Here is a 56,734-nt window from a genome sequence, read left to right as displayed (position 1 = left end):
GGCGCCGCCACCACGAACCCGGCGGCGGCCCAGCGGCGGGCCATCTCGGCGTGCAGTTCCGGAAGGCTGACCAGGCCGTGGCTGAACAGCACCAGCGGGAAACGGCCGGCGGCGACCGGCGCGTCGGAGCGGGGCAGCGCGTCGACCGCGCCGCCGGTCGCCGGATACCAGATGGTGGTCGGCAGGGGGCGGCTCGTGCCCCGGGCCAGCGCGATGCTGCGGACGCCGACCGGGAACTGACGCTCCGGTGCCCGGCCCGCCGGGTCGGCCGGCGCGGTCACCGGCGCGCCCACCGGTACGGTCGCGGCCACCGCGCCGCCGCAGCCGGCCAGCAGGACCGCCAGCATGGCGGCAACCAGCACCGACGGAATCAGTTTCACGTTCACCATCATCACGGTAGGTGTTACCCGGACCGCGGGGACCGCCTTTCCGGTCGCTACGGCGAGGCCGAAAGGAGGATTACGCCCCGTTTCATCCGGCGAGCCGGCTCCAGCACCACTTAAGCAGTTCGACCGTGTCGCCGGCGCGTTCCGATCCCTGCGCCGCGCCGGCATTGTCCAGGGTCACCGCCAACGCCCCGACCGCCAGCACCACCACGAGGGCGCCCAGCGCCCACCGGAGCATCTCCGGGCGGCGCCAGGACCGTCGACGCGACAGGGACCGGACCGGCAGCGGAAAGATCGTCATGCCCTCACGGTAGGCGCGGGTGAGGACCCCGATCGATCCCGCAAGCACCCCGACCGGCGGTGGGAAATCCCGACCGTACGGGTGGGGACAGCCCCACCCCGTCCCGTTTCGCTATGGTCGTCGCATGTCCGACACCCATGCCGACCCGAGCGGCAACACCGAGGCATTCCGCGCGTTCGCCACGGAGCCCGAGGCGGCTGCCCCGCAGCCCTCCCGGCTTCCCCTGATCATCGGGATCGCGGCCGTCGTCGTGGTCGTCGCCCTGCTGGCCTGGCTCGTCCTCTGAGCGGTAAGGAAGGGTCCCCTCTTATCGCTTCTTGTGTAGGAAGGGCCCCTTCCTAACGCCCGTGACGCCGAACGGTCTCCACAGGCTGACGGGTCGTCGAAAGGGGTTCTTCCTAACTCCCGTGGCCGCTGAGCACCGCCGCGGTCTCCCGGGCGATCTCCCGTTCCTCGTCGGTCGCGACCACGCAGACCGCCACCTCGGCGCCCGGCGGAGAGATGAGCCGGTCCCCGGAACCGGCGTTCCGGTCCGGGTCCACGGTGATGCCCAGCCGGTCCAACCCGGCCAGGGCCTCGGCCCGGACCTCGGCCGCGTGCTCGCCCACCCCCGCCGTGAAGGTGACCGCGTCGAGCCGGCCCAGCAGCGCGTAGTACGCGCCCACGTACTCACGGATCCGCCGGCAGTACATGTCGAACGCGAGGACCGCGTCGGTGTCCCCGGCGGACCGCCGGCGCAGCACCTCGCGCATGTCGTTGGCGCCGCACAGCCCGAGTAGACCGCTTCGGTGGTTAAGCAGGTCGTCGATCTCGTCCACCGCCATTCCGGCCTCGCGGCGCAGGTGGAAGACGACAGCGGGGTCGATGTCACCGCTGCGGGTGCCCATCACCAGCCCCTCCAGCGGGGACATTCCCATCGAGGTGGCGACGCTGCGTCCGCCGGCCACCGCGCACGCGCTCGCGCCGTTGCCCAGGTGCAGCGTGATGACGTTCGTCCCGGCGTACGGGCGGTCCAGCAACCGCGCGGTGCGCCGCGACACGTACGAGTGGGACGTGCCGTGGAAGCCGTACCGGCGGATCTGGAACCGGTCGGCGGTCGCCGTGTCGATCGCGTAGCGCGCGGCGGTCTCCGGCAGGGTCCGGTGGAAGGCCGTGTCGAAGACCGCGACCTGCGGTACGTCCGGCAGCAGCCGCCGGGCCACCTCGATGCCGGTCAGGTTCGCCGGATTGTGCAGCGGTGCCAGCGGTACCAGGTCGCGGATGGCCCGTTCCGCCTCGTCATCGAGCAGCGTGGGCTCGGTGAACCGGATGCCACCGTGTACCACGCGATGCCCGACCGCGCCCAGTCCGGTCAGGTCCAGCCGGTCCAGCACCGCGCGCAGGGCGCTCTCATGGTCCGCCGGCCCGTCGCCGGCCTCGCCGATCCGCTCGACCACACCGCCGTCGAGCACGGTGTACCGGTCCAGCTCAGCGTTTCCGTCCGGCCCGGCGTTTCCGTTCAGCTCGGTGTCCCCGCCAGACCCGGCGTCCCGGTCGGGCTCGGCGTTTCCGTCGAAGAGCCGGTACTTGACCGACGACGAGCCGCAGTTGAGCACCAGCAGCCGGCTCACCGGTCCTCCTCCGCGGCGGCCTGGATGGCGGTGATGGCCACCGTGTTGACGATGTCCGGCACGGTCGCGCCCCGGGACAGGTCGTTCACCGGTCGGCGCAGCCCCTGGATCACCGGACCGACGGCCACCGCGCCGGCCGAGCGCTGCACCGCCTTGTAGGTGTTGTTCCCGGTGTTCAGGTCGGGGAACACGAAAACCGTCGCCCGCCCGGCCACCGGACTGTCCGGCAGCTTGGTGGCCGCCACCCTCGGGTCGATGGCCGCGTCGTACTGGATGGGGCCCTCGACCAGCAGATCCGGACGGCGCTCCCGGACCAGCGCCGTCGCCTGGGCGACCTTGTCGACGTCCGCGCCGGAGCCCGAGGTGCCGGTCGAGTACGACAGCATCGCCACCCGGGGCTCGACACCGAACCGGGCCGCCGTCTCCGCCGAGGAGACCGCGATGTCGGCGAGCTGCGTGGCGTCCGGGTCGGGAATGATCGCGCAGTCGCCGTACACCAGCACCCGGTCGGCCAGCAGCATGAAGAAGACGCTGGAGGCCACCGACACTCCCGGCCGGGTCCGGATGACCTCGAACGCCGGCCGGATGGTGGCGGCGGTGCTGCGGGTGGCGCCGGACACCATGCCGTCGGCCCGACCGCACCGGACCATCATGGTGCCGAAGTAGTTCGGATCAGCGACGATGTCCCGGGCGAGGTCCAGGCGTACCCCTCGATGCTGCCGCAGCTCGGCGTAGCCGGCGGCGAACTCCTCGCGCCACTGGCTGGTGGCCGGGTCGACCACGTCGGCACCGGTGAGGTCGACGCCGAGTTCGCGGGCCCGCCGGGCCACCTCGACGGGCTCGCCGAGCAGGGTGAGGTCGACGACGCCCCGACGGAGCAGGATCTCGGTGGCCCGCAGGACGCGCTCGTCGCCGGCCTCCGGCAGCACGATCCGCCGCCGGTCGCCCCGGGCCCGTTCCAGCAGGGCGTTCTCGAACATCAGCGGGGTGACCCGGGTGGACCGGGTCACCTGGAGCCGCCGGGACAGCTCGTCGGTGTCCACGTGATCCTCGAAGGCACCCAGCGCGGCCTCCACCTTGCGCGGGTTGGCGGCGCTGAGCCGGCCCTCGATCCGGCTCGACGCGGCCACCGTGTCGAAGCTGTCGCTGCGCACCGAGAGCACCGCCAGGCCGGTGTTCAGGCCCGCCAGCACCCGCATCACCCGGGCGTCCGGCCGCTCGCCGAGGGTGAGCACGAGACCCGCCAGCGAGACCTGACCGGCCACGTGCGCGGCACCGGCCGCCAACACCAGGTCCGCGCGGTCGCCCGGGGTGATCATCAGGGCGCCGTCGGAGAGGTGGTCGAGCAGCGTCGGTACGTGCGCCGCACCGACCACGAAGTCCAGGACGTCCCGGCTCAGCGCCGCCGCGTCGCCGACCAGCCGGGTGGCGCCCAGCGCCTCGGCCACCTCGGCCACCGTCGGCGCCGAGACGGTCGGCACCTCGGGAACCGCGTACGCCGGCACCGGCAGGCCCGGCAGCGTCATCGGCGCCGCCACCCGGTTGGCCAGCACCGCCAGCACCGTCGCGCCGAGGTCTTCCAGATCGTGGTACGCGCTGCGCGCCGCGCCGCGCACCGCCTCGGTGTCCTGCCCGAGTCCGTCCACCACCGGAACCACCACGCTGCCGAACTCGTTCGCCAGCCGGGCGTTGAAGGCCAGCTCCCGGGGCAGCCCACCGTGCCCCGTCTCCGGGGCGTCGTCGAAGTCGCTGCCGATCACCACGACGGCCGAACACTCCCGCTCCACCGCGCGATAGCGCTCGACGATCCGACTGACCAGTTCCTCCCGTCGGCCGTCGGCGACCAGTTCGGCCGCCTCGGCGTAGGTGCTGCCGGCCAGCGCCTCGACCGGCAGATCGACCCGGTACCGGGCGGCCAGCAACGTCAGGATCTCGTCCCGGCCCGGCGCCGTGACCAGCGGTCGGAACACGCCGATCCGCCCGACCTGACGGGAGAGAAGTTCGGTCAGGCCGAGCGCGATGGTGGACTTGCCGCCGCCGTGTCCCAGACCGGCGACGTAGACACTCCGAGCCACTCCCCGAACCTACAAGATCGCCGCCCGCCCCGCCCGGGTCCTTGGTCCCCAACCAGGCAGCGGCGCGGGGATTCCGCTGGTGGGTGGGATTCCGCTGGTGGGTGGGATTTCCGCCGGCCCCACCCACTCTGGGCGGTCAGGCTTGATCCCGTCGTGGGTGGGGCCGGCGGAAATCCCACTCGGCGTGCGGTGGCGGGTCGGCGGAAGTCCCACTCGGTGTGAGGTGGCGGGTCGGCGGGAAACCCCTCAACCAGAGGCGAGTGGGCAGGCCAAGTCCGGCCACGGTGCGGTCAGGGATCTGGGGAGCCCAGCCGCGGAGGGATCAAGCCTGACCGCCCGGAGCGGCTGGGCTCCCCAGATCCCCTCCTTGATCCCCCCACCGGATCCGCTCGAAGCAGCTAATCCTCGTCCGGGTCGTCGAGCCGGGCCAGCCAGGTCGCGAAGCGCTCGATCGGCGTCTCGAACTCGGGATTGAGGTCGACGAAGTCCCGCAACCGCTCGCCGAGCCAGTCCAGCGTGACGCTCTCCTCGCCGCGCCGCTCGACCAGTTCCTCGATGCCCCGGTCGGTGAAGTACATGGTTCTCCTCGATGTGGTTCGTCGGTCGGGCCGTCGGGCCGTCGGGCCGTCGGGCCGTCGGGTCAACGGCGGAACGGCTCCACCCGGCGTACCGGATGGAGCCGTTCCGACATGCGCCGTTGTCAGGGCCGGGGGAGGGCCGCCTCGATGAGGGCGTTCTGCTCGGCCTCGTGCAGCTTGGTGGAACCCACCGCCGGAGCCGCCGCCGCGGGCCGGGAGATCCGCCGCAGGCGTACGGCCTCCAGGTGCTCCAGCAGGTTGAGCGCGACGAACGACCAGGCGCCCTGGTTGGCCGGCTCCTCCTGGACCCACGCGAAGTCCTCGGCGCCCTGGTACGTGGCGAGCGCGGCGCGGACCTCCTCGACGGGCAGCGGGTAGAGCTGCTCCAACCGGACGATCGCGGTGTCGGTGATCTTCCGCTCGGCGCGGGCCGTCACCAGGTCGTAGTAGACCTTGCCGGAGCAGAGCAGGACCCGCCTGACCTCCTCGGGGCGTACCTCCGTGTCCGGGATGACCGGCCGGAAGGTGCCCGAGGTGAACTCCTCGACGCCCGAGACGCAGAGCTTGTGCCGCAGCAGCGACTTGGGCGTGAAGACCACCAGCGGCTTGCGCTTCGGCGACAGCGCCTGCCGGCGCAGCAGGTGGAAGTGGTTCGCCGGGGTGGTCGGGATGGCGACCCGCATGTTGTCCTCGGCGCACATCTGCAGGAACCGTTCCGGGCGGCCCGAGGTGTGGTCCGGACCCTGGCCCTCGTGTCCGTGCGGCAGCAGCAGCGTCACGGCCGACTGCTGGCCCCACTTGACCTCGCCCGACGAGATGAACTCGTCGACCACCGACTGGGCCCCGTTGGCGAAGTCGCCGAACTGGGCCTCCCAGGCCACCAGCGCCTCGGTGTTCTCGACCGAGTAGCCGTACTCGAAGCCCATGGCCGCGTACTCGGACAGCAGCGAGTCGTGTACGAAGAACCGGCCCCGGGTGTCGTCGGCGAGCGTCGACAGCGGGAAGTACTCGGCGCCGTCACTGGAGTCGACCAGCACCGAGTGACGCTGGACGAACGTGCCGCGCCGGGAGTCCTGGCCGGCCAGCCGGACCGTGATCCCGTCGTGCAGCAGGGCGCCGAACGCGATGATCTCGCCGAACGCCCAGTCGATGTCACCCTCGACGGACATCTTGGCCCGCTTGTCCAGCAGCTGCCGTACCCGCTTGTGCGGGGTGAAGCCCTCGGGCAGTCGGACGTGCGCCTCGCCGACCCGACGGATCACCTCGGCGTCGGTGGCGGTCTGGACCTCGGGTTCCGGCTCGGGCTGCCGGCGCTGCCGGCTCGGCTGGCGGGCCGACGAGGCGGCGTCCCGGGTGGCCTTGAAGACCCGTTCGAGCTGGGACTGGAAGTCCCGCAGCAGCTCCTCGGCGTCCTCCACGGTGATGTCGCCGCGCCCGATCAGCTCCTCGGTGTAGAGCTTGCGGACCGAGCGCTTCGAGTCGATGATCTTGTACATCTCCGGGTTGGTCATCGACGGGTCGTCGCCCTCGTTGTGCCCGCGCCGGCGGTAGCAGACGAGGTCGATGACCACGTCCTTGTTGAACGCCTGCCGGTACTCGAAGGCCAGCCGGGCGACCCGGACCACGGCCTCCGGGTCGTCACCGTTCACGTGGAAGATCGGCGCCTGGATCATGCGCGCCACGTCGGTGCTGTAGAGACTCGACCGGCTGTGCCGGGGCGCGGTGGTGAAACCGACCTGGTTGTTCACCACCACGTGTACGGTGCCGCCGGTGCGGTAGCCGCGCAGCTGGGACAGGTTGAGGGTTTCGGCGACCACGCCCTGACCGGCGAAGGCGGCGTCACCGTGCACCGCCAGCGGCAGCACGGTGTAGCCCTCCAGCTTGAGGTCGATCCGGTCCTGCTTGGCCCGGACGATGCCCTCCAGCACCGGATCCACGGCCTCCAGGTGGGACGGGTTCGCCGTCACCGAGACCTTGATCGAGTGGTCGCCGCCCGGGGTGGTGAACTTGCCGACCTGGCCGAGGTGGTACTTCACGTCGCCCGAACCCTGGGTGGAACGGGGGTCGAGGTGGCCCTCGAACTCCGAGAAGATCTTCTCGTACGGCTTGCCGACGATGTTGGCCAGCACGTTGAGCCGGCCGCGGTGCGCCATCCCGATGACGACCTCGTCCAGTCCGTCCTCGGCCGACGCCTCCAGCACCTCGCCCAGCAGCGGGATCAGCGACTCGCCGCCCTCCAGCGAGAAGCGCTTCTGCCCGACGTACTTGGTCTGCAGGAAGGTCTCGAACGCCTCGGCCGCGTTGAGCCGGTTGAGGACGTGCTTCTGCTCCTCGGGCGTCGGCTTCTGGTGCGGCAGTTCGATCCGTTCCTGGATCCAGCGGCGCTCCTCCGGGTCCTGGATGTGCATGTACTCCACGCCGACCCGGCGGCAGTAGGAGTCCCGCAGCACGCCCAGCACCTCGCGCAGCTTCATCTTCTGCCGGCCGGCGAAGCCGGCGACGGGGAAGCTGCGGTCCAGGTCCCACAGGGTGAGCCCGTGCTCCAGGACGTCCAGGTCCGGGTGCTTCCTGATCTTGAACTCAAGCGGATCGGTGTCCGCCATCAGGTGCCCGCGCACCCGGTACGCATGGATCAGCTCGTGTACCCGGGCGGTCTTGTTGATCTGACCCTCGGAGCTGACGGCGACGTCGCGCATCCAGCGCACCGGCTCGTACGGGATGCGCAGCGAGGTGAAGATCTGGTCGTAGAAGCCGCGCTCGCCGAGCAGCAGCTCGTGCATGACCTTGAGGAACTCGCCGGACTGGGCGCCCTGGATGATCCGGTGGTCGTACGTGCTGGTCAGCGTGATGATCTTGCTGACAGCGTGCTCGGCCAGGGTCTCCTCGGACATGCCCGCGTAGGGCGCCGGGTACTCCATGGCGCCGACGCCGATGATCGTGCCCTGGCCCGTCATCAGCCGCGGCTGGGAGTGCACCGTACCGATCCCGCCGGGGTTGGTCAGCGAGATCGTCGTACCGGCGTAGTCCTCCATGGTCAGCTCGTTGCGCCGGGCCCGGCGGACCACGTCCTCGTACGCCTGCCAGAACTGGCGGAAGTCCATCCGCTCGCAGCCCTTGATCGACGGCACCACGAGGGTGCGCGACCCGTCCGGCTTCACCAGGTCGATCGCGATGCCCAGGTTGACGCGCTCCGGCTGGACCACCGCCGGCTTGCCGCCGACCGTGGTGAACGCGTAGTTCATCTCCGGCCGCTCGGACAGCGCCCGGACCATCGCGTACCCGATCAGGTGGGTGAAGCTGACCTTGCCACCGCGCCCCCGGGCCAGGTGGTTGTTGATCACGATCCGGTTGTCGACGAGCAGCTTCGCCGGGACGGCGCGCACGCTGGTCGCGGTGGGCACGGCGAGCGAGGCGTCCATGTTCTGGACGATCCGGGCGGCCACCCCGCGCAGCGGGACGGTACGTACCTCGGTGTCCGACCCGGTGCCGTCGGTGGCCCTGGGCTCGTTCTTGGCGGCCGGCTCCCGGTTCCCGGCCGCGGTCTTCGCGGCGGCCGGTGCCGGCGGGGTGGTCGGGGCCTTCGGCGCGGTCGCCCGGCCGTCCCCGGCCGCCTTGTCGGCGGCCGGCTGCGGTTTGCCGGCGGGCGGTTGCGGGCTGGCGGCGGGTGGTGACTGCTTGGCGGTCGGGGCGCCCGGCGCGGCCTTGGCGTCGGTGGCGGCCCTGGCGCCCTTGGCGCCGTCCGCCGTCCCGGTGTCGTTGGCGGCGGTCGGTGCGCCGCCCGTGGCGGCCGGTGCCCGGCCCACGGTGGTGCTCGTCCCGGCGGTCTGCGCAGCGGTCGTGGTGGATCCGCCGTCGGGCGCGCCCACCGGACGGTAGTCGGCGAAGAACTCGTGCCAGGCCGAATCGACGCTTGTTGGGTCGGCGAGGTACCGCTGGTACATCTCCTCGACGATCCACTCGTTCGGGCCGAAACCCGCCAGTGGGTTCTCCTGCGAAGTCTGCTGGGTCGACACGGCCAGTAATCGCCTCTTTCGTGGTGTCTCGCGGGTCTGCCGCCCCGTCAGGGCGGACTCCGACGACCCGTTCCAGGCTACGCCGTACGGTAACCGGCAGCATTTCCGCATCGGCCCCGTGTCGGTTTTCACAACCCCTGCGGATTACCACGGCCGGGGGCCGCCGCGAGCACGCGACGGCCCCCAGGTCCCGCGGTTCAGGAGATGTCGCGAGTCCGTACCACAAGCGTTCCGATCAGCCCGGTGACCACGGCGTACGCGATCAGCACGACCGCGCCCACCCACTGCGGCGGGCTGCCGGGCAACTCCGTGCCACTGATCATCAATCCGGAGGCGATCGACGGGATGATCACCTGGAGCTTGCCCACCCACTCCCACTTCTGCTGGAGCAGGCTGAAGATGATCCCGGCGGCGAAGGTGCCGAGCACGTACGCCAGCGCCGCGGTCACGGTGGCCCCGATCTGGCTGCGGATCAGCACCCCCAGACCGACGCCCAGGATGCCCCACAGCACGTACGCCAGCAGGTTGAGCAGGATCGGCCGGGTCGTACCCCAGTCGCCCAGGTGATCGGCCACCCCCTCCGAGTGCAGGAAGACCAGCCCGGCCGGGATGGAGAGCACCGTGGTGAGCAGCCAGATCATCGCGCCGAACAGCGCCGCCGTCACGAGCTTGGCGAGCACCACGGCGCTGCGGTGCGGGGTGGCCAGGAACGTGGTGGTGGCGGTCTGGTGGTGGAACTCGTTGGTCACCACCAGGATCCCGAGCAGCATCACGAACAGCAGGCCGAAGAACTGGCCCGAGGTGTAGAGGTTGGCCGCCTGGTAGAGGCTGTCGGCCTGGGCGCGGATCTGCTCGATCTGGTCCGGCGAGGCGTCCTTGGGGATCTCCGCGGCGGCCTTGAGCACGAAGTGCGCGCTGATGGCGTTGAAAGCGAACGCCAGGATCAGCATGACGAACGCGCCGAGGCCGAACAGCCACCAGGTGTTGGTCGTACGGATCTTGAGTAGCTCGGACCGGACCAGACTCATCGGATCCCCGCCTTTCCGGCCGTCAGCTCCAGGAACACGCCCTCCAGGTCGGGGCGTTCGGTGGTCAGCTCGTGCAGCTCCACCTGGTTGGCCAGGGCCGCCCGGCCGATCGCCGGGGCGTCCAGACCGGCCACCAGCAACAGGCCGTCGGCGCCCTTCTCGACCGTGACGTTCTCGCCGCCGAGCGCGCCGGCCAGGACGTCCGACTGGGGCGTACGGACCCGGACCCGGGTGGTGTGCGCCATCGAGCCGATCACCTCGTCGACCGGGCCCTGCCGGACCAGCTTGCCGGCCGCGATGATCACCACGTCGTCGGCGAGGAGCTGCATCTCGGACAGCAGGTGGCTGGAGACCAGCACCGTACGACCCTCGCCGGCCAGCGACTTGAGGAACCCGCGCATCCACCGGATGCCCTCGGGGTCCAGACCGTTGGCCGGCTCGTCCAGGATCAGCACCCGGGGGTCGCCGAGCATCGCCGCGGCGATACCGAGCCGCTGCTTCATGCCCAGCGAGTAGCCCTTGAACTTGCGCTTCGCGGCGGGCGTCAACCCGACCAGGGCCAGCGCCTCGTCCGCCCGGCTCCGGGGCAGCCCCGCGGCGGCGGCGATCACCCGCAGATGGTTGATGCCGGTCCGGCCCTTGTGCGCGCTGGACGCCTCCAGCACGGCACCGACCTGGCGGAGCGGATCACTGAGGTCGGCGTACCGGTGACCACCGATGGTCGCGGTCCCGGCGGTGGGGTGGACCAGGTTGAGGAGCATCCGGAGGGTGGTCGTCTTACCGGCGCCGTTCGGCCCCAGGAAGCCGGTCACCCGGCCGGGTGCGACGGTGAACGACAGATTGTCGACGGCCCGGACGTTCTTGTAGTGCTTCGTCAGGCCGGAAACGACGATCCTGCCATCTCCGCTCGTGGGGCTTCGCTGCCCGTCGGTCATTTCACTCCTCCCGTGCGGCACGGCCCCGATGGCCGCGCCGTTGCACAGCGTGACTGGTTGACGGGGTCCGGTCAATCAGGATCGGGATGGATCCGCTTCTCCTTCTCAGGTAGGACCGCTCAGACGGCGATCCAGGTGGCCCGCGCGGATCCGAGCGGCTCGCCACCCGGTCCGTACAGGGTGGACCGGACCAGCGCCTTGCGACCGCGTACCTCGACCATGGACCCGGTCACCACGCAGGCCGAACCCGGTGCCGGGACCCGCCGCACCACCGCCGCCATCCGGCCGAGCACGTACGGGCGGCCGGGTGCCAGCACGGCCCACCCGCCGGGACAGTCCAGCGCGGCCCACACCGTCACCGCGGCCGCGCCCACCGGCACCACGAAGGGCGCCGCGGTACGCCCGTCCGGCAGCCGACCCGGGAAGATCCGTAGCCCGTCGGCCCGCTCGGGTCCGCACACGTAGCAGGTGGGAAAGGGATGCTCGACGAAGCCGGGATAGTCGACGGCCACCGCCGCCGCCGTGTCGGGGTCGACGGGTGGCTCAACCTCGTCGGCGAACACCGGCACCCGGCCCAGCTCGGCCACCAGCTCGCCGTCCGGGTCGCGGACCGTGTCGCCGTCGAGTCGCAGCGGCGTCTCCAGCGGCGGTGGCCGGCGCAACGTGACCTCGACGGCTGCGCCGGCGCCGGCCGGGTACGCGGCGGCGAACAGCCCGGCCGCGTACCCGCCGTTAGCGGATCCGGGCGGGCCGTTGTACCGACCTTCGATGATCATCCGCCCAGCCTACGGCCGGTGCCGACGCGCGGCGGGCCCGGTGGGCGTTCCGTTCACCGGATCGACATCCGGCCAACCGGCGGGCGACACGTCGGCGGCAGCGAGCGGCCCTACACAGGACCCATGGCAGTTCTGCTCTCCGCCGACGCACCCGCCGGCACCAGCGGTTACACCCTGCTGATCGCCGACGACGCCACCCAGGTCGCCGCCGCACAGCGGCTGCGGCACCAGGTCTTCGCCGACGAACTGGGCGCCCGGCTCGACACCCACACGGTCGGGCTGGACGTCGATGATCTCGATGCGTACTGCGACCACCTGCTCGTCCGGGACGACCGTACCGGCCGGGTGGTCGGGACGTACCGGATGCTCCCGCCGGACCGGTCGAAGGCCGCCGGCCGGCGGTACGGCGACAGCGAGTTCGACCTGTCCGCCCTCGACCCGCTCCAGGACCAACTGGTGGAGATCGGCCGCTCGTGCGTCGACCCCGAGTACCGGTCCGGCGCGGTGATCAACCTGATGTGGGCCGGCATCGCCCGCTACCTGCACCTTAAGGGTCTGCGCTGGCTCGGCGGCTGCGCCTCGGTGCCGCTGGAGGACGGCGGGGCGACCGCCGCCGGGGTCTGGTCACAGGTCTCGGCCCGGCACCTCGCGCCGCCGCCGATGCGGGTCCGTCCGCACCGGCCCTGGCTGGGTGAACCGGCCGCCGGGCCCGCGCTGGCGGCCCACGCGGCCGGCGGGGCACCCCGGGTGGCCGTACCGCCGCTGCTGCGCGGGTATCTGCGGTTGGGCGCCTGGGTCTGCGGCGAGCCGGCCTACGATCCGGCCTTCGGCTGCGCGGACCTGTACGTCCTGCTGAGCCTGGACCGGATGCACCCGCGCTACCGCCGGCACTTCCTCGGCGAGTCGTGATGACCGTCGCGATGGTGAATCCGCTCTGGCATCCCCGGCCGGAATGCGGACCGGGTTGTCTCGCCGGGAGCGGTGACCAGGTCGGTGTGGCCCGCCGCGCCGGTCGGCTCGCCGGGCTGCTCGTCGTGCTGGCGCTGAGCCCGCTCCTGCTGCCGGTGCTCCCGCTGCTCGGCCCGGCCGGTCGGGCCCGGGTCGGCCGGTACTGGGCGCGATCGATCCTGCGCGCGTTGGGGATCCGGCTGCGGATCGGCGGGGTCGCCCGCCCGCCGGCGCGGCGGGCCCTGGTGGTCGCCAACCACACGTCCTGGTTGGACGTGCTGGCCGTGCTGGCGGTGACGCCCACCCGGATGGTGGCCAAGCGCGAGGTGCGGGCCTGGCCGCTGGTCGGCCCGTTGGCCGCCGCGGCCGGCACGATCTTCATCGACCGGTCCCGGCCGCGGACGCTGCCGGGAACCGTGCGTGAGGTGGCGGCGGCACTGCGGGCCGGCGGGGTGGTCACGGCCTTCCCGGAGGGTACGACGTGGTGCGGCCTGCCCCGGGCCGGCGCGTGTCCGGGCTCCGGTCGGTTCCGGCCGGCGCTGTTCCAGGCCGCGCTCGACGCGCGGGCCACGGTGGTGCCGCTGACCATCGGCTACCGCACCGGTTCGGGGGCGACCGGCACGACCGCTGCCGCGTTCCTCGGCGAGGAGAGCCTGGCCGTGTCGTTGCGCCGGGTGCTCGCCGTACCCGATCTGGTGGTCTCGGTGACCGTGGCGCCGGCGCTGCATCCGGCGGACGCCGACCGCCGCGACCTGGCCCGGATCGCCGAGTTGGCCACCCGGTCCTCCCGGCGGGGTGCGTGGCGCAGTCGCGATGTATCGCGTTATCGTGGGCGCGAACTCGTGAGGGAGAGCGCCCATGCCCCGCTGGACGATCGACGGTCCGCGCCGGCTCACGCTTGACGAGCCGGTCGACCGGCTGGACGTCTCGCTGATCTCCGGCCGGTTGGCGGTGGTGGGCACCGAGGGACCCGGGCGGGTCGAGGTCACCCGGTGCGACCGGACCAGCCTCGCCGTCGAGGTCCGGGACGGTCGCCTCTGCGTCCAGCAGGCCCGACCGCCACACTGGCCGAGCGTGCTGTGGTGGTTGCTCACCGCCGGTTGGCGGTTCCGGGTCCAGGTGTCGGTGGCCGTCCCGCCGGACACCCCGGCCAACCTGCGCCTGGTGGACGGCTCGGCGGTGGTCTCCGGTCTGCGTACGGACACCCGGGTCGAGATCACCACGGGTCAGCTGACCCTGATGGGGCTCACCGGTCGCACCACGGCCCGGCTCGTGTCCGGTCCCGTCGAGGCGTTGGGCGTCGGCGGCGACCTGAGCATGGAGACGGTCTCCGGTGAACTGGTGCTGGCCGCCGGGGCGGCCGAACGGGTGCACGCCACCACCCAGTCCGGCTCGATCACCTGCGACCTGGACAACCCACGACGCGGCGAGGTCCGGCTGGCGACCACGTCCGGCAGCGTGACCGTGCGGGTACGCGAGGACAGTGACCTGGCCGTTCACCTGCACACCACATCGGGCCGGATCACCAGCGCCTTCCCCGAGGTCGTCCCAGGGGACGGGCCCAGCTGGTCCCGGGATGCCCAGGGAGTGCTGGGTGCGGGCACGGGCAAACTCTGGGCCACCTCGGTCTCCGGCAGCGTCGACCTGCTGGCGCGCCCGGTGGACGACGAGGACGGGCCGGTGGACGACGAGGACGGTTCGGCGGACGACGCGAACGGTTCGGTGTACCGGATGGGCGAGCCGGATCCCCCGATCGACCGGGCGGGCGGGGTCGACCGGGCGGACGGGGCGGACGTGTCATGACGCCGGTGTTCGGCCACGGCCGGCTCCGGCTCTATCTGCTCAAGCTCCTGGCCGAGGGACCGAAGCACGGCTACGAGCTGATCCGGTTGCTGGAGGACCGGTTCCTCGGCCTGTACGCGCCGAGCGCCGGGACCATCTATCCCCGGCTGCAACGGATGGAGGCGGAGGGCCTGGTCGGCCACACCGCGGCCGGCGGGCGAAAGACGTACCGGATCACCGAGGACGGCCGGGCGGAGCTGCGTCAGCGGGCCGACGAGGTGGCCGCGTTGGAGTCGGACATCCGGGACTCGGTGGCGGATCTGGCCGGGCTGGCCCGGGACATCCGGTCCGAGGTCAGCGACTCCGTGCGCGACCTCAAACGCGAGCTGCGGTCGGCCGCCCGGGAATCCCGCGCGGGTCATCGGGGGCCGGCCGGTACGGCGTGGCCCCGGTCGGCGCCCAGGCCCGGCCCGGCCGGTGCCCCGCGACCGGCGGATGACCCGGCCGGGTCCGACCCGTCGGGGTCCGGCCCGCTCCGGCCTGGCCCGTCGGGGTACGACCCGCCCCGGCCTGGCCCAGCGGACGGTCCGCCCCGGCAGGGCCCGGGGCGGCATGACCCGGCGGATCCCGCCACCCTGCTCGACCGCAAGCTCGCCGAGTTCGCGGCCGAGGCGATGGCGTTGATCCGCGCGCAACGGCTCACCGATGCCCAGTCGCGGACGGCGATCCGGATCCTGGACGGCGCGCTCGACGGGCTGCGCCGGCTGTTCCGCTGATCCGGCCGCTCGCTGGGTCCGTTGCCCCGTATCGCGCCGGTCGGGCGTTGCCAGTTACGTTGAGTAACGCTGGCCGAGGGAAACGCCGTTCGGGGTCGATGTCTCAGGGCTTACCGGTCCGGGTCGCTGATGTCCGGGACGGGACAGGAGAGGGCGGGGCGGGGGCGGGGGCGGGTTTCGGATCCGGTGGCCGTGAGACGTGGCTTGGCCGAGCGGGAGCCGGGCAGGGTACGGAGGCGTTGGGGTGGATCGTCGCGGTCTCGCCCGGTGACGCGCGTACAGGGTTTTTTCAGGCACCGTCCAGCCGGCCCGCAGGGCGGCGGCGGATGATGGCGCCATGGCCGCACCGCAGACCGAGGCGAGACTGCTCGTCGTCGAGGACGACCCGAACATCCTCGAACTGCTATCCGCCAGCCTGCGCTTCGCGGGCTTCGACGTGGCGACCGCGACCAGCGGCAGCGCCGCGGTCACCGCCGCCCGGGACCGGCGCCCCGATCTGGTGGTCCTGGACGTGATGCTGCCGGACCTGGACGGGTTCGAGGTCATCCGGATCATGCGCGAGGGCGGGACCCGGACCCCGGTGGTCTTCCTGACCGCCCGGGACGCGACCGACGACAAGATCCGTGGGCTGACCCTGGGCGGCGACGACTACGTGACCAAGCCGTTCAGCCTGGAGGAGTTGACCGCTCGGATCCGCGCGGTGTTGCGGCGGACCGCCAGCGGTGAGCCGCCCACCGCCCGGCTGACCTTCGCCGACCTGGAGTTGGACGAGGAGACCCACGAGGTCCACCGGGGCGGCCAACGGGTGCAGCTTTCGCCGACCGAGTTCAAGCTGCTGCGGTACCTCATGCTCAACGCCAACCGGGTGCTGTCCAAGGCGCAGATCCTCGACCACGTCTGGAACTACGACTTCCGGGGCGATGACAACATCGTCGAGTCGTACATCTCCTACCTGCGGCGCAAGGTCGACAACAGCGAGCCACGGTTGATCCACACGCTGCGCGGCGTCGGGTACGTGTTGCGCAAGCCGGCGGCGTGACCGGCTCGTTCGCCCTGAAGGGTCGGATCCGGGGCGTCCCGCTACGGGTCAAACTGGTGGCGGCGGTGCTGGCCCTGGTCACCGCCGCGCTGCTGGTGATCAGCGTGACCACGGCGTACTTCCTGCACAACTACCTCATCGGCCAGATCGACGGGGAGCTGCGGGAGGCCGCCAACTCGATCCGTACCCTCTCCGGCCTGCCGGTGAATTCGACGTACTACCCGCCCACGGACTACGTCGTCGCCGTGCTGGACCCGGGCAGCGGGCAGGTGACGCCGCTCTACGACGCGAAGCGCTACTCGACCGCCGACCTGCCCAACCTGCCCACCTCGGAGCAGGAGTTCGCCAACCGGCTCGACAAGCCCTTCTCGGAGCGTGCGCGCGGTTCCACCCTGCGGTGGCGGATGGTCTACCTGCGTCTGAACAACGGGCAGGTGGCGGTGGTCGGGCAGAACCTCAGCGATGTCGACCTCGCCGTCCGGCAACTGCTCTGGATCGACGTACTGGTCGGGGGCGGGGTGCTGATCCTGCTGGCCTCGGTGGGTGCCGGGATCGTGCGGACCAGCCTGCGTCCGTTGGTCGACATCGAGCGGACCGCCGCGGCCATCGCGGGCGGCGACCTGACCCGGCGGATCCCGGACCCGGAGCACGGGGTGCCGCAGCCGACCTCCGAACTGGGCCGGCTGTCCCGGGCGCTGAACACCATGCTGAGTCAGATCGAGGCCGCGTTCACCGCGCGCGCGGCCTCGGAGACCGCCGCCCGGCACGCCGAGTCGGCGGCCCGGGACGCGGCCGTGGCCGCGCAGGCGTCCGAGGCGCGGGCCCGGCGCTCCGAGGAGCGGATGCGGCAGTTCATCGCGGACGCGTCGCACGAGTTGCGTACGCCGTTGACCTCGATCCGCGGCTTCGCCGAGCTGTACCGGCAGGGTGCGGCCCGGGAGCCGGAGCAGACGGCCGGTCTGCTGCGCCGGATCGAGGACGAGGCGGCCCGGATGGGACTGCTGGTCGAGGACCTGTTGCTGCTGGCCCGGCTGGACCGGGAACGTCCCATCTCGCTGGCGCCGGTCGAACTGCCGGTGCTCGCGGCCGACACCGTGCAGGCGGCCCAGGTCGTCGCCCCGGACCGGCAGATCACCCTGGAGGTCGAACCAGGCTCGGGGGACCTGTTGGTGCTCGGCGACGACGCCCGGCTGCGGCAGGTGCTGACGAACCTGATGACCAACGCGCTGAACCACACGACGCCGGAGGCCAAGATCACCGTACGGTTGCGGGCCGAGACCGGTAACCTCGCCGTGGTCGAGGTGGCCGACACCGGTGCGGGGCTCTCCGCCGAGCAGGCCGAGCGGGTCTTCGAACGCTTCTACCGGGCGGACACCGCCCGGACCCGCCGGCCCGACGGCAACACCGGCACCGGGCTCGGCCTGGCCATCGTGGCCGCTCTGGTGGCCGCCCACCACGGGACCGTCGAGGTGTTGCCGACCCCGGGTGGCGGGGCGACCTTCCGGGTACGACTGCCCCGGCTGCCCGACGATCCGCCCGACGACGACGCTCACAGCTAACCCCCAGTCCGATTACAGTTGCGCCGCAGTCCGAAGGGGCAAAGTGAAGACATGACCGAGCGCGAGAACGAACCGCAGCGGCCGCCGGCCAACGCCGACGCCGAGCCGTCGCACCCAACCGCCGAGCTGCCCCGCGCCGAGCGCGGCGAGTCCAGCTCCGTCCCCCCGTACGGCAGCACCACCGCCGGTCAGCCGGCGACTCCGGTGTCCGGTACCGACCACTCCGGTACCGACCACTTCGGTACTGGCCAGTCCGGTACCGACCACCCCGGTGCCGGCCAGTCCGGTGCCCCCGTGTCCGGTTCCGGCGCCCCTGCCGACCGGCCGGCCGGTTACCCCAGCTACGCCGCTGGTCCCGCTGGCCCCGCTGGTCCCGGTGCCCCCGCCGGCTACGCCGGTGCTGGTGGCCCGGCCGGCTATGCCGGTGCTGGTGGCCCGGCCGGCTATGCCGGTCCCGGTGGCCCCGCTGACCGGTCCACGACGCCCGGCGGCCAGCCGTCCGGCCCCTACCCGGCCGGCCTCGGCGGCCACCAGTACAACCCGTGGCAGGCGCCGGGGCAGCACTCGCAGCACCCGCAGCAGCCCGGCTGGTCCGGCCCCGCCGGCTACCCCGCCCCCGGTGCCGGCGGTACGCCCCCGCCGCAGTACCCCGGATCCGACCTGCCCGCCTGGGCCCACGGTCAGCCGACCGGTGCGCCCGGGTCCCGTCCCCCGAGCCGGGCCGGCCGGTACGTCGCGGTGGCGGCGGTGGCACTGGCCCTGATGGCCGGTTCGGGCATCGCCGGCGGTGTGGTGGCGCTCGCGGTCGACCACGGCGGCCCGACGGTCACCAAGACGTACTCGGCGGCGCCCGTGATCAGCCAGAACGACCTGCCGAAGATCGCCGCCAAGGTGCAGAACAGCGTGGTTTCGATCACCACGCAGAACGGCGAGGGCTCCGGCGTGGTCCTCACCGCCGACGGCTACATCCTGACGAACAACCACGTCGTGGCCAGCGCCACCGGTGACACCGTCAAGGTCATCTTCGCCGACGGCAAGAACGCCACCGCCAAGATCATCGGTACCGATCCCAAGAGCGACCTCGCCGTGATCAAGGCGTCCGGGGTCTCCGGCCTCGCCGCCGCCACCTTCGGAGACAGCGACAGCACGCAGGTCGGCGACACGGTGCTGGCGCTCGGCAGCCCGCTCGGCCTGGAGGGCTCGGTCACCGCCGGCATCATCAGCGCGCGGGACCGGACCATCCGGGCCAGCGACCAGGGCGAGCAGCAGGAGAACCCGTTCCAGCAGCAGCAACAGCAGGGCGGCAGCACGATCTCCGGCCTGCTCCAGACCGACGCGCCGATCAACCCCGGGAACTCCGGTGGCGCCCTGGTCAACACCAGGGGCGAGGTGATCGGCATCAACAGCGCGATCGCCACCTCCGGGCAGGGCAACGGCAACATCGGGCTGGGCTTCGCGATCCCGAGCAACAAGGCCAAGTCGGTGGCCGAGGCGCTGCGCAGCGGTCAGAAGGTCAGCCACCCGTCGCTCGGGGTCAGCGTGGGGGCGGCCGAGAACGGCGGAGCGCTGGTCAGCACGGTCGTACCGGGCAGCCCGGCCGAAAAGGCCGGACTCCGGCAGGGTGACGTGATCACGAAGTTCGGGGACACGGAGATCAAGGACTCCAACGACCTCGTCGCGGCCGTGCAGGCCGGCAAGGTGGGCGATCAGGTCCAGATCGCCTTCAGCCGAAATGGTGCCCAGCAGAATGCAACCGTGACGCTCGCCGAGTCGTCATAACCACGGACCTTCCGGATAGGCGGCGGGTGTCCTGGCCAAGGGGGTTGGTCAGGACACCCGCCGCCGCCGTTCTCCCCGGGTTTCCGGCCTTCATCCGCTGCGGGCGAGGGTGACTCACCCCGCCGGCGCCGACGATGGCGGCAGGAGCAAGGAGCCGGGGAGGAGCGGCGATGACCACGGCGATCATCCGGGACGACGTCGAGATCCAGCGGGCCGTGCTGGCGGAACTGGGCTGGGAGGCCCGGGTGCAACCCAACGAGGTGGGGGTGTCGGTCGCCGGCGGCGTCGTGACGCTCACCGGCTGGGTGGACAGCTACGCGAAGAAGTGGGCCGCCGAGCGCACCGCCCACCGGTTGCGCGGCGTGCGTGCCGTCGCGAACGACATCGAGGTACGCCTGCCCGGCGCCGACGAGCGGCTCGATCCGGACATCGCCACGGCCGCCACCAGGGCACTTGAGTGGGATGCGTTCGTACCGATCGAGAACCTTGACGTCACCGTCTCCAACGGCTGGGTGATGCTGCGCGGCGAGGTGGAGTGGGGTTACCAGAAACGCGCGGCGGAGCGGGCCGTCCGGCGCCTCGCCGGGGTCCGTGGGGTGACCAACCTGGTGGCCGTCCGTCCCAGGTCCCAGCCGGTCCCCGAGCACATCCGGCGGGACATCCGGAACGCGCTGGTGCGCAGCATGGAGACCGACGCCGACGGCATCGTCGTCCGGGTCGAGGACGACACCGTCGTGCTCACCGGCACCGTCCACTCCTGGTTGGAACGGGAGGAGGCGGAGCGGGTGGCGTGGTCGGCACCGGGGGTCGCGGCCGTCGAGGACCACATCACGGTGGCCGCCTGATCCCTCGAGCCGCGCCCCGCGGCCTTCGAGCGGATGCGTCAGCGCCCGGAGCTGCGCTGGGCGGTCAGCGAGGCGATTGGGAGGCTGGTCGTGAGTGAGGTCGGATCTGATCCGGTACGTCCGTCGGACCCGCTGCGGATCGCCATGGTCGTGCCGCCGTGGTACGAGCTGCCCCCGCCCGGTTACGGCGGACTCGAGCAGGTCTGCGCGGCTCTGGTCGACGCGCTGGTGGCCCGTGGGCACGACGTGACCCTGTTCGGCGCGGGTGCCCGGACCGGCACGCGGGCCAGGTTCGTCGCGTCGATGCCGCGCCCCGGGGAGGACCGGATCGGGCAGATCCTGCCCGAGATGGCGCACCTCGCCCGGGTCGACCACCTGCTCGCCGCCGAGCCGTTCGACGTGGTGCACGACCACACGACGGCCGGGCCGATCTTCGCGACCCGCCGGACGGTGCCGACGGTGGCGACCGTACACAATCGACCCACGGGTGAACTGGCCGACGTGCTGGCCGACGTGGACCGCTCGGTCGGTCTGGTGGCGATCTCGCACGCCCAGCGCCAGCTCCGCCCCGGGCTGCCGTGGACGGCCACCGTACACAACGGACTGGTCCGGGACCTGCCGGCGAAGGCGCGGCCCGGCACCGGACCGGTGCTGTGGCTCGGCCGGTACGTCCCGGACAAGGGCCCCGACCTGGCCATTCACGCCTGCCGGGCGGCCGGGTTGTCGCTGGTGCTGGCCGGCAAGTGCAACGAGCCCGTCGAGCAGGAGTACCTGCGGGACGTGATCGAGCCACTCATCGGGCCGGACGTGACCCTGTTGCGCAACGCCGACCGCGCCACCTGCCAGGAGTTGCTGCTCGCCGCCCGTTGTCTGATCATGCCGATCCGCTGGGAGGAACCGTTCGGCATGGTGATGCTGGAGGCCATGGCGACCGGAACCCCGGTGGTCGCGCTCAACCGGGGCGCCGTGCCCGAACTGGTCAACCATGGCGAGACCGGACTGATCTGCGACGACCCCGTGGATCTGGCGCCGGCGTTGCGGGACGTGGCCGCGATCGATCCGGCGGCCTGCGTCGCGCACGTCCGGCGCTGCTTCTCGGCGGAGCGGATGGCCGAGGGGTACGAGCGGGTCTACCGGCACTGGGCCGTCGAGTCGCAGCCGCACCCCACCCGTTCGAAACTCGTACCGGCGCCGCACTGACCGCCCGGCCGCCGAGTCGGGTCCCTCGGCCCACCGGCGGGCGGCGGGGAGCAGCGACGGGACAGCGGCGGCGCCGTGCCAGGATGGGGGCATGATGGCTGGCCCGGTGGCGTTCGTGCTCGGTGGCGGCGGGGTGCTGGGCGCCGTGGAGGTCGGGATGCTGCGCGCGCTGTTCCGCGCCGGCATCCGGCCCGAACTGGTCATCGGCACCTCGATCGGGGCGGTGAACGGCGCCCTGGTCGCCGCCGACCCCACCGAAGCGGTCACCGACCGGCTGGTCCGGCTCTGGTCCTCGCCGGAGGCGAGCGAGGTGTACGGCGACTCGGTGGCCCGCCAGCTGCGCCGGTTCGCCGCCCGTACCCACCTGCACTCGCCGGTGCCACTGCGCCGGCTGTTGGAGAGCGAGCTGGGTGCCGAGCGCACCTTCGCCGACCTGAAGGTCCCGTTCCGGTGCTGTGCCGCGAACATCGAACGGGCCGCCGAGCACTGGTTCGACAGCGGTCCGCTGGTCGACGCGGTGCTCGCCTCCGCGTCCGTGCCGGGGCTGCTGCCACCCATGCAGATCGATGGAAGCCACTACATCGATGGCGGGATCGTGAACTCGATCCCGATCAGCGAGGCGGTGCTGGCCGGGGCGCGGCGGATCTACGTGCTCCAGGTGGGGCGGATCGAGCGACCACTCAGCCCACCGCGCCGGCCGTGGGAGATCGCCCAGGTGGCGTTCGAGATCGCCCGCCGGCACCGGTTCGCCCGGGAGATGGCGGCGCTGCCGCCCGGCGTGGAGGTCCACGTGCTGCCGACCGGTGGGCTCGATCCGCGGGACGACTCGCCGTGGGCGTACCGGGACCTGGCGGCGGTGGGCCGGCGGATCAGCCGGGCCTACACGGCGTCGCGGCACTACCTGGACTCGCTCGGGGACGGGTGATGCCGCTGCCACCCCGCTGGGTGCGCCGCGTCGTGCTGGCCCCCGCGGTGGTCCTGCTCGCGGCGCTGCTCGCCGGGACCCTCCCGGTGTGGCTGCTACTGGCCGCCGCCATCTCACCGCTGGTGCCCGGCCGGTTACGGCCGCTGCGACTGCTGTGGCTGGCCACCGTGTACGTCGTCTGGGACGCCGCGGCGGTCCTGGCCCTGTTCATCCTCTGGCTCGCCTCCGGGTTCGGCCGGCACAAGCGGTCACCGGCCTTCCAACGGGCGCACTACGTACTGGTCGGGCAGTTCCTCACCGCGCTGTTCTGGCAGGCCCGGTGGGCGTTGCGGCTGCGGATCGAGGTGGTGGGCACCGATCCGGATACGGCCCTGCCCGGCCGGCCCGAGATGGTGCTCAGCCGGCACGCCGGGCCCGGTGACTCGTTCATCCTCATCCACGCCCTGGTGAACTGGTTCGCCCGGGAGCCGCGGATCGTGCTGAAGGACACCCTCCAATGGGATCCGGCCGTGGACGTGATGCTCAACCGGCTGCCCAACCGGTTCATCGCCGCACACCCCGGCCCCACCGACCCGCTGGCCGACCAGGTCGGTCACCTCGCCACCGGCCTGGACCACAACGACGCCCTGGTCATCTTCCCGGAGGGCGGCAACTTCACCCCGCGCCGCCGGATCCGGGCCATCGCCCGGTTGCGTACCCGGGGCCTGGAGGCGATGGCCGTACGCGCCGAGGCGATGCGGAACGTCCTCGCACCGCGCCCCGGCGGCGTGCTGGCGGCCCTGGACGCCGCCCCCGACGCCGGGGTCATCTTCGTGGCGCACACCGGGCTGGACCGGTTGATCACCGTCGCGGACGTCTGGCGGGAACTGCCGATGGACAAGGTCATCCTCATGCGGTTCTGGTCGGTGCCACCCGAGGAGATCCCGGCGGAGCGGCAGGAACGCATCGACTGGCTCTTCGAGTGGTGGTCCCGGATCGACGAATGGGTCGAGAACAACCGTCCGGGGGCCGTCGCGGCGTAGGGTGCCGGTCGTGAAGGAATTCAGCATCATCACCACGGTGGTGGACGCCCGCGCGGTGGCCGACCTGCTCGCCGCGGCGGCTGTCACCAGTCGGCTGGCGGCATGCGCCCAGGTCGGGGGCCAGGTGGACAGCACCTACTGGTGGGAGTCCCGGGTGGAGACCAGCCGCGAGTGGGTGGTGCGGTTCAAGACCGCCACGGACCGCGTCGACGCGCTGGTGGAGCACATCCGGGGCGCCCACCCGTACACCGTCCCGGAGATCGAGGTGGTCCTGGTCGGTTCCGGCAACCCCGACTACGCAGCCTGGGTGCACGAGCAGACCCGGCCGCCGGAGATCGGCCTGGGTGATCACGGGTAGGGGTGATCCCGGTAGGGCCTACCCCACCGGGGATGCGGGGGCACACGGGATTACTGACAGCGATCTTCGCCCGAAGACTGGGGGAGACGCCGATCCGTCCGGATGGGCGCCCACCACGGGCTTCGGGGGTAACAGTGACGGCTCAGGCTTTGGCGGCTCCCGCAGGGCGGCGGGGAAGTGACTACTCCGAGTTGTCCAGGCGAATCGACCGGGCCGGGCTGCTGAAGCGGCGTACCGCGCGGTACCTGCTGCCCGTGGTCGGGGCCGGCGGCTCGCTCGTGGCCGGTTGGGCGGTGTTCTTCGCCGTCGGCGACAGTTGGGCCCAACTGCTGGTGGCCGTGCTGCTCGCGGTCGGCACCACCCAGGTCGCCTTCCTGGGACACGACGCCGGCCACCGGCAGATGTTCCGCCGCCGGGGACCGGGCGAACTGGTCGGGCTGCTGGCCGGCAACCTCGCCGTCGGCCTCAGCTACGGCTGGTGGGTGGACAAGCACACCCGGCACCACGCCAACCCGAACCACGAGGACGAGGACCCGGACGTGGGCGCCGGAGCGCTGGTCTGGACCACCGAGCAGGCCGCCGCCACCAGGGGTTTCGGCCGCTGGCTGGCGCGTCGGCAGGCGTACCTGTTCTTTCCGATGCTGACCCTCGAAGGGCTGGCGCTGCACGTGGCGAGCCTGCGCGCGGTCTTCGGGCGCGGACCCGGCGGCGTCGGTCACCGCGTGCCGATGCGACACCGGCGGGCGGAGGCACTGCTCCTGCTGCTGCACCTGGCCGGCTACCTCGGCGCGGTGTTCACCGTGCTGTCCCCGGGGCGGGCGCTGGCCTTCGTGGCGGTCCACCAGGGGCTGTGGGGGTTGTACATGGGCTGCTCCTTCGCCCCGAACCACAAGGGCATGCCGATGCCGACCGCCGACGACCGGCTCGACTTCCTGCGCAAGCAGGTGCTCACCTCGCGCAACGTGCGTGGCGGCCGGTTCGTGGACGTACTGCTCGGCGGGCTGAACTACCAGATCGAACACCACCTGTTCCCGAGCATGCCCCGGGCCAACCTGCGCCGGGCGCAGCCGATCGTCCGGGCCTTCTGCGCCGAGCGGGGCATCCCGTACGAGCAGACCGGGCTGCTGGAGTCGTACCGGCTGGGGCTGCGGCACCTGCACACCGTCGGCGCCCCGCTGCGGCGCCGGGGCGAGTGAGCTGCGGCGCCGGGGCGAGTGACCGGCCGCCGGACGGCGCCGGTGGCGTTCCGCGCCGGCCGCGGCGGCGGCGGTAAGGTCTGCGCATGGCGGAGGAAGTGGCGTGAGGTTCGAGATCAGCAAGGTCCTCGACGCGATCGAGGGCCGGGTCACCACCGATCCCACCCTGGTGCGGGCGGTCGTCGACCTGGCCGAGCTGGTCCGGTTCACCGACCTGGACCGGGGACGCCCGGCGAGCATGCTGCGGCTGGGGATCGTCATCGACGCGCTCGGCCGGCAGTTGCAGGAGGACGGCGCCCAGGTCTACGCGGTGGTCCACCGGGGTCTGCTCTCGGACGCCGACCTGACCTCGAACGAGCGGATGGTGGTCCGGCGCTGGGCCGACGACGGCCTGGTCGAGGTGCTGGCCCACCCGGGAGACCGGCTGCTGGAGGTGGCCGACCTGCTCGGGCTGCCGCTGCTGACCCGTACCCGGTTCGACGGGTTGCGCGGCCGGTTCCCCTGGCTGAGCCAGCCGGGCCGGGTGCTCGCCCCGGTGGTCGGACCCGGCGGTCCCACCCTGGCGGCGCACGTGGGCAACACGGCCGTACCGGTTCCGCCCGTGCCGTCCCCGACCGGTGCCCGGCTGCTCGCCCGGATCTGGCGGTGCACCGAACCCGGCTGCGCGCTGTTCGGCGCCGGTGGCGGTGGCGGTGCCTTCGCGGACCTGGCCCGGGTGAGCCGTACCCCGATCAGCCAGCCGCCGCCCACGCTGCGCGGCAACGTACCGAGCTGTCCCCGGCACGAGCGGCCGTTGACGGACGCCGGTCCTCGACCGCGCTTCGTGATCATGGCGATCCGGATCGGCGGGCTGGTCCGCCGCCGCTTCGTGGTGTCCGACCGGCCGGTCCCGGTGGGCCGGGCCCCCGAGGGGGACGACGGGGTGATGCTCGGCCAGTGGCTCAACGACGAGGCCCGGCGGTGGATCAGCCGCAGCCACGTGGAGTTCGAGCTGCGCGGCGCCGAACTGGTCGCCCGGGACGTCAGCACCAACGGTTCGGGTATCCGCCCGGGCGGCTCGCTGGACGACGACCGGCGGCTGGCGCTGAGCCGGCAGCAGACCCGGGCCCTGGCCCCCGGCGACTTCGTGGAGCTCTACCCGGGCGTCCAGGTGGGCCGGGCCGCCGACCTGCCCTCGGGGGCGACCTTCGCCCCGGCGTCGGTGATGGCCGAGGCGCCCACCATGACGATGCGCCCGGTCGACTGACTGGGAGGTTAGGAAGGGCCCCTTGTTATCGCTTTTTGTATAACAAGGGGCCCTTCCTGACCGCGTTGTCAGCCTGACCGCGTGGTCAGCCGGCCAGCACGGCGGCGAGCTGGTCGACGGCGTGGTCCAGCTCCTCGGCGGTCACCACCAGCGGCGGCGCCAGCCGGATGGTCGAGCCGTGCGTGTCCTTGGCCAGGATGCCCCGCTCGGCCAGCCGCTCGCACGCCTGCCGGCCGGTCATCAGCGCCGGGTCGATGTCGATGCCGGCCCACAGGCCACGCCCGCGCACCGCGACCAGGCCCTTGCCGATCAGCCCGCGCAGCCGACCGTGCAGCCGTTCGCCCAGCTCCGCCGAACGGCGCTGGAACTCCCCGGTGGCCAGCAGTCGGACCACCTCGACGGCGACGGCACAGGCCAGCGGGTTCCCGCCGAACGTGGAGCCGTGCTGGCCGGGGCGCAGCACGCCGAGCACCTCCCGGTCGGCCACCACGGCCGACACCGGCACGATGCCACCGCCGAGCGCCTTGCCCAGGACGTACATGTCCGGCTTGACGTCCTCGTTGTCGCAGGCGAACGTCTCACCGGTACGGCCGAGCCCGGACTGGATCTCGTCGGCCACGAACAGCACGTTGCGTTCGGTACACAGCGACCGCACCCCCGGCAGGTACCCGACCGGCGGTACGACGACCCCCTGCTCGCCCTGGATCGGCTCGATCAACACGGCGACCGTGGTGTCGTCGACCGCCTCGGTCAGCGCGGCCAGGTCGCCGTACGGGACGATCCGGAAGCCCGGCGTGTACGGCCCGAAGTCGTCCCGAGCGTCCGGGTCGGTGGAGAAGCTGACGATGGTGGTGGTCCGACCGTGGAAGTTGCCGTCGGCGACCACGATCGTCGCCTGGCCGTCGGGGACACCCTTGACCCGGTAACCCCACTTGCGGGCCACCTTGATCGCCGTCTCCACAGCCTCGGCGCCGGTGTTCATCGGCAGCACCATGTCCTTGCCGCACAGCTCGGCCAACTCGTGGCAGAACTCGGCGAACTGGTCGTGGATGAAGGCGCGACTGGTCAGCGTCAGCCGGTCGAGCTGGGCGTGCGCCGCCGCGATCAGCTGCGGATGCCGGTGACCGAAGTTCAGTGCCGAGTAGCCGGCCAGGCAGTCCAGGTACCGCCGGCCGTCGACGTCGGTCAGCCAGGCGCCCTCGGCGGAGGCGATCACCACGGGCAGCGGGTGGTAGTTGTGCGCGGTCCAGCGCTCGGCGTCCGCCACCGCGGACGGGGTCCGCAACATGCCTTCGACGACCATCAGTTCGCCCTCTTCTCGCGTACGGTCAATGTGCAGCACTTCGGTCCACCGCCGGCCTTGCGCAGCTCGGACAGGTCGAGCCCGACGGTTTCGTACCCCCGGTCCCGCAGCGCCGCCGCCAGCCCGGTGGCCTGGACCGGCAGCACCACGTGCCGACCGTCGCTCACCGAGTTGAGCCCGAACACCACGGCGTCGGCCTCGGTCGCCAGGACCGCGTCCGGGAACAGCCGGCGCAGCACCGCGCGGCTGCCCGGGGAGAACGCCTCCGGCAGGTACGCGATGGTCCGCTCGTCCAGCACGCAGAGCGCGGTGTCCAGGTGGTAGAAACGCGGATCCACCAGTTGGAGACCGATCACCGGGCGGCCGAACACCTCCTGGAGCTGGCCGTGTGCCGCGTGCGCGGTCCGGAAGCCCATGCCGGCCAGCAGCAGATCGCCGGCCAGCAGGATGTCGCCCTCGCCCTCGTTCACGTGCTTCGGATCGTGGATCTCGAATCCGGCGCGTTCGAACCAGGCCCGGTACGCGGGCGCCTCGTCGGCCCGCTCCGGGTCGCGGAACTGCACCGCCATCGCCTTGCCGTCCACCACGGTCGCGCCGTTGGCCGCGAAGACCATGTCCGGCAGACCGGGTACCGGGTCGATCAGGTCGACGGTGTGGCCCAGATCGAGGTACGTCCGCCGCAGCGTCTCCCACTGCGCGACGGCGCGGGCGGCATCCACCGGCGCCGTCGGGTCCATCCAGGGGTTGATCGCGTACTCGACCGCGAAGTGTGTCGGCCGGCACATCAGGAAGTGCCGGCGTTCGGCCCGCCGGTCCGAGGGCGCCGGGCCGGACAGGTCCGTGGCGTCCAACGTCATCGCTGCTCCCAGGGAATCGGGCGCGCCCGGCCACGACCGGCTCGCGGGCTGGCGCCGTCCTCAACGCTATGCGGACCGGCACGGCCGTATCCACCGGCGAGACTTGCGTCGTACCGCCGATCGTTGCGTCTGGACCCCTGGTGGGCGACGGTTTGTTGCGGCCGGGCCTGGATCGGGCGACGGCCGGCACCGGCAGACACGCCTGAGGGGCGGCGAACCGCCGCCCCTCAATTTGCGCTACGCGGGTGAACCACCACTGCTCTCGCGCTCACCACCGGTGAACCACCGGCTGGTCGTACTAGTGCCCCTCAGAACCGGTCCACAAACTGTGTGTCAAGCCACTCCCGGAACCGCTGCACCCAGTCGCCGTCCGTGCTCGGCCAGGCGAACTGTCCGGTCATCGCCAGGATGCCGAGCACCACGGCGCCCAGCCCGAACACCAGGCCGAGCATCGCCTCGGTGGTGCCGGCCACATGCCGGCGCCGGGTCGCGGAGAGCCCGGCCACCCCGAGCAGCGCGCCGACCGCACCGAGCACCATGCCGTAGCCGGCCAGCGTCCCGGTGAGCACGAACAGCGCGGCGGCGACGCCGAGGATCAGGCTCGACGTGGCCAGCAGGCTGGCCCGGGGCCGGGGACCGCGGTCGACCACCACGTCGGGGTCCGGCGCCGGCCGGTCCAGGACATCCGGGCCGGTACGCCCGGTCTGGTCGGTCCGGTCGGTGACCGTTGCCCGGCCCGTTCGGTCGGGACTCTCGGTGACCGTTGTCCGGCCTGTCGCGTCGGTCCGGTCGGCCGTCGCGGTCGACCCGTTGGTCGCGGCCCGATCCGGGACGGCCGGGATGGTGCCGGTGTCGGTGCGGGAGGCGGATCGGGCGGCCGCCGCTCGGGCCGTCGCGGCCCGCTCAGCCGCACGCCGCTCCCGGTCGGCCCGGTCCGTGGTGCTGCGGGCCTCGCCCGCGCCCGCGCTGCGATACGTCGTCTGCTCGTCGGTCCGTTCGGTGACCACCGGCGCTCCGCCGACCGGCGGGGAGACCGGCGCCGTCGACGGCTCGGTCCGGCCGGCCGCGTCGAGCCGGCCATCCCGGCCGGCACCGTCGATGCCGTTGACGCTGTCGGTCCGGCCGGTGCCGTCGACCCGGCCGTCACCGTCGACGTCTCGGGCCGGCTCGGCCTCCCGACGTCGGGAGAGCGAGGGAATCCTGACCACAACACACCTCCTGGTACGCGCGGGCCAGGTCGTCTGGCGCCTACGCTGGGACGCCATCGGTTTACCCCGATGCGGGAGACGCCACACCCACTCGCGGCGGAGCCGCCCGAATGTGGCACAACCGAGCACATCCCCAACCTCGGCAGCGCCGCTCGCAAGATCAGCACAATGTCGGCGAAATAGGGGTGTCCATCGCCCTCGGATACCCCTATTCCGCCGATATTGAGTTGATCTGGGCATGGCGAGGGAGAGCCGAACGGGCGCAGGTGCCGGCCGCTGACTACGCTTGGCACCGTGCCCGAGGGACACACGATCCACCGGCTGGCGGCCCGACACCGGGAGCTGTTCGCCGGTGACAAGGTGCAGGTCAGCAGCCCGCAGGGCCGGTTCGCCGAGGGCGCCGCGCTGCTGTCCGGATCCGTGCTGGAGGACACCGAGGCGTACGGCAAGCACCTGCTGCACCACTACTCGGGCGGGCGCGTCCTGCACGTACACCTGGGGTTGTACGGTCGGTTCACCGACGGCGACGGCGGGCCGCCGGCGCCGGTGGGGCAGATCCGGCTCCGGTTGGCCAGCGACCGGCACTGGCTGGAGTTGCGCGGACCGACCGCGTGCGAGCTGCTGGACCCACCCGAGGTGGCGGCCCTGCGTGGCCGGCTCGGTCCCGATCCGCTGCGCGCCGACGCCGACCCGGAGCGCGGGTACGAGCGGATCGCCCGCAGCCCGACGCCGCTCGCGGCCCTGCTGCTGGATCAGTCGGTGGTGGCGGGCACCGGCCTGATCTTCGTCACCGAGGCGCTGTTCCGGGCCGGGTTGCCGCCGACGCTGCCGGGCCGGCAGCTGACCAGGGTCGGCTGGGACGCGCTGTGGGCGGATCTGCGTGCGCTGATGGCGCTCGCCGAGCGGCAGGGACGGATCGACACGGTTCGTGACGAGCACCTGCCCGAGGTCATGGGCCGGCCGCCCCGGGTCGACCGGCACGGCGGCGAGGTGTACGTCTACCGCCGCGCGGGCCAGCCCTGCCACGTCTGCGGCAGCGTGGTCGCGACCGGGACGCTGGCGGGCCGCAACATGTACTGGTGCCCGACGTGTCAACCGGCGGCCCGGCGGTCGCCGGGTCGCGGTCGCCGGCCTCCGGTCACCACCAGCGGCGCTTGGGTGGCCGGACGGTGACCGAGCCGAAGGCGACCCGGGCGCGTATCTCGACCACCGGCCCGCCCGGCTGCACCGAGCCGTGCAGCTTCGACTCCTTCGTGCCGAAGACGGCGCTGCCGGTGAGCCGCACGTCGATGCCCTCGGGTACGAACACGGTGATCGAGCCGAAGATCGCGGTCGCCTCGATCACCGTCACCGGCTGCTGAAGCTGGGCCTCCTGCAACTCGATGTGGCAGTCTCCGAACACCGATCTGGCCTGCACCCATCCGGGTACCGGCCAGCGTCCCTTGCGGGACTCGCTCGAGAAGATCGCGACCATCCGCTCGACCACCGGCGGCTGGGTGGCCGGCTGGTGGGCGACGGTCGGGAACGGCGCCACCTGGGGAGCTCCGGCAGGGCGCGGCACCGGCAGGTCCTCGGTCAGCTTCGCCAGCTCGCCCCGGGTCCGGGCGGAGTGCGCGTCGCTGGCCCGTTCGGCGTACTCGTCGAGGGTCAGCCGGCCCTCGGCGGCGGCCTGGCCGAGCAGCTCCACGACCTGCTCGCGTTCGGCGTCGGAGACCCGAAGCCGGTCCTCACCCTGCGGTTGCGGTTGCACGCTGGCAGAGTCTAGTGCCCACGTACCGGTAACCCGGTGTTCCTGCCCACTGCGCCGGCCCGCTGACGGGGGAGTTCGGGGGTCGGCCGGCCCAGCAACTCGGCCAGCCGGGTGGCGTCCCGCTGCGCCTGGTCGCCGCAGCAGTTGTTGAGCAGCACGTGAACCTCGGTGGTCCGGGTGGCCAGGTCGGTCAGCAGGTCGGCCCACTCGCGTAGTTCGGCGTCGGAGTAGGCGTACCGGAATTTTTCCTGTTTGTCCCCATCGGACCAGGCGGCGGCGTGGCCGTGGAAGCGGACCACCGCCGGTTCGGCGGTGGCGACCACCACCGGCGGGATGGACGACGGGTGTCCCTGCGGCATGTCGACGCAGACGAACGACAGATCGTGCTCGCGCAGGAAGGTCAGGGTGCGCAGCCCGTTGTCACCCTCGAACCAGGAGCCGTTGCGGACCTCGACGGCCACCCGGGCCGGCCGGCACCGCTGGGCGAGGTCGAGGATCCGGCGCCGGGACGCCTCGCCGTAGGCGAACCAGGGCGGGAACTGCAACAGCACCACGCCGAGCCGGTCGGCCGCCGCCAGCGGGTCGAGCGCCGTGTGGAATCGCCGCCACAATTCGTCGTACGCCTCGGCGGGCAGATCCCGGCGGCGGACCCGGCTGACGTTTCCGGCCGGACGCAGGTCGGCGGGGAGCGCGGCCACCGGGGTCGGGTGCCCGGTGAACAGGCTGAACGCCTTGACGTCGAAGGTGAAGCCGTCGGGGGTGCGTTCGGCCCACGCCGAGGTGGTCTCCGGCGCTGGGATGGCGTAGTAGCCGGTGTCCGCCTCGACCAGATCGAACCACTGCGCGTAGTACGCCAACCGGCCGGCGGGGGTGTTCACGGAGCGCGGATACCAGCCGGACGCCAGCAGCAGCCGGTCCGCCCACGAGGAGGTACCCACCCGGATGTCGCCCATGGTGGTCGATTGACCGGATTGAACGATCCGCAAACTACCTGAATGTAATTCCTTCCTCCGGGTGCGTCGGCGCCGCCCTTCGGGGCGCGTTAAGAAGGGGCCCTTCCTATACGAAAAGCGATAAGAAGGTGCCCTTCCTTTCAGGCGTGGTGGATCGCGTCGACGGCCTTGCGGGCGGCGATCAGCACCGGGTCCCAGACCGGGGCGTACGGCGGGGCGTAGCCGAGGTCCAGCCCGGTCATCTCGTCCACCGTCATGTAGTTCCACAGGGCCACCGCGAGGGCGTCGATCCGCTTCGCCGCCTCGGACCGGCCGACGATCTGCGCGCCGAGCAACTGGCCGCTGCGCTTGTCCGCGATCAGTTTGACGGTCATCGGCTGGGCGCCCGGAAAGTAGCCGGCCCGGTTCGTCGACTCGACGCGGATGCTGACGAACTGGTAGCCGGCGGCCTCGGCCTCCCGCTCCAGCAGCCCGGTCCGGGCCACCTCCAGGTCGCAGACCCGGGTCACGGCCGTGCCGATGACCCCCGGAAAGGTGGCGTAGCCACCGCCGATGTTCAGCCCGGCCACCCGACCCTGCTTGTTGGCGTGCGTGCCGAGCGGCACGTGCACGGGCTGGCCGGTGAGCCGGTGCACCGTCTCCACGCAGTCCCCGGCCGCCCAGACCCGGTCCATGCCGAGCACCCGCATCTGGAGGTCGACCCGGATGCCTCCGGTCACCCCGATCGGCAGCCCGGCTTCCGCGGCCATCCCGGTGTTCGGGCGGACGCCGGTGCTGAGCACCACGAGGTCGGTCGGCAGCGTCCCCTCGGTGCTCTCCACGGCGCGTACCCGGCCGTCCCGGACGGCGAGCCCGGTGACCGAGCAACCCGTGCGGACGTCGATCCCGAGCTTGGACAGCGAGTCCCGGACCAGCACGCCCATGTCCGGGTCGACGGTGGACATGGGCTGGTCGCCCTGCTCGACAAGGGTCACCGACAGGCCGCGTTGGATCATCGCCTCGGCCATCTCGACCCCGATGTACCCGCCGCCGACCACCACCGCCCGCTGGGGCGCCGGATCGGCGTCAAGCCAGCCGCGCAGCGCCGAACCGTCGTCGAGGGTCTGCACCCCGAAGATGCCCGCCGCGTCCGTCCGGGCCCACGGCGGCTTGCGGGGTTCCGCCCCGGCCGCGTACATCAGCTGGTCGAACCGCTCCCGGGTCTCCGCGCGGGTGTCCAGGTCCCGGACCAGCACCTCGCGCCGGTCCAGGTCGATGCCGACCACCTCGTGCCGCAGCCGTACGTCGATGGCGTACTCGTCGCGGAAGGTGGCCGGTTCGCGGGCGATCAGCGCCGACCGGTCGGTCACCAGACCACCGATCCAGTAGGGGATCCCGCAGGCGGAGTAGGACGTGAAGTGGCCCCGCTCGAAGGCGATGATCTCCAGTTCGTCGGCGCCGCGCTGGCGCCGCGCCTGGGAGGCCGCGGACATCCCGGCGGCGTCCCCGCCGATCACGATGAGCCGTTCCGTCATCCCCCGTGCCTCCTCGCCGCCCCGGCCAGCATCTTAGCCGCGGGTCTGCCGGGCCAGGTCATCGAGCACGTCGGAGAGTTGGCCGGTGTGGGCGAACACGGCCCGCTGCCGGGTCGCTCCGGTGCCGTGACTGTGCAGCTTGCCCAGCAGGTAGGTCACCAGGCCGAGGTCGCCGTGCCGTTCCAACTGCGGTCGCAGCCGGTCGAACAACTCCCGCAGCACGTGCCAGGCGGGCCGGACGTCGCCGGTGACCGGGTCCACGGCCTGCCCGTCCAGCCCGTCGTGCGCGGCCCGCCAGTGCGCGCCGACCAGCCGGTGGTGCTCGATCCGGGGCGCGGGCCGTCCGGCCTGGATGTCCTCCAGCGCCGCCGCGACGACGGCCCGGCACAGCGCCGCGATCAGGACCGTGTCGTCCAGCGACGGGCAGACGTCACCGATCCGGATCTCGACGGTCGGGTACCGCGCCGACAGTCGGGCGTACCAGTAGAGCATCCCGTCGTCGAGCATCATCCCGGTGGAGATCAGCTCCTCGACCAGCCGCTGGTAGTGGGCGTACGACTCCAGGTACGGCGTGGGCCCCACCGACGGCCAGCGCTCCCAGAGCATCGAGCGCCAGCTCGCGTACCCGGTGTCGACGCCCTCGTAGAACGGCGAGTTCGCGGTGGCGGCGTGCAGGATCGGCAGCCACGGTCGCAGGTGGTTGAGCACCTCGACGGCGAGGTCGGGCTCGCCGACCCCGACGTGTACGTGCATGCCGTTGGTGCCGGGGCTGGGCACCAGCAGGGTGAACCGGTCGACCATCTCGTGGTAGCGCGGGTTGTCCACCACCGGCGGCACGGGACCGGGCATCGGGCCGGTGCCCACGGCCAGCAGCCGGGCGCCGGCCGCCTCGGCCGCGTCGGACAGCCCGGCCCGTAGCAGGCCGAGGGAGTGCCGCAGCGCCGCCAGGTCGAGCCCCGGCGGGCTGCCGATCTCGACCTGGCTGGTCTGGAACTCCAGCTGGACCTGACCGGCCAGTTCCGGCGGTACGTGGTCGAGCACGGCGTGTACGGCCGGCGCCGCGGCACCGGTGGCCGGGTCCACCAGGAGGAACTCCTCCTCGACCCCCACCGTGAGCAGGTCCTGCTCGGGTGTCTCCGCGGGCCGGACCTGTTCGGCAACGCCTGGTGTCATCGCACACCGCCCGTCTGTGCTGTCGCTTCCACGCCGGTACGGACGCCCGTACCCGATGTCGGGATGTACCCCCGCGCGCGGGGGCCGGAAACGCGCCCCTGCGCGGGAGCGGTGCCGCCCTCTACCATGACCGGACGTAACCTCGATGCTGGTGACTCGCCAGCTTTGGCGTGAATTGTCCCATACGGGAGGGCCGGACGTGACGACGCTGACCCGGCGTGCCCCGGCCGAACCCCCGTCCCCGGACGCGACCCGGGCCGGGGCTCGGCGGCGTCGCACCCCGGCCGACCCCCCGCACCGGGGCTGGCGCCGACACGTACCGCGGGCCTTCGCGATCCTGCTGCGTACCGTGGCCATCCTCTGCGCGCTCGCCGCCATCAGCAGCGCCTTCCGCGCCGACGTGCAACCCGTCCGCCGGGCCATCGACGCGCTGCTCATCCCGGCACCGGCCAACCTCGCGTACGCCGTCTTCCTGGCCACCGTCGCGGCGGCGACCCGGCGCCGAAAGCGGGCCGCGTACTGGGCCCTGGTCGGTTACTTCTCGCTCAGCCTGCTCTTCGGCGCGTTCGCCGGCGGTCTGATCCTCACGGTGCCCGGCGAGGAACTGGTGGACGCGGCGGGCCGCCGGCTGTTCAGCGGCGTCGAGGTGGTCGGGGTGTGGGCCGGCACCGGCTTCGCGGCGCTGTCCCTGCTGGTGCTGGTGCTGGCCCGCAGCCAGTTCTACGCCCGGGTCAGGCCGGGCAGCGCCCGCCGGGCCGGCGCGGTCCTCGTCGGTCTCGTGCTGCTCTCGACCGGGCTGGGTTACCTGCTGCTCGCGGCGTTCCCGGGCAGCCTGCACGGGGCGTCCGAGCGGTTGGAGTACGCCGTCGAGCGGGTCCTCGGCGGCGCGATCACGGTGGATCTGACCCGGGCCGGTCACGCGCCGGGTTGGGTGAACCTGCTGCTCGGCCTGTTCGGCGCGATCGCCCTGCTCACCGCGCTGCGTACGCTGCTGCGCGCCCAGCGGGCCGCCGCCGTGCTGCGGCCCGAGGACGAACAGCGGATCCGGGTGCTGCTGGCCGAATGCGGCGAACGGGACTCACTCGGCTACTTCGCCACCCGGCGGGACAAGGCGGCGATCTTCTCGCCGAGCGGCAAGGCGGCGGTCACCTACCGGGTCGTCAACGGGGTGACGCTGGCCAGCGGTGACCCGTTGGGCGACCCGGAGGCGTGGCCACCGGCCATCGAGGCGTGGCTGGAGCAGGCCCGGGCGTACGCCTGGACGCCCGCGGTGATGGGCGCCAGCGAGGCCGGGGCCACCGCCTACGCCCGGTCCGGGCTCAAGGTGCTGCACCTCGGCGACGAGGCGATCCTGCTGACCCGCGAATACACCCTGGACGGTCCGGACCTGAAGCCGGTCCGCCAGGCCGTGCATCGGCTGGACCGCTCCGGCTGGACCGCCCGGGTACGCCGGCACCGCAACATCCCGGCCGACGAACTGGCCACGCTGGCCCGGCTGGCCACCGCGTGGCGGGACACCGAGAGCGAACGCGGCTTCTCGATGGCACTCGGCCGGCTCGGTGACCCGGCCGACGCCGAGTGTGTGCTCGTCGAGGCGTGTGACTCGGTCGGCACGGTCCGGGCGCTGCTGTCGTTCAGCCCGTGGGGACGTACCGGGCTCTCCCTCGACCTGATGCGCCGGGACCGCACGGCCGGCAACGGCACCATGGAGTTCATGGTGTCGGCGCTGATGGGCGCCGCGCCGGGGCTCGGCGTCGAGCGGGTGTCGCTGAACTTCGCGGTGTTCCGGGCCGTCTTCGAGGAGGGCGCCCGGATCGGCGCCGGGCCGGTGCTGCGGATGTGGCGGCACACCCTGCTGTTCTTCTCCCGCTGGTGGCAGCTTGAGTCGCTGTACCGGGCCAACGCCAAGTACCAGCCGCACTGGGCGCCCCGCTACATCTGCTTCGCCGAACGCCGGGAACTGGCCCGGGTCGGGCTCGCGTCGGCCATCGCCGAGGGCTTCGTGGCGCTGCCCGGCAGTCCCGCCACGCCGTTGCACGCCGGCCCGCTGCCCGGCAGCACCGTGGTGCGGTACGTCCCGCCGACCGCCGCCGAGGTCGAGCCGGTCCCGCCCGTCGCGCCGGTCCGGCCGGTCACCGAGCAGACCCGGGTACGCCTCGCCAAGCTGGACCGGCTGCGGGCCGCGGGCGTCGAACCGTACCCGGTGGGTTATCCACGGGCCGACGAGTGCGCCGCGGTGCTCGCCCGGCACCCGGCGTTGGCCGCGGACACCTGGACCGGGCAGATCGTCCGGGTCGCCGGACGGGTGCTGCTGACCCGCGACCACGGCCGGCTGTGCTTCGCGACGATCCGGGACTGGACCGGCGACCTCCAGCTCATGCTGGACGACGAGACCGACGGCGGGCTCGACCGGTGGCGGCGGGCCGTCGACATCGGCGACCACGTGGGGGTCACCGGCGAGGTCGGCACCACCCGCCGGGGCGAGCTGACCGTCCGGGTCCGGTCCTGGGAACTCACCGCGAAGTGTCTGCGCCCGCTGCCGGACAAGCACCACGGGCTGGCCGCCCCGGAGGCCCGGGTCCGGCAGCGCTACCTTGACCTGGCGGTCAACCCGGAGGCCCGCCGGCTGCTGCGGGCGCGCGGCGCGGTCCTGCACAGCCTGCGGGGATCACTGGTGTCCCGGGACTACCTGGAGGTGGAGACGCCGATCCTGCAACGGGTACACGGCGGCGCCAACGCCCGCCCGTTCAGCACGCACAGCAACGCGTACGACCTCACCCTGCACCTGCGGATCGCGCCGGAGCTGTACCTCAAGCGACTCGCCGTGGGCGGCGTCGAGCGGGTCTTCGAGCTGGGTCGGGCGTTCCGGAACGAGGGGGTGGACTTCTCGCACAACCCCGAGTTCACCGTGCTGGAGGCGTACCAGGCGTACGCCGACTACGACACCATGCTGACGCTGGCCCGCGAGCTGATCCAGGCAGCGGCGGTGGCGGTACACGGCTCGGCGCTGGCCCACCCGCCCCCGGGTGGCGGCCGCCCGGCGTCGGCGGCCTCGGGGGGCGTCCACCCGGCGTCGGCGGCCTCGGGGGGCGGCCACCCGGCGTCGGCGGGCTCGGGCGAGCCGGTCGACATCTCCGGTGAGTGGCCGGTGCGGACCGTGCACGAGGCGATCTCGGCGGCCCTCGGCGAACCGGTCACCCCGGACACCGACGCCGTCGCGCTGCGCAAGCTCTGCGACGCGGCAGGTGTCCCGTACGACCCCAGGTGGGGGGCCGGCGCGCTGCTGCTGGAGCTGTACGAGCGGCTGGTCGAGGCCCGGACCGAGGCGCCCACCTTCTACAAGGACTTCCCCACCGAGGTGTCCCCGCTGACCCGGGCGCACCGGACGGATCCCCGGCTGGCCGAGCGTTGGGATCTGGTCGCCTTCGGGATGGAGCTGGGCACGGCGTACTCGGAGCTGATCGACCCGCTGGAGCAGCGCCGCCGGCTCACCGAGCAGTCGCTGCTGGCCGCCGGCGGCGATCCGGAGGCGATGGAGCTGGACGAGGACTTCCTGACCGCGCTGGAGTACGCGATGCCGCCCACCGGGGGCCTGGGACTCGGGGTGGACCGGCTGGTGATGCTGCTCACCGGCCGCTCGATCCGGGAAACCCTGCCGTTCCCCTTCGTCCGCGACGCCTGAAAGGAAGGGCTCCCGCAGCCGCTCAGGCGTGCACCGCCGTGTCCGCCGGACCGGTGGTCCAGGACAGGAAGCGTACGGTCAGGTCCGCCCGGGTCGGGGCGCAGCAGTACGGCCCGGCCAGCGCCTCGACGTCCGGCGGCAGCGGGGCGAGCCGGACCAGCCGCCACGGTTCCCGGTCCACCCGGGCCCGCACGGTCAGCGCGTCGTCCCCGCGGCTGACCCGGATCGTGACCCGGCGTCCCGCCCAGTCCGGTACCGGGCCCGTCGACCAGTCCGAGACGACGTCGGTGCGTACGGCCCCGAGCTGCGGTACGCCGTCGACGTACTCCACCCCGCTCTTGAGCCACCGCTGCTCGTCCACCCGGACCAGCACGCCGGCCTGGTCGAACTGTCCGGTGTAATCGGCGACCAGGCTGACCTCGGTGGCCGTGCCGGCCGGCAGCGGGGCGAGCAGCGCGTGCCCGTCGTCGTGGACGAAGCCGTACGCCGTGTGCCGCCAGAAGTCGCTGCTGTCGGCCGCCGTGACGAGCAGCTCACCGTCACCGATCGGCAGGCTGCGCACCGGTGGGTTGAGCCAGGTGCCGGCACTCCAGTCGATCTGCCGGTCAGCGGTCGGTTCCGGGTCAGCCATGCCTGAGACGGTACCGGTCACCGACCCGCTGTGGTGACCCCGACCACAGTGGCCGGTTTGCCGCGGCGGCCACTCGGAAAACCCGTTCGAACATGAGCGAACGGTGGTATCAGGAGGCGGTTGTCTACTGCCTCGACATCGACACGTACGCGGACTCCGACGGAGACGGCGTAGGGGACATCCGGGGCCTGATCGGTCGGCTGGACTACCTGGCCCGGCTGGGGGTGACCTGCCTGTGGTTGCAGCCGGTCCACCCGTCACCGAACCGGGACGACGGCTACGACGCCACCGACTTCTACAACGTCGACCCCCGGTTCGGCAGTCTCGGCGACTTCGCCGAACTGCTCCACCAGGCCAGCAACCGGGGCATCCGGGTCATCATCGACCTGGTGGTCAACCACACGTCGAACGAACACCCGTGGTTCGTCTCGGCCCGCTCGTCACCGGACTCGCCGTACCGGGACTGGTACCTCTGGACCGACCAGGAACCGGCGGACCGGCACCAGGGCATGGTCTTCCCGGGGGAGCAGCAGGAGACCTGGAGCTACGACCGCACCGCCAAGTCCTGGTACTACCACCGCTTCTACAAGTTCCAGCCGGACCTGAACTTCGCGAACCCGGCGGTCCGGGATGAGATCAAGAAGATCGTCTCCTTCTGGCTCCAGCTCGGTGTCTCGGGTTTCCGCATCGACGCGGCGCCGTTCATCATCGAGATGACCGACCCGGGCAACCCCGACTCGCCCAAGGACTACGACTTCCTCACCGAGCTGCGTCAGCACGTGCAGTGGCGGCGTGCCGACGCCGTGCTGCTGGCCGAGGCCAATGTCGAACCCGAGCAGCTACCGGTGTACTTCGGCGACAGCGGTGGCTCGGCCAACCGGCTGCACATGCTGTTCGACTTCATGCTCAACGGGCAGCTGATGTTGGCGCTGGCCCGCCAGGATCCCGAGCCGATCATCGCGGCGCTGCGGGACACCCCGAAGCTGCCGGTCGGTGGGCAGTGGGCGACCTTCCTGCGCAACCACGACGAGATCGACCTGTCCCGGCTCACCGCCGAGCAGCGTGAGGAGGTCTTCGCGCAGTTCGGACCGGACGAGGACATGCGGTTGTACGGGCGCGGGATCCGCCGCCGCCTCGCGCCCATGCTCCGCAACAACCGCCGGCACGTCGAGCTGGCGTACTCGCTCCAGTTCTCCCTGCGCGGTACCCCGGTGCTGCGCTACGGCGAGGAGATCGGGATGGGCGACGACCTCTCGCTGCGCGGCCGGGAGGCGATCCGTACCCCCATGCAGTGGTCCTTCGCGCCGAACGCCGGCTTCTCCACCGCGCCCGCCGAGAAGCTGATCCGACCCGTGGTGACCACCGGCGACTTCGCGTTCGAGCGGGTGAACGTCACCGCGCAGCGCCGGGACGAGCGGTCGCTGCTGGCCTGGTTCGAGCGGATGATCCGGACGCTGCGGGAGGCCCCGGAGATCGGTTCGGGCTCGTGTACCCACATCGACCAGCTCATGCCGCCGGGCGTGCTGGCCCATCGGGCGGACGGGCCGACCGGGACGATGCTCTTCCTGCACAACCTGGGCACCGACGACGTGACGGTCGATCTCGGTGACCTCTACGCCGAGGCGCACCTGCCCACCGATGTGCTCACCGACCGCCCGTACGACCCGGTGGGCAAGCTGGACGCCCTGCACCTGGGCGGGTACGGCTACCGGTGGATCCGGCTGTGCCGCTCCGACACCGGCTGGTCCAGCCCGGCCAGCTCCGCCACGGCCTGACGCCACGGCCGGACCGCCGGGCCGGATCACGGTCCACCGGGCGTACGGCTGGGTTAAGCTCCGCGCCCAGCCGTACGTTACCGGGAGGTAGAAAATGCCGGACCAGCCTCGCGTAGCCGTCGTCACCGGGGCCGCCCGTGGGATCGGCGCGGCCACCGCCCGTCGGCTGGCGGCCGACGGGTTCGCCGTGGCCGTGGTGGACGTCGTCGAGGAGACGGCCCGGGCCACCGCCGGGTCGATCGCGGCCGAGGGTGGCCGGACCCTGGGAATCGGCGCCGACGTGTCGGACCGCACCCAGGTGGAGGCCGCGGTACGGCGGGTCGCCGCCGAACTGGGCCCGCCGGCCGTGCTGGTGAACAACGCCGGCGTGCTGCGCGACAACCTGCTGTTCAAGATGACCGACGACGACTGGGACACGGTGCTCGGCGTACACCTGCGCGGAGCGTTCCTGTTCAGCCAGGCGGCGCAGGGGTACATGGTCGAGCGGCGGTGGGGACGGATCATCAACATCTCCAGCACCTCGGCGCTGGGCAACCGGGGTCAGGCCAACTACTCGGCCGCGAAGGCCGGGATGCAGGGCTTCACCAAGACCCTGGCCATCGAGCTGGGTCCGTTCGGGGTGACGGTCAACGCGGTCGCGCCCGGGTTCATCGTCACCGACATGACCGCCGCCACCGCCGCCCGGATGGGCATCGACTTCGACGAGATGCAGCGGCACGCCGCCGGCGAGATCCCGGTCCGCCGGGTCGGCCGGCCGGAGGACGTGGCGCACACCATCTCGTTCCTGGCCGGTGCGGACGCCTCGTTCGTCTCCGGCCAGGTGATCTACGTGGCGGGCGGCCCCAGAGACTGACCGGGTCGGCGTGCACGTTGGCGGTGACCTTCAACCGGCCGACTGCTGACCCGGCCGGCTCCGCCAGTGACCGATCCTCCCGGACTCGCCACCCACCCATGCCCGGTCCTGGACGACGGCCGGATCGTGGAGCGGAGCCGACACGAGGAACTGGAACGCACGAAGCGATCGTTACCCTTAGTGACAACCGTCCGGTGCCGCGGGACTCCTCCCGACAGACTTTGCAATGCTTCCCTCCAGGCGACAGGCACGTAGCGTCATCCCGCGTCGGACGCCACACACCGGAGCCATCGCGGTCCCTTTCGGCATCACCGCAGTTCAGAGGCGGTGTAGCCGTCAGGGAAGCATTGCAAAGCGGCCCGACCCCGGTTCCACTCCCGGCCGCCCCAAGCCGCAGCAGACACCACGCACCGTGACAATCCCTTCGAGCGGCTGTCGTCACTCACCGAGAGGATCGACGGCCCGGCCGGCCCGAGGAGCTGAGCGGGCTACGCGGCGGGCGGGCTGGCGGATGAGGGCCGGGGGCGGGTGCGCCGCAGCCAGAGCAGGCCGAGCAGCGGCAGCACCAGCGGGACGTACCCGTAGCCCTGGCCGAACCGCGACCAGACCGTGTCCTGGGGAAACAGTTCGGGGTCGACCAGGCTGACCACCCCGACCGCCACCACGCCGAGGAACTCCGCCGAGCAGCAGACCAGCGCGGTCCGCCGGCCGCCGCTGCCGCCCCGGGCCAGACCGATGGTGGCCAGGATGTAGATCACCGCGGCCAGGGCGGAGAGCAGGTACGCGACCGGCGCCTCGGAGAATTTGACGGCCAGCTGGTAGCCCGCCCGGGAGGTCGAGGCGATCGCGAAGAGCAGGTAGACCGCGATCAGCACCCGGCCCGGCCCGCTGTTGATCGGCCGGGGCCGCGGGCTGTCGGACGGGCCGGCCGGCGGCCCGTCGGTTGTAGCCGGTCGTTGTTGCGGGCCGCCAGCCGGCTCAGCCACCGGCCACCTGCCAGGTCTGCTGGAGCCGTACCACGACCACGGGAATCACCAGACAGACCACCGTGACGATCACCGATCCCCAGCGGGTGGGCTCCATCCGGGCCAGCACGCCGGCCAGCGGCGGCAGGCAGACCAGCGTGACGAGATATCCGGCGAAGACACCCGGCTCCGCCGGCCGGTCACCGCCGCCGAGCGCCACCACCGCGAGCACGGTGAGCACCACCAGAGCCACCTCGACCAGGCCCAGGCCGAGCAGTTGCCAGCGGTCCGGCGGCCGGTTCCGCACCGTGGCCAGCAGGCTCCAGGCAGCGAGTACGAGCGACAGGACGATCGGTACGGTCGCTGCGAGGCCGGTTACCGGCGAGGCGTCGGCGGTCACCGCACACCTGCGCTGTCAGGGTCGATCACCGGATCAGCGTACTGACCGGTCCGGGCCGGGCGGTCGCGGACCACGCCGGTCGACGTCCCGGCCCCGCCGGTCGACGTCATGGCTCCCGCCATACATCGGCGTCTATCATCATCGTGTTTGGGACCTCTCGGCCGGGGGAGGAATCAGCGTCGTGGGCACAGCGAGCATCTGGGTGCTGTCGATCGTCGGCGGGGTGGTGGTCCTGGGGCTGACCGGCCTCGCCGTCCTGGTGGAACGGCCGGCCGGAGCGGGCGTGGACCTCGCCGGGTTGACAGCCGAGGCGGCCGAACTGGCGGCGCACGCGGCCACGGTTCAGGACGACGCGCGGCGGGCGGCGGCGGTCGCGGCCGAGGCGGCGGACCGGGTGGCGGCCGCGCAACGGACCCGGGACGAGGCGTGGGACACGCAGGAGCGGGCCGAGCGGGCGTACGAACGGGCGTACCGCGACGTGGTCGACGGGCGGGCGGAGCGGCCAGCGCTGGCCGGGGTGGGCACCGACCCCGAGCGGGAACGCGAGGTGTCCCGGGCGGCGCTGTCGGCGTACCGCCGGGGTGACATCTCGGTCCGGGAGTTGCGCGAGGTCTGGCGGCTCACCGGTGATCACGACCCCGACCAGGAGGAACGGGAGTGGGCCGCCGACCGGTTGCAGCGGGAGTCCACGGTCGCGCGCCGGGCGTACGACCGGGCCGTCGCGGACCTGCGTCGGGCGGACCAGGAAGCCCGGGTGGCGGAGGTCGCCGCCGAGGCGTTGTTGACCGAGGCCGTCCAGTCGGCCGCCGAGGCCCAGCTCGCCCAGGATACGCTGGCCCAGGCCGACCGGTCCGGCCGCCGGTGGGGGAGAACCCGCAGGTAGGACGGTTCCGGGGCGGCCGTCGCGGCCCGTGCGGCCGGTGATCGGCCTCGGCCACAACCGACCGGAAGGGACCCTTTCGTGCTGAACTTCGGAGTCTTCGGGACCGGGCACTGGGCGGCCGAGACGCACGCCGCGGCGATCGCGGCACATCCCCGGGCGCGGCTGGCCGGGGTGTGGGGCCGGAACCCGGCGAAGGCACACGCGCTCGCCGACCGGTACGGCGTGGAGGCGTTCGACTCGTCGGACGCCCTGATCGAAGCCATCGACGTGGCCGCGGTGGCGCTACCGCCGGACGTGCAGGCCGGGATCGCCGTGGCCGCCGCGACAGCCGGCCGTCATCTGCTGCTGGACAAGCCGTTGGCGCTCAGCCTGCCCGACGCCGACCGGGTGCTGGCCGCCGCCGAGCAGGCCGGGGTGGCATCGGTGGTCTTCTTCACCAACCGTTTCCAGGAGAACGTCTCGGCGCACCTGGCCACCGCGGCGGCCACCGGGGACTGGCACGCCGCGCGGGTCACCATGCACGCGTCCATCTACCAGCCCGGCAGCCCGTACGGCGACTCCCGCTGGCGGCAGGAGCACGGCGCGCTGTGGGACATCGGCCCGCACGCGCTCTCGCTGCTGATGCCGGTGCTCGGCCCGGTGGCCCGGGTGGCTGCCGTGGCCGGGCCACTTGGGCTGGTGGATCTGCTGCTGACCCACGAGTCGGGCGCGGTCAGCACGGTGTCGCTGACCCTGGACGCGCCGCTCGCCGCGCTCAGCAACGAGGTCGTCTTCTTCGGCGCGACCGGGCGGACCGAGACGCCGCACGGCGCGGCCACGGCGGTCGACGCGCTCGGCCGGGCCATCGACCAGTTGGTCGAGCAGGTCGACTCGGGTAGCCGGGAGCACGCGGTCGACGTACGGTTCGGCCGGGATGTGGTCGCCGTGCTCGCCGCCGCGCAGACCGCCATCAACGAGGCCCGCACCGTCCTGCTGTAAGGAAGGGCACCTTGTTATCGCTTTCGGTATAGGAAGGGCCCCTTCTTAACTCCCGCCGAAATGCGATGCGAGCCCGTGCGTCCTGCGGTAGCGTCCCGGCCGTGACACACGCTCTGATCAACGGCGCCGGTACGCCGGCCGCCGTGGGCTGCCGTTGGGTGGCCCGCCCGTGGAGCCGGCGTACCGCCCCGGCCGCTCGCCGGGCCGCGCCCGCCAACTGAGCGAGGTTCCGCGCCCGACGCCACGCCAGCCGGGGCACTGACGAGTCCGACCCACTCGACAGGCCCGCGCCGCGTTCACAATCCCCAGGTCCCACCCGCCGACGTCCGTGGCGATTCCGCCCGGAGTCCGGTCCCGCGCGCCCGCGCCTGTCCCGTTCCGCCGCCGACTCCACGGCGGCAGACAGGACCTCAGCCGTGGCTTCCCGCCAACCCCGTCGCCCTTCCCGTACCGAACGCGACCGCTCCCGTCGGGTGCTCTCGCAGAACTTCCTCGCCGACCCGGCCGCCGTGCGCCGGATCAGCCGGGCCGCCCGGCCGGGCCCCGACGACCTGGTGCTTGAGGTCGGCGCCGGTCGCGGCGTCCTGACCAGAGCGCTCGCCGCCGCCGGCTGCCGGATCCACGCGTACGAGGTGGACCCGTGGCTGGCCGCACAGCTCGCGGTGGTCTGCGTGGACCTGCCGAGGGTGGAGTGCCACCCGGAGGACTTCCTCGGTACCCGCTGTCCGACCGAGCCGTTCGCGGTGGTCGGCAACATCCCGTGGGCACTCACCGCCCGGGTGGTCGAGTGGTGTCTCGCCGCGCCGCCGTTACGGTCCGCGACGCTGCTCACCCAACTGGAGTACGCGCGCAAGCGTACCGGCGACTTTGGCCGGTGGAGCCGGCTGACGGTCGCGACCTGGCCGGCGTACCACTGGCGGCTGGCAGGTCGGGTGCCGCGCTCGGCGTTCCGTCCGGTGCCCCGGGTGGACGCCGGCATCCTGCGGCTGGACCGGCGGCCGGCGCCGCTGCTGCCCGTCGAGCAGTTGCCGGCGTACCGACGGTTGGTGGAGATCGGGTTCGGTGGAGCCGGCGGATCGCTGCACGCCTCGCTGCGGCGGCACCACCCGGTGCGCCGGGTGGACGGCGCGTTCCGGGCCGCGCGGCTGGACCGGGACGTCCCGGTCGGCCTGGTCTGGCCGGAGCAGTGGCTCGCACTGCACCGGCTGCTGCGCTGACTGCCGCCACCCGGTAAGGCCGAGTGCCGCCACCCGTTAAGAAGGGGCCCTTCCTATACAAAAAGCGATAAGAAGGTGCCCTTCCTTTCACTCTCAGGCGAGGGTGCTCAATGACTCGCCGACCTCGGTCGGTGAGTCGAACTCCTCGACGGGCAGCGAGCGGAGCAGTTGCAGTACGGCGGTACTGGCGCCGTTCTCCTGGGCCCGGCGGACCACGTCCTCCCGGGAAACCGGAAAATCGAGCCCTTCGAGGTAGTCCTGCAATTGTGTGACGTTGACGGCCATGACCTGCGGCTACCCGCAAACGGGGATGGCACACCCGGCGCGGCCGGGTTTGCCGATCTGGCCCCGGGGGTAGCCGCAGGTCATGCTGGAGCGCCGGCTCGGGGGACCGGGCGACTTCGATTCATTGCTGGAACGCGTTGGCGCCGCCCGAATTGTGATGATCGGTGAGGCCAGTCACGGCACCTACGACTTCTACCGGCTCCGGGAACAGCTCACCCGCCGATTGATCGCGGAGCGGGGCTTCTCCTTCGTCGCGGTGGAGGGGGACTGGCCGGACTGCGACCGGGTGCACGCCGCCGTGACGGCCGCGTCCGGCGGTGACCCGGACCCCCGGGCGGCGCTGCGTCGCTTCGAACGGTGGCCGACCTGGATGTGGGCGAACGCCGAGGTGACCCGGTTCGGGCGCTGGCTGCGTACGGTGAACCTGGATCGGCAGCCGGCGGAGCGGGTCGGTTTCCACGGACTAGACGTCTACAGCCTCTGGGAATCCATGCAGGTGATCGTGGAGTACCTGCGCGCGGAGGATCCCGAGTCGCTGCCGGTGGCCGAGGCCGCGTACCGGTGCTTCGAGCCGTACGGCCGGAAGATCGAGCAGTACGCCTCGGCCAGCCGGTTTGTCGACGCCCGGTGCACCGACGAGGTGGTCGGGTTGCTCACCCGGATGCGGGAGCGGGCCGCCGAGGACGGACCGGACCGGTTCTCGGCCTGGCAGAACGCCGAGGTGGTGGCCGGCGCGGAGGAGTACTACCACGCGATGGTGACCGGTGGCCCTCGATCGTGGAACGTCCGGGACACGCACATGACGGACACGTTGGACCGGCTGCTGGACCGGTACGGTCCGCAGTCCCGCGCGGTGGTCTGGGCCCACAACACGCATGTGGGCGACGCCCGGGCCACCGACATGGCCGACGCCGGCATGGTGAACCTCGGCCAGCTCGCCCGGGAGCGGTACGGCGACGACGAGGTCGTGCTCGTGGGCTTCGGCACGTTCACCGGCACGGTCGTCGCCGGTCCGCGCTGGGGAGCGCCGGCCGAGGTCATGACGGTGCCGCCGGCCCGCCCCGGCTCGGTCGAGCAGCGGATGCACGACCGGTTGCCCGAGCGGGCGCTGCTGGTGTTCGACGCGGCGGACCGCGACGGGTCAGGATGGCTCGCCGAGCCGCTCGACCACCGGGCCATCGGCGTCGTCTACGACCCGTCGTTCGAGGCGTGGGGCAACTACGTGCCCAGCCGGATGCTCGACCGGTACGACGCCTTCATCTGGTGCGACCAGAGCACCGCACTGCACCCGCTGGCCGCCCGGACCACCGTCGGGGAACTGGAGACGTACCCGTCCGGCGTTTGACCGCACGGCGGGATGGTCTCCTCCTCCACCGTTCGGACGCGACCGGCCCCGAGACGAACGACCGGCCCCGAGACGAACGACCGGCCCCGAGACGAACGACCGGCCCCGAGACGAACGACCGGCCCCGAGACGAGCGACCGGCCCCGAGACGAGCGACCGGCGGCCGCCCCGCGAAGGGCGACCGCCGGCCGGTGCTGGTGGTGCTGTCAGGAGACGTCGATCGCCGTGTCGTCGAGCACGAACGAGGTCTGCAGGGAGGAGTCCTCAGCGCCGAGGAACTTCACGCTGATCGTCTGCCCGGCGTAGGCCGCGAGCGAGAAGGACCGCTGCTGGTAGCCGCTGGCCTTGTTGAGGTTCGAGTACGTGGCCAGGGTGGCCACCACCGTGCCGCTCGAGTTGAGCACCTGAACCTTCAGCGTGTCGTACGCGACGGAGGTGGTCGTCTCGGTGCTGTCGATGTGCAACCAGAAACTGAAGTTGTACGACGAGCAGCCGCTGGGCAGGCTGACCTGCTGCTGGATCGCCTCCGTCGCGGAGTAGCCGTACCCGTTCAGCCAGGAGAACCGGGTTCCGGAGTGGGCCGTCTGCCCGCTGTACGAGCCGATCGTGCCGGTGTCGCCAGCCCAGGGCGAGGTCCCGGATTCGAAGCCGGGGTTGCCGAGCTTCTGACCCGTTCCGGTGCAGCCACCCGACCCGTTGACGGTCAACGTGTACGTGGTGGTGTGCGTGGCCGAGGCGCCCGTACCGGTGATGGTGACGGGGTACGTCCCCGGTGCCGTGGACGCCGAGGTGCTGATGGTGAGCGTGGACGAGCCGCCCGCGGTCACCGAGGCGGGGCTGAACGAGGCGGTCGCACCGCTCGGCAGGCCGCTCGCCGAGAGCGTGATCGTCTGCGCCGAGCCGCTGGTGACGGCGGTGGCGACGGTGGTGGAGACCGCGCTGCCCGGGTTGACCGAGCCGGCGGACGGCGAGGTCGAGACCGAGAAGTCGTTGCCGGTCGAGCCACACGGCGCGTCGCTGCCGGCCACGTTCACCGCGGTCCAGGCCGCCTGCACCGCCTTGTACTCGGTGCTGCAACTGCCGTACAGGTCGGTGGCCGCCCGCAGGCTGTAGGCCCGCGCGGTGTTGGCCGGGGTGGTCGTGTTGACGTACGAGGTGTTCGACGTGAAGTAGGCGTCGAGGGCCCGGAACCAGATCTTCTCGGCCTTGGCCCGGCCGATGCCGGTGACCGCCGGCGCCGAACCGCAGACCGGCGAGGTGCCGTACGCGGTGGAGCCGGTGCCCTCGGCGAGGTTGAAGTAGAAGTGGTTGCCGACACCCGACGAGTAGTGGACGTCCTTGCTCTTGGTGCCGGTGGACCAGCAGCTGTCGGACCGGCCGTCCAACGACGGGTTGTACATGTACCGCAGCGGCGTACCGTTGCCGTTGATGTCGATCTTCTCGCCGACCTGGTAGTCGCCCGGGTCCGACGGGGCGTTGGCGTAGAACTCGACCATGTTGCCGAAGATGTCGCTGGTGGACTCGTTGAGACCACCGGACTCACCCGAGTAGCTCAGGCCGCCCGAGACCACGTTCTCGGTCACGCCGTGGCTCATCTCGTGGCCGGCGACGTCCAGCTCGACCAGCGGCTTGGCGTTGCCGGAACCGTCGCCGTACGTCATCTGGGCCCCGTCCCAGAAGGCGTTGACGTAGTTGCTGCCGTAGTGGACCCGGCTGGGCACCCCGGTGCCGTTGCCGAAGATGCCGTTGCGGCCGTGGACGTTCTTGAAGTAGTCGAACGTCTTGGCCGCGCCGAAGTGCGCGTCGACCGCGGCGGACTGCCGGTTGGAGTTGTTGCCGGTGCCCCACACGTTGTCCGCGTCGGTGAACGTGGTGCAGCTCGAACCGGTGGTGTTGTTCAGGTCGCAGGTGCGGCCGTTGCCGTGCGACGGGTCCACCATCGAGTACGTCGAGCCGGAGAGCGTGGTGTCGATGCTCACCGTGCCGGTGAAGATGCCGGTCCCGGTGCCCGCGACGGTCTCGATCTCGTCGTGCGCCCCGATGAACGCCCCGGTGGTGGCGTCGCTGATCACGTGCAGTCGGGACGGCGTCTGGCCGTCCTTCGCCCAGCCCTTGACCACGGTTTCCCAGGCCAGTCGGCCACGCCCGGAGGACGCGTCGACGAACAGCTCGGGCGCGCCGGTCGAAGTGATCTTGCCGGAGAAGTGTGCCCTGGCCGTCTTCTGCGCGGCGGTGGTGCCGACCTTCGCCGTGGTGCTCAGGGTGAGCGGCGCGGCCAGGCCGCTCGAAACGCCCGCGTACCCGCCGGTGGGGGTGGTGTGTACGACGAAGTCACCGCCGCTGACCCGCAGCCCGTGGTAGGCGCGGGTGTAGCGGACGTGCGCCGCGCCGTTCGGGTCCACCTTGGTGCTGTAGACCTGGTACGAGTCGGCCGCGGTGCCCTGGACCGCGCCGGGGTTGCTGGCCAGCAGGTTGCCGGCCCGCGCCACGGCGGACGGGGCGGGCGAGGGTGTGGTGGGTGCCGCCGAGGCGGCCGGGGCGACGCCGGCCAGCGCACCGCTGATGAGTACGGCGGCGCTGGCTACGGCGAGGGATCTGTTCACGTGCCCTCCTGGTGGGGGTGGCGTGACGGTAGTCACCCCTGTACATATAGTCAGATCGGCGGGAAAACATAAGAGGTGAATTTCTCATCGTCGATATGACATCCTCAGATGTTGCGGTGACAGAAGCCGACACACCAGATCGGTTGACGATCGCATCTCACCAGTGAGTAGTCGCGCGAGCCGGCTCCGTGTTCGGGCGCGTCGGGAGCGATCCACCGCTGTTGTTGGCAATGGTCCTGTTCGCCCGATGGGTGTGCTCCCGCCGTCACCGTGTTCACCCGGCGGAACCGTCGCCGCGCCGTCGGCGTCTCACCCCGCATGAGAAGAGCGAGCGCCATCGCCGGCCTGCCACTGCTGGTAGCGGTGTTGACGGCCTGCGGATCCTCCGACCCCACCCCCTCGGCCACCGGCGCCCCGGCCACCAGTACCTCGGCCGCGGCATCGAGCCTGGCTGTGTCCCCGTCGTCCGGTCCCACCGCGCCGACGGCCTCGGCCACGCCGCCCGTTCCCACCCCGAACGCGACCCGGGCCAACCCGGCCCGATCCGTCATGGTCACCCGCAGTGGTGGCTTCGCGGGGACCACGGAGACGATCTCGGTACGCGCCGACGGCAGTTGGAACCGGGATGGGTCGGGATCCCGACAGTCCGGCCGGCTGACCACCGACCAGCGGTCCCGGCTGTCGACGCTGTTGGCCGACCCACGGCTGGCCAGGGAGGCGGGCGCGCACGTCCGGCAGGGCTGCGCCGACGCGTACCAGTGGGTCGTGACCACCGGCTCGACCAAGGTTTCCTACTCCGACTGTCTGAGTGCCGCCGACCGACCGCCGGTGGCGGCCTCGGTGGTCGAACTGGTCGGCCTCGCCACCCGGTAAAGGAAGGGCACCTTCTTATCGCTTTTCGTAGAGAAAGGGTCCCCGGTTAACGCCTCACCGCCGGCGCGGCTCCGGCGCAGGCGGACCGGCTTGTCGGGGGTCGTCGGTACGGTGGGCGCTGATCCGTCAGCCGCGCCGACGGGTGCTGATCCGTCAGCCGAACCGAGTTGTCAGCCGAACCGAGTTGTCAGCCGAGCCGAAAGAGTGCGATCGAGTGACCTACCCACCACCCCGCTACCAGGGCACCCTGGGCGAGAAGAGCGCCACCTACCGGGCCGCCGACGCCGCGCCAGAACTGACCTATCCGTCCGGCAACACCGCCCACTACCTGGCCACCGGGGCGACCACCAACGGCCAGTTCGGGCTCTACCGCTGGGAGATGGGGCCGGAGCCGAGCGGCCCGGCTCCACACTTCCACCGGTCGATCTCCGAGTCGTTCTACATCCTTTCCGGATCGGTGCGCATCTACGACGGGACCCGATGGATCGACACCCGACCTGGGGATTTCGTCCACGTACCGGAGGGTGGGGCGCACGGGTTCCGCAACGAGTCCGGCGAGCCCGCGTCGATGCTGCTGCATTTCTCCCCCGGGGCGCCTCGGGAGAGCTACTTCGAGGGCATCATCGACCTGGCCGGCAAGAGCGAGGAGGAACGCACCGAGTTCTTCCTCAAGCACGACACCTTCTGGCTGTGAGCGCGCCGGCCGTGAGCGTGCCGGCTGTGAGCGTGGTCGGCGCGGTGGTGCCTGGGCTCAACCCCGCCGGCCGGCTCGGAGCAGGGCGGTGAAGGCGTGGTACGCGGCGGTGGTCCGGTCCCGCTCGCCGGTGACCCGCTGGTCCAGCAGGAGGCCCCGGAAGACGGCCAGCACCAGGGTGGCGAGCGCGTCCGGTCCGGCGTGACCGTCCGCGCGCAGCCCGGCTGCGATGGTCGGCAGCCAGTCGCGCACGGCCAGCTCGGGAAAGTCGCGCCAGGGCGTCGAACCCGGTGGCAGCGCATGGACCGCACTGAACAGCCGGACGTACCGGCGAGCGGGTGTGCCGTCCAGGGTGGACCAGGCCCGGACCAGGGTGTCGACGTAGTCCTCGGCCGTACGGTGTCGCAACGCCGCGTCGAACAGCTCCCGCTGGCGGCGGCGGGCCTCGATCAGCGCGGCGGCGACCATCCGGTCCTTGGTTCCGAAGTGGTAGATCAACATGCGTGGGCTGGTGCCCAGCGCCTGGGCCACCCGGCTCAGCGGCCCGACCGGCAGGCCGTGGGTCAGCAGGTGCTCGACGCAACCGTCGAGCAGTCGGGCCCGGATCTCCGGCTGCGGATGGCGTCCCACCGGCCCGAGTTTTTCACGTAACAAACGGTACGTCTAACGTCGATGGCATGGACAACGTCGGTGGCGTGGACAACGTCGGTGGCATGGACAACGTCGGTGGCGTGGCCGGGACAGAGGTCGTCTTCATCCACGGCGCCTGCGTCCGGGATGGCGCGTGGTGGTGGTCGCGGGTCGCCGATCTGCTGGCCGTTCACGGCGTACGCAGCACTGCCGTCCGGTTGCCGAGTTGCGGCGAGACCGGGCGACGGCCCGACGCCGCCGGGCCCGGCCTGGCCGAGGATGTCGCGGAGACCCGGCGGGTACTGGCCGAGGTCGGACCGGCTGTGGTGGTCGCGCACTCGTACGGCGGCATCGTGGCCACCGCCGCCACCGCGACCGGTGCTGTCAGCGCCGCCGTGGCCGACACCGCCGACTCCGCCATGACCGATGCCAGCATCAGCGGGGCGACGGGCGCGAGCCGGTTGGTGTACGTGGCGTCCTTCCTGCCCGAGCCGGGGGAGTCACTGGCCGACTTCGGTCCCGGCACTCCGGCGCCGTACCTGGACTTCGCCCCGGACGGGACGTTCGGGGTACGGTCCGAATCGCTGCGCGAGCTGTTCCTGTACGACTGTGACCCGGCCGCGGTGACCGGGGCGATGGCCCGGACCACCCGGCAGTGCGCGGCGGTGACCACCACACCGGTGGACCGGGCCGGCTGGCACGAGGTGCCCTCGACGTATCTGGTCTGCGCCGGTGATCGGGCGACGCCGCCGGACCTGCAACGCCGGCTGGCCCGACGCGCGAGCCGGACCGTCGAGCTGCCCACCGGGCACCACCCGTTCCTGTCCCATCCGGAACTGATCGCCCGTGAGGTGCTGGCCCTGCCCTGACCGAACCGGTCCGGCCGGCCGCCGGCCGGCACCCGCCCGCCGGCCGGCACCCGCCCGGTTGGGAACATCCCGAGACCGGCGGGAACAACCGGCCCCCTGAGCCATCCGCCCCGGTCGGGTGGCATCCGCCCCGGTCGGGCGGCAATCGCCCCGGTCGGGCGGCATCCGGCCTGGCCTAGCTGGGGTCGGGGGCTGAGGCGAACTCGGGCAGGTCGAGCAACCGTAGCCAGCTGCCGTCCGGCTGTCGGCGTACGACCTGGGCGCGAGCGCCGGCGTCGTCCTTCGGCGCCGTCGAGGTCAGCGCGATGTCGCCGCTGACCAGCGTCGGCAACGGTGACTCGGGCTCGAAGTGGGGCCGGTTGGCCAGCACCGACTCCCAGAGTGCCTGGATCGCCGCCCGGCCAACGGTCTGCCGGCCGGGCGGGTAGGCCATGACCGCGTCCGGCTCGTAGAGGGCCGCGAGGCCGGCCGCGTCACCGGCGTTGGCCCGCTCGACGAAGAGCCGGGTCAGATCCTCGGGTCGGAATGCCTTTTCGGGGTTGCTCATGATGCCTCCGTTTCGGGTGTCCGTCCGGTCCAGCCTGTCCCCGAGCCACCAAGAAGTCCAACAGCTAGATCTTCAGAGAGCTAGAATTATCAGTTATGGAACTGCGCCAACTGGAGTATCTGGTCGCGGTGGTCGAGGAGGCGAGCTTCACCAGGGCCGCCGAACGGGTCCGGATCAGCCAGTCCGGGGTCAGCGCGCAGATCCGCCAGCTCGAACGGGAGCTTGGCGCCACCCTGCTGGACCGCTCCGGCCGGTCCGCCACTCCGACCGCCGCCGGCCGGGCCGCCCTGGTCCAGGCTCGCGCCGCCCTCGCGGCGGTCCGGGAACTACGCCAGGCGGTGGACGAGATCACCGGCCTGGTCCGGGGGCGGGTCGTGGTCGGCATGGTGACGGGCTGCACCGTCCGGCCGCTGTTCGACGCGCTGGCCGCGTTCCACTCCGGGCACCCGGGCGTCCAGATCAGCCTGTACGAGGCGGACTCCGACCGGCTGACCGAGGCCGTTCGTGGCGGGGCGACGGATCTGGCGCTGGTGGGTGCGGCCGGCGCGGCGCCCGCCGGGCTGGCCGCGCTGCCGATCGTGACCGAGCCGCTGGTCGCGGGGATACCGGTCGACCATCCGCTGGCCGGGCGATCGGGGGTGTCGCTGGCCGAGCTGGTCGCGGAGCCGCTGATCTGCCTGCCGCCCGGCACCGGAATCCGCGCGGTGCTCGACCGGGCCTGCGCGGACCGGGGGCTGACGCCACGGGTCGCGCTGGAGGCGAGCGCTCCCGACGCGGTGGCCGACCTCGCGCTGCGCGGGCTTGGCGTGGCCGTCCTCAGCGCGTCCATCGTGGCCGGTCAGCCGGGCCGGCTCAGGGCCCTGCCGATCGACGATCTCGACACGCCAGCGGTGCTCACCCTGGTCTGGCGGGCCACGGACAGTCCGGCGGTACGGGAACTCGTACGTTGCTGCCGAGGGTCATTCGGGCCGCCCCCGAGTGCCTGAGGCAGCGGCCCGGCCGCCGGGGCCGATCACTCCGCCGGGCGTACGTCCCGGAAGTCGCCCTGGCGGGCCAGGAGCGCCGCGAGCAGCCCTGCCACGGCCAGCGCGTTCGTGATCCCGCCCGCGCGGACCCGCCGGACCGCCTCGTCCAGGGCCAGCCACTCGGTGCGGAGGTCCCGCTCGTCGGGGTCCCGGTGCTGCTCGCCGGTCGCCGGCTGAAGGTCCCGGGCCAGGTAGACCCGGACCCGCTCGCCGGTCATACCCGGGCTGGTGTGCAGGTCGACCAGGGTGTGCCAGGTGTCGGCGGCCATCCCGGTCTCCTCGGCGAGTTCGCGGCGGGCCGCCGCGAGCGCCGCCTCGTCCTCCCGGTCGAGCAGGCCGGCGGGCAGTTCCAGCAGCACCTCGCCGACCGGGTGCCGGTACTGCCGGACCAGCAGTACCCGACCGGCGTCGTCGAGCGCGACCACGGCCACCGAGTCGGCGTGCTCGACGACCTCCCGGACCATGGTGTTGCCGTCGCCGTCGCGCAGGGTGTCCCGGCGTACCCTGATGATCTTTCCGGTATAGCCGACCTCGCGGTCGACGACCTCGGGCTGTGCCATGCCCGCGACCTACCCACCCGCCGCCGGGCGCACACCCACCACCGGCGCGGATCTTTCGGAACCACGCCACGGCGGCCCGCCGCCGCACCGGTGCACACCGGCAAACGGCGGCGCACACCGTGGGCGGACCGGCTCATCCGTTCGGCTGTGGGATCTCGGAGACGTGGGCGCTGACGATCCGCCAGCCCTCGGGGAGGCGTACCCAGGTCTGGGACTGGCGGCCGACCAGGGCCCGGCCGGGATAGCCGAACAGCGTGGTGACCACGGCATGGTCGGTACCGAAGGTGGTGATCCGGGTGTCCCACAACTGGCGTCCGGGAGGCAGTGGCGGCTGCGCCCGCCGCCACGCCCGTTGCTCGATGTGGCCGACCTGCTGGTCGGCCACACCGAAGCGGACCGGCTCGTCGGACTCCCAGAAGTGGCCGACGATCAGGTCGACGTCGCCCGCCACCAGTACCTTCTCGTAGTCGGCGAAGGCCGCCGCCACCTCGGCGACGACCTCCGGACGATTGATCTGCATGCTCGGCGTCCCCACGGGATTCCCGGCGTCCCTACGAAGCCGCCGGAGCGGTCTCGCGGGGGCTGCCCCCAGCCTCGACGCCGGCCGGCTCGGCACCGTCGGGTTCGGCACCGACCGGTTCGGCACCGACCGGTTCGGCACCGACCGGTTCGGCACCGCCGGGTTCGGTGCTGTCGGGTTCGCGTGGTGGGATCTTGGCGAGGGCGAAGGCCGCGCAGATCACCGCCACGAAGAGGTACCCGAGGGCGACCGGGCCGTTGGCGT

The 56,734-nt window shown here is 72.2% G+C and carries 53 protein-coding genes and 1 pseudogene (1 of these 54 cut by a window edge); 27 read left to right on the top strand and 27 right to left on the bottom strand.

Annotated features, from left to right (window positions below; translation table 11 throughout):
• Positions 1-347, bottom strand: partial view of an alpha/beta hydrolase family protein gene (locus tag ACXN5W_RS18145; RefSeq protein ID WP_473159513.1) — the start only. Its footprint begins 559 nt before the window's first position; the window shows 347 of its 906 coding nt (coding positions 1-347); it begins with the start codon at positions 345-347; the stop codon falls past the left edge of the window.
• Between the two features lie 124 nt (positions 348-471).
• Positions 472-687 carry a hypothetical protein gene (locus ACXN5W_RS18140; RefSeq protein ID WP_473159495.1) on the bottom strand — a complete coding sequence of 72 codons (216 nt, stop codon included), beginning with the start codon at positions 685-687 and terminating at the stop codon, positions 472-474.
• Between the two features lie 124 nt (positions 688-811).
• On the opposite strand from ACXN5W_RS18140, the gene ACXN5W_RS18135 reads away from it, so the two are divergent.
• Positions 812-973, top strand: a complete 162-nt coding sequence (locus ACXN5W_RS18135; protein WP_473159494.1) for a hypothetical protein — start codon at positions 812-814, stop codon at positions 971-973.
• Positions 974-1,085: 112 nt separating this feature from the next.
• Here ACXN5W_RS18135 and ACXN5W_RS18130 read toward each other — a convergent pair whose 3' ends face one another.
• The 7 genes from ACXN5W_RS18130 to ACXN5W_RS18100 form a co-directional block, all read right to left on the bottom strand.
• Positions 1,086-2,297 carry an acetate/propionate family kinase gene (locus ACXN5W_RS18130; RefSeq protein ID WP_473159493.1) on the bottom strand — a complete coding sequence of 404 codons (1,212 nt, stop codon included), beginning with the start codon at positions 2,295-2,297 and terminating at the stop codon, positions 1,086-1,088.
• On the bottom strand, positions 2,294-4,372 hold the full coding sequence (gene pta / locus ACXN5W_RS18125; RefSeq protein WP_473159492.1) for a phosphate acetyltransferase: 2,079 nt from the start codon (positions 4,370-4,372) through the stop codon (positions 2,294-2,296). The genes ACXN5W_RS18130 and pta overlap by 4 nt, the downstream gene beginning before the upstream one ends.
• A 398-nt stretch (positions 4,373-4,770) precedes the next feature.
• The gene (locus ACXN5W_RS18120) at positions 4,771-4,950 is read right to left on the bottom strand and encodes a DUF6104 family protein (RefSeq protein WP_473159491.1); all 180 of its coding nucleotides are present in this window, start codon (positions 4,948-4,950) and stop codon (positions 4,771-4,773) included.
• Positions 4,951-5,072: 122 nt separating this feature from the next.
• Positions 5,073-9,074 carry a multifunctional oxoglutarate decarboxylase/oxoglutarate dehydrogenase thiamine pyrophosphate-binding subunit/dihydrolipoyllysine-residue succinyltransferase subunit gene (locus ACXN5W_RS18115; RefSeq protein WP_473159490.1) on the bottom strand — a complete coding sequence of 1,334 codons (4,002 nt, stop codon included), beginning with the start codon at positions 9,072-9,074 and terminating at the stop codon, positions 5,073-5,075.
• Between the two features lie 86 nt (positions 9,075-9,160).
• On the bottom strand, positions 9,161-9,991 hold the full coding sequence (locus tag ACXN5W_RS18110) for an ABC transporter permease (RefSeq protein WP_473159489.1): 831 nt from the start codon (positions 9,989-9,991) through the stop codon (positions 9,161-9,163).
• On the bottom strand, positions 9,988-10,926 hold the full coding sequence (locus tag ACXN5W_RS18105) for an ABC transporter ATP-binding protein (RefSeq protein WP_473159488.1): 939 nt from the start codon (positions 10,924-10,926) through the stop codon (positions 9,988-9,990). The genes ACXN5W_RS18110 and ACXN5W_RS18105 overlap by 4 nt, the downstream gene beginning before the upstream one ends.
• Before the next feature lie 119 nt (positions 10,927-11,045).
• Complete coding sequence (locus tag ACXN5W_RS18100; RefSeq protein WP_473159487.1) at positions 11,046-11,702, bottom strand: hypothetical protein; 657 nt, start codon at positions 11,700-11,702, stop codon at positions 11,046-11,048.
• A 123-nt stretch (positions 11,703-11,825) separates the two neighbouring features.
• On the opposite strand from ACXN5W_RS18100, the gene ACXN5W_RS18095 reads away from it, so the two are divergent.
• The 14 genes from ACXN5W_RS18095 (at position 11,826) to ACXN5W_RS18030 (ending at position 26,377) form a co-directional block, all read left to right on the top strand.
• Positions 11,826-12,611, top strand: coding sequence for a GNAT family N-acetyltransferase (locus ACXN5W_RS18095; protein WP_473159486.1), 786 nt, complete (start codon positions 11,826-11,828; stop codon positions 12,609-12,611).
• A complete protein-coding gene (locus ACXN5W_RS18090; RefSeq protein WP_473159485.1) occupies positions 12,611-13,552 on the top strand; it encodes a lysophospholipid acyltransferase family protein in 942 nt (313 codons plus the stop codon). The genes ACXN5W_RS18095 and ACXN5W_RS18090 overlap by 1 nt, the downstream gene beginning before the upstream one ends.
• Entirely contained in the window at positions 13,509-14,453 is a 945-nt protein-coding gene (locus ACXN5W_RS18085) for a DUF4097 family beta strand repeat-containing protein (protein WP_473159484.1), read from the top strand. The genes ACXN5W_RS18090 and ACXN5W_RS18085 overlap by 44 nt, the downstream gene beginning before the upstream one ends.
• Positions 14,450-15,208 (top strand): PadR family transcriptional regulator, encoded by a 759-nt coding sequence (locus tag ACXN5W_RS18080; RefSeq protein ID WP_473159483.1) that lies wholly within the window; start codon positions 14,450-14,452, stop codon positions 15,206-15,208. Before ACXN5W_RS18085 ends, ACXN5W_RS18080 begins: the two co-directional genes overlap by 4 nt.
• 337 nt (positions 15,209-15,545) lie before the next feature.
• Positions 15,546-16,247 (top strand): response regulator transcription factor, encoded by a 702-nt coding sequence (locus ACXN5W_RS18075; protein ID WP_473159482.1) that lies wholly within the window; start codon positions 15,546-15,548, stop codon positions 16,245-16,247.
• Positions 16,244-17,806 carry a sensor histidine kinase gene (locus ACXN5W_RS18070; protein WP_473159481.1) on the top strand — a complete coding sequence of 521 codons (1,563 nt, stop codon included), beginning with the start codon at positions 16,244-16,246 and terminating at the stop codon, positions 17,804-17,806. The genes ACXN5W_RS18075 and ACXN5W_RS18070 overlap by 4 nt, the downstream gene beginning before the upstream one ends.
• 51 nt (positions 17,807-17,857) lie before the next feature.
• The gene (locus ACXN5W_RS18065) at positions 17,858-19,585 is read left to right on the top strand and encodes a S1C family serine protease (protein ID WP_473159480.1); all 1,728 of its coding nucleotides are present in this window, start codon (positions 17,858-17,860) and stop codon (positions 19,583-19,585) included.
• A gap of 170 nt (positions 19,586-19,755) precedes the next feature.
• Positions 19,756-20,430, top strand: coding sequence for a BON domain-containing protein (locus ACXN5W_RS18060; RefSeq protein WP_473159479.1), 675 nt, complete (start codon positions 19,756-19,758; stop codon positions 20,428-20,430).
• Between the two features lie 144 nt (positions 20,431-20,574).
• Positions 20,575-21,630 (top strand): glycosyltransferase family 4 protein, encoded by a 1,056-nt coding sequence (locus ACXN5W_RS18055; RefSeq protein WP_473159512.1) that lies wholly within the window; start codon positions 20,575-20,577, stop codon positions 21,628-21,630.
• Positions 21,631-21,721: 91 nt separating this feature from the next.
• Entirely contained in the window at positions 21,722-22,555 is an 834-nt protein-coding gene (locus ACXN5W_RS18050) for a patatin-like phospholipase family protein (protein WP_473159478.1), read from the top strand.
• Positions 22,555-23,577, top strand: coding sequence for a 1-acyl-sn-glycerol-3-phosphate acyltransferase (locus ACXN5W_RS18045; RefSeq protein ID WP_473159477.1), 1,023 nt, complete (start codon positions 22,555-22,557; stop codon positions 23,575-23,577). Before ACXN5W_RS18050 ends, ACXN5W_RS18045 begins: the two co-directional genes overlap by 1 nt.
• A 10-nt stretch (positions 23,578-23,587) precedes the next feature.
• The gene (cutA, locus tag ACXN5W_RS18040; RefSeq protein WP_473159476.1) at positions 23,588-23,935 is read left to right on the top strand and encodes a divalent-cation tolerance protein CutA; all 348 of its coding nucleotides are present in this window, start codon (positions 23,588-23,590) and stop codon (positions 23,933-23,935) included.
• Between the two features lie 134 nt (positions 23,936-24,069).
• Positions 24,070-25,131 (top strand): fatty acid desaturase family protein, encoded by a 1,062-nt coding sequence (locus tag ACXN5W_RS18035; RefSeq protein WP_473159475.1) that lies wholly within the window; start codon positions 24,070-24,072, stop codon positions 25,129-25,131.
• A gap of 103 nt (positions 25,132-25,234) precedes the next feature.
• A complete protein-coding gene (locus tag ACXN5W_RS18030; protein ID WP_473159474.1) occupies positions 25,235-26,377 on the top strand; it encodes an FHA domain-containing protein in 1,143 nt (380 codons plus the stop codon).
• Positions 26,378-26,462: 85 nt separating this feature from the next.
• Here ACXN5W_RS18030 and rocD read toward each other — a convergent pair whose 3' ends face one another.
• The 3 genes from rocD to ACXN5W_RS18015 form a co-directional block, all read right to left on the bottom strand.
• Positions 26,463-27,680 carry an ornithine--oxo-acid transaminase gene (gene rocD / locus ACXN5W_RS18025; RefSeq protein WP_473159473.1) on the bottom strand — a complete coding sequence of 406 codons (1,218 nt, stop codon included), beginning with the start codon at positions 27,678-27,680 and terminating at the stop codon, positions 26,463-26,465.
• Positions 27,680-28,537 (bottom strand): dimethylargininase, encoded by an 858-nt coding sequence (gene ddaH / locus ACXN5W_RS18020; protein ID WP_473159472.1) that lies wholly within the window; start codon positions 28,535-28,537, stop codon positions 27,680-27,682. The genes rocD and ddaH overlap by 1 nt, the downstream gene beginning before the upstream one ends.
• Positions 28,538-28,845: 308 nt before the next feature.
• Positions 28,846-29,745, bottom strand: a complete 900-nt coding sequence (locus tag ACXN5W_RS18015; RefSeq protein ID WP_473159471.1) for a DUF308 domain-containing protein — start codon at positions 29,743-29,745, stop codon at positions 28,846-28,848.
• A gap of 294 nt (positions 29,746-30,039) precedes the next feature.
• Between ACXN5W_RS18015 and ACXN5W_RS18010 the strand changes: the two genes are divergently transcribed.
• Complete coding sequence (locus ACXN5W_RS18010) at positions 30,040-30,918, top strand: Fpg/Nei family DNA glycosylase (protein WP_473159470.1); 879 nt, start codon at positions 30,040-30,042, stop codon at positions 30,916-30,918.
• Here the strand turns inward: ACXN5W_RS18010 and ACXN5W_RS18005 are convergent.
• The 4 genes from ACXN5W_RS18005 to ACXN5W_RS17990 form a co-directional block, all read right to left on the bottom strand.
• A complete protein-coding gene (locus ACXN5W_RS18005; protein WP_473159469.1) occupies positions 30,884-31,495 on the bottom strand; it encodes a DUF1707 SHOCT-like domain-containing protein in 612 nt (203 codons plus the stop codon). The two genes, ACXN5W_RS18010 and ACXN5W_RS18005, sit on opposite strands and share 35 nt — an antisense overlap.
• Positions 31,496-31,506: 11 nt before the next feature.
• Positions 31,507-32,448, bottom strand: coding sequence for a DUF72 domain-containing protein (locus ACXN5W_RS18000; protein ID WP_473159468.1), 942 nt, complete (start codon positions 32,446-32,448; stop codon positions 31,507-31,509).
• Between the two features lie 140 nt (positions 32,449-32,588).
• Positions 32,589-33,962, bottom strand: a complete 1,374-nt coding sequence (locus ACXN5W_RS17995; protein WP_473159467.1) for an FAD-dependent oxidoreductase — start codon at positions 33,960-33,962, stop codon at positions 32,589-32,591.
• A 33-nt stretch (positions 33,963-33,995) separates the two neighbouring features.
• The gene (locus tag ACXN5W_RS17990) at positions 33,996-35,135 is read right to left on the bottom strand and encodes a carboxylate-amine ligase (RefSeq protein ID WP_473159466.1); all 1,140 of its coding nucleotides are present in this window, start codon (positions 35,133-35,135) and stop codon (positions 33,996-33,998) included.
• 199 nt (positions 35,136-35,334) lie between these two features.
• On the opposite strand from ACXN5W_RS17990, the gene lysX reads away from it, so the two are divergent.
• Complete coding sequence (lysX, locus tag ACXN5W_RS17985) at positions 35,335-38,817, top strand: bifunctional lysylphosphatidylglycerol synthetase/lysine--tRNA ligase LysX (RefSeq protein WP_473159465.1); 3,483 nt, start codon at positions 35,335-35,337, stop codon at positions 38,815-38,817.
• Between the two features lie 22 nt (positions 38,818-38,839).
• Here the strand turns inward: lysX and ACXN5W_RS17980 are convergent, their stop codons facing one another.
• Complete coding sequence (locus tag ACXN5W_RS17980) at positions 38,840-39,448, bottom strand: DUF1349 domain-containing protein (protein WP_473159464.1); 609 nt, start codon at positions 39,446-39,448, stop codon at positions 38,840-38,842.
• A 92-nt stretch (positions 39,449-39,540) separates the two neighbouring features.
• Here ACXN5W_RS17980 and ACXN5W_RS17975 point away from each other — a divergent pair, with 92 nt between their 5' ends.
• Positions 39,541-41,223, top strand: a complete 1,683-nt coding sequence (locus tag ACXN5W_RS17975; protein WP_473159463.1) for an alpha-amylase family protein — start codon at positions 39,541-39,543, stop codon at positions 41,221-41,223.
• Positions 41,224-41,317: 94 nt separating this feature from the next.
• Positions 41,318-42,076: a 3-oxoacyl-ACP reductase FabG gene (gene fabG / locus ACXN5W_RS17970; protein WP_473159462.1), complete on the top strand. Its 759-nt coding sequence runs from the start codon at positions 41,318-41,320 to the stop codon at positions 42,074-42,076.
• 488 nt (positions 42,077-42,564) lie between these two features.
• On the opposite strand, the gene ACXN5W_RS17965 is transcribed toward fabG, so the two are convergent.
• Both ACXN5W_RS17965 and ACXN5W_RS17960 read right to left on the bottom strand, forming a co-directional pair.
• Entirely contained in the window at positions 42,565-42,972 is a 408-nt protein-coding gene (locus tag ACXN5W_RS17965) for a hypothetical protein (RefSeq protein WP_473159511.1), read from the bottom strand.
• 82 nt (positions 42,973-43,054) lie between these two features.
• Positions 43,055-43,441, bottom strand: a complete 387-nt coding sequence (locus ACXN5W_RS17960; RefSeq protein ID WP_473159461.1) for a hypothetical protein — start codon at positions 43,439-43,441, stop codon at positions 43,055-43,057.
• Between the two features lie 181 nt (positions 43,442-43,622).
• On the opposite strand from ACXN5W_RS17960, the gene ACXN5W_RS17955 reads away from it, so the two are divergent.
• From ACXN5W_RS17955 to erm, 3 genes are all read left to right on the top strand, one after another.
• The gene (locus tag ACXN5W_RS17955) at positions 43,623-44,324 is read left to right on the top strand and encodes a hypothetical protein (RefSeq protein WP_473159460.1); all 702 of its coding nucleotides are present in this window, start codon (positions 43,623-43,625) and stop codon (positions 44,322-44,324) included.
• 78 nt (positions 44,325-44,402) lie between these two features.
• Positions 44,403-45,302 (top strand): Gfo/Idh/MocA family protein, encoded by a 900-nt coding sequence (locus ACXN5W_RS17950; RefSeq protein ID WP_473159459.1) that lies wholly within the window; start codon positions 44,403-44,405, stop codon positions 45,300-45,302.
• Between the two features lie 416 nt (positions 45,303-45,718).
• Positions 45,719-46,519 (top strand): ErmE/ErmH/ErmO/ErmR family 23S rRNA (adenine(2058)-N(6))-methyltransferase, encoded by an 801-nt coding sequence (erm, locus tag ACXN5W_RS17945; protein WP_473159458.1) that lies wholly within the window; start codon positions 45,719-45,721, stop codon positions 46,517-46,519.
• Between the two features lie 93 nt (positions 46,520-46,612).
• On the opposite strand, the gene ACXN5W_RS17940 is transcribed toward erm, so the two are convergent.
• Positions 46,613-46,804, bottom strand: coding sequence for a DUF2795 domain-containing protein (locus tag ACXN5W_RS17940; RefSeq protein ID WP_473159457.1), 192 nt, complete (start codon positions 46,802-46,804; stop codon positions 46,613-46,615).
• 82 nt (positions 46,805-46,886) lie between these two features.
• On the opposite strand from ACXN5W_RS17940, the gene ACXN5W_RS17935 reads away from it, so the two are divergent.
• Entirely contained in the window at positions 46,887-48,149 is a 1,263-nt protein-coding gene (locus ACXN5W_RS17935; RefSeq protein WP_473159456.1) for an erythromycin esterase family protein, read from the top strand.
• Positions 48,150-48,355: 206 nt separating this feature from the next.
• On the opposite strand, the gene ACXN5W_RS17930 is transcribed toward ACXN5W_RS17935, so the two are convergent.
• A complete protein-coding gene (locus ACXN5W_RS17930) occupies positions 48,356-50,752 on the bottom strand; it encodes a M4 family metallopeptidase (protein WP_473159455.1) in 2,397 nt (798 codons plus the stop codon).
• Between the two features lie 104 nt (positions 50,753-50,856).
• A complete protein-coding gene (locus ACXN5W_RS17925) occupies positions 50,857-51,249 on the bottom strand; it encodes a hypothetical protein (RefSeq protein WP_473159454.1) in 393 nt (130 codons plus the stop codon).
• A 52-nt stretch (positions 51,250-51,301) separates the two neighbouring features.
• Between ACXN5W_RS17925 and ACXN5W_RS17920 the strand changes: the two genes are divergently transcribed.
• Both ACXN5W_RS17920 and ACXN5W_RS17915 read left to right on the top strand, forming a co-directional pair.
• Positions 51,302-51,625, top strand: coding sequence for a hypothetical protein (locus tag ACXN5W_RS17920; protein WP_473159453.1), 324 nt, complete (start codon positions 51,302-51,304; stop codon positions 51,623-51,625).
• A gap of 214 nt (positions 51,626-51,839) precedes the next feature.
• Entirely contained in the window at positions 51,840-52,319 is a 480-nt protein-coding gene (locus ACXN5W_RS17915) for a cupin domain-containing protein (protein WP_473159452.1), read from the top strand.
• 57 nt (positions 52,320-52,376) lie between these two features.
• Here ACXN5W_RS17915 and ACXN5W_RS17910 read toward each other — a convergent pair whose 3' ends face one another.
• Entirely contained in the window at positions 52,377-52,949 is a 573-nt protein-coding gene (locus tag ACXN5W_RS17910) for a TetR/AcrR family transcriptional regulator (protein ID WP_473159451.1), read from the bottom strand.
• 47 nt (positions 52,950-52,996) lie between these two features.
• On the opposite strand from ACXN5W_RS17910, the gene ACXN5W_RS17905 reads away from it, so the two are divergent.
• Positions 52,997-53,818: an alpha/beta hydrolase gene (locus ACXN5W_RS17905; RefSeq protein WP_473159450.1), complete on the top strand. Its 822-nt coding sequence runs from the start codon at positions 52,997-52,999 to the stop codon at positions 53,816-53,818.
• 175 nt (positions 53,819-53,993) lie between these two features.
• Here ACXN5W_RS17905 and ACXN5W_RS17900 read toward each other — a convergent pair whose 3' ends face one another.
• Positions 53,994-54,365, bottom strand: a complete 372-nt coding sequence (locus tag ACXN5W_RS17900; RefSeq protein WP_473159449.1) for a YybH family protein — start codon at positions 54,363-54,365, stop codon at positions 53,994-53,996.
• Positions 54,366-54,460: 95 nt separating this feature from the next.
• On the opposite strand from ACXN5W_RS17900, the gene ACXN5W_RS17895 reads away from it, so the two are divergent.
• On the top strand, positions 54,461-55,351 hold the full coding sequence (locus tag ACXN5W_RS17895) for a LysR family transcriptional regulator (protein ID WP_473159448.1): 891 nt from the start codon (positions 54,461-54,463) through the stop codon (positions 55,349-55,351).
• Positions 55,352-55,377: 26 nt separating this feature from the next.
• Here the strand turns inward: ACXN5W_RS17895 and ACXN5W_RS17890 are convergent, their stop codons facing one another.
• The 3 genes and pseudogenes from ACXN5W_RS17890 to ACXN5W_RS17880 all read right to left on the bottom strand — a co-directional run.
• Positions 55,378-55,950 (bottom strand): NUDIX domain-containing protein, encoded by a 573-nt coding sequence (locus ACXN5W_RS17890; protein WP_473159447.1) that lies wholly within the window; start codon positions 55,948-55,950, stop codon positions 55,378-55,380.
• A gap of 133 nt (positions 55,951-56,083) precedes the next feature.
• A complete protein-coding gene (locus tag ACXN5W_RS17885) occupies positions 56,084-56,470 on the bottom strand; it encodes an AtzH-like domain-containing protein (protein WP_473159446.1) in 387 nt (128 codons plus the stop codon).
• 31 nt (positions 56,471-56,501) lie between these two features.
• A pseudogene (locus ACXN5W_RS17880) lies at positions 56,502-56,734 on the bottom strand (regulator); the annotation flags it as partial.

Source organism: Plantactinospora sp. A48, from assembly GCF_055793945.1.
This window is presented reverse-complemented; position numbering and strand designations above follow the sequence as displayed.

Bases quoted from the DNA above. Each gene is read 5' to 3' on its own strand.
- ACXN5W_RS18050 (WP_473159478.1), top strand. From the start codon at position 21,722: ATGATGGCTGGCCCGGTGGCGTTCGTGCTCGGTGGCGGCGGGGTGCTG.
- ACXN5W_RS18065 (WP_473159480.1), top strand. From the start codon at position 17,858: ATGACCGAGCGCGAGAACGAACCGCAGCGGCCGCCGGCCAACGCCGAC.
- ACXN5W_RS17895 (WP_473159448.1), top strand. From the start codon at position 54,461: ATGGAACTGCGCCAACTGGAGTATCTGGTCGCGGTGGTCGAGGAGGCG.
- ACXN5W_RS18115 (WP_473159490.1), bottom strand. From the start codon at position 9,074: ATGCGGAAATGCTGCCGGTTACCGTACGGCGTAGCCTGGAACGGGTCG.
- rocD (WP_473159473.1), bottom strand. From the start codon at position 27,680: ATGGTCGTCGAAGGCATGTTGCGGACCCCGTCCGCGGTGGCGGACGCC.
- ACXN5W_RS18060 (WP_473159479.1), top strand. From the start codon at position 19,756: ATGACCACGGCGATCATCCGGGACGACGTCGAGATCCAGCGGGCCGTG.
- ACXN5W_RS17885 (WP_473159446.1), bottom strand. From the start codon at position 56,470: ATGCAGATCAATCGTCCGGAGGTCGTCGCCGAGGTGGCGGCGGCCTTC.
- ACXN5W_RS17890 (WP_473159447.1), bottom strand. From the start codon at position 55,950: ATGGCACAGCCCGAGGTCGTCGACCGCGAGGTCGGCTATACCGGAAAG.
- ACXN5W_RS17940 (WP_473159457.1), bottom strand. From the start codon at position 46,804: ATGGCCGTCAACGTCACACAATTGCAGGACTACCTCGAAGGGCTCGAT.
- ACXN5W_RS18085 (WP_473159484.1), top strand. From the start codon at position 13,509: ATGCCCCGCTGGACGATCGACGGTCCGCGCCGGCTCACGCTTGACGAG.
- ACXN5W_RS18100 (WP_473159487.1), bottom strand. From the start codon at position 11,702: ATGATCATCGAAGGTCGGTACAACGGCCCGCCCGGATCCGCTAACGGC.
- ACXN5W_RS18080 (WP_473159483.1), top strand. From the start codon at position 14,450: ATGACGCCGGTGTTCGGCCACGGCCGGCTCCGGCTCTATCTGCTCAAG.
- ddaH (WP_473159472.1), bottom strand. From the start codon at position 28,537: ATGACGTTGGACGCCACGGACCTGTCCGGCCCGGCGCCCTCGGACCGG.
- ACXN5W_RS17995 (WP_473159467.1), bottom strand. From the start codon at position 33,962: ATGACGGAACGGCTCATCGTGATCGGCGGGGACGCCGCCGGGATGTCC.
- fabG (WP_473159462.1), top strand. From the start codon at position 41,318: ATGCCGGACCAGCCTCGCGTAGCCGTCGTCACCGGGGCCGCCCGTGGG.
- ACXN5W_RS18055 (WP_473159512.1), top strand. From the start codon at position 20,575: ATGGTCGTGCCGCCGTGGTACGAGCTGCCCCCGCCCGGTTACGGCGGA.
- ACXN5W_RS18090 (WP_473159485.1), top strand. From the start codon at position 12,611: ATGACCGTCGCGATGGTGAATCCGCTCTGGCATCCCCGGCCGGAATGC.
- ACXN5W_RS17980 (WP_473159464.1), bottom strand. From the start codon at position 39,448: ATGGCTGACCCGGAACCGACCGCTGACCGGCAGATCGACTGGAGTGCC.
- ACXN5W_RS17905 (WP_473159450.1), top strand. From the start codon at position 52,997: ATGGACAACGTCGGTGGCGTGGACAACGTCGGTGGCATGGACAACGTC.
- ACXN5W_RS17935 (WP_473159456.1), top strand. From the start codon at position 46,887: ATGCTGGAGCGCCGGCTCGGGGGACCGGGCGACTTCGATTCATTGCTG.
- ACXN5W_RS18135 (WP_473159494.1), top strand. From the start codon at position 812: ATGTCCGACACCCATGCCGACCCGAGCGGCAACACCGAGGCATTCCGC.
- ACXN5W_RS18075 (WP_473159482.1), top strand. From the start codon at position 15,546: ATGGCCGCACCGCAGACCGAGGCGAGACTGCTCGTCGTCGAGGACGAC.
- ACXN5W_RS18095 (WP_473159486.1), top strand. From the start codon at position 11,826: ATGGCAGTTCTGCTCTCCGCCGACGCACCCGCCGGCACCAGCGGTTAC.
- ACXN5W_RS18045 (WP_473159477.1), top strand. From the start codon at position 22,555: ATGCCGCTGCCACCCCGCTGGGTGCGCCGCGTCGTGCTGGCCCCCGCG.
- ACXN5W_RS17900 (WP_473159449.1), bottom strand. From the start codon at position 54,365: ATGAGCAACCCCGAAAAGGCATTCCGACCCGAGGATCTGACCCGGCTC.
- ACXN5W_RS18105 (WP_473159488.1), bottom strand. From the start codon at position 10,926: ATGACCGACGGGCAGCGAAGCCCCACGAGCGGAGATGGCAGGATCGTC.
- ACXN5W_RS18140 (WP_473159495.1), bottom strand. From the start codon at position 687: ATGACGATCTTTCCGCTGCCGGTCCGGTCCCTGTCGCGTCGACGGTCC.
- ACXN5W_RS18110 (WP_473159489.1), bottom strand. From the start codon at position 9,991: ATGAGTCTGGTCCGGTCCGAGCTACTCAAGATCCGTACGACCAACACC.
- ACXN5W_RS18120 (WP_473159491.1), bottom strand. From the start codon at position 4,950: ATGTACTTCACCGACCGGGGCATCGAGGAACTGGTCGAGCGGCGCGGC.
- ACXN5W_RS17990 (WP_473159466.1), bottom strand. From the start codon at position 35,135: ATGACACCAGGCGTTGCCGAACAGGTCCGGCCCGCGGAGACACCCGAG.
- ACXN5W_RS18000 (WP_473159468.1), bottom strand. From the start codon at position 32,448: ATGGGCGACATCCGGGTGGGTACCTCCTCGTGGGCGGACCGGCTGCTG.
- ACXN5W_RS17920 (WP_473159453.1), top strand. From the start codon at position 51,302: ATGGTCACCCGCAGTGGTGGCTTCGCGGGGACCACGGAGACGATCTCG.
- ACXN5W_RS17975 (WP_473159463.1), top strand. From the start codon at position 39,541: ATGAGCGAACGGTGGTATCAGGAGGCGGTTGTCTACTGCCTCGACATC.